This is a genomic window from Mesorhizobium sp. M0276, assembly GCF_040321755.1.
In the GTDB taxonomy this organism is placed as follows: domain Bacteria; phylum Pseudomonadota; class Alphaproteobacteria; order Rhizobiales; family Rhizobiaceae; genus Mesorhizobium.
This window is the reverse complement of record NZ_JAMYSC010000002.1, coordinates 115,344-172,559: the sequence shown is the minus strand read 5'-3', so window position 1 is coordinate 172,559 and position 57,216 is coordinate 115,344. Positions and strand designations below refer to the sequence as shown.

The 57,216-nt window shown below is 60.2% G+C and carries 50 protein-coding genes and 2 pseudogenes (2 of these 52 running past the window's edge); 6 read left to right on the top strand and 46 right to left on the bottom strand.

From position 1 onward, the window contains the following. The 4 genes from NKJ01_RS02485 to NKJ01_RS02470 all read right to left on the bottom strand — a co-directional run. A protein-coding gene (locus NKJ01_RS02485; protein ID WP_352725754.1) for an SDR family NAD(P)-dependent oxidoreductase crosses the window boundary here: on the bottom strand, positions 1 to 811 show its start. 4,529 nt of this gene lie to the left of the window's left edge; the window shows 811 of its 5,340 coding nt (coding positions 1-811); its start codon is at positions 809 to 811; its stop codon lies off the left edge, out of view. Between the two features lie 90 nt (positions 812 to 901). Then, positions 902 to 2,839, bottom strand: coding sequence for an amino acid adenylation domain-containing protein (locus NKJ01_RS02480; RefSeq protein ID WP_352725752.1), 1,938 nt, complete (start codon positions 2,837 to 2,839; stop codon positions 902 to 904). A 670-nt stretch (positions 2,840 to 3,509) separates the two neighbouring features. Beyond that, the gene (locus tag NKJ01_RS02475; RefSeq protein ID WP_352725750.1) at positions 3,510 to 4,235 is read right to left on the bottom strand and encodes a GntR family transcriptional regulator; all 726 of its coding nucleotides are present in this window, start codon (positions 4,233 to 4,235) and stop codon (positions 3,510 to 3,512) included. 481 nt (positions 4,236 to 4,716) lie between these two features. After that, complete coding sequence (locus NKJ01_RS02470) at positions 4,717 to 5,472, bottom strand: 4'-phosphopantetheinyl transferase family protein (protein WP_352725748.1); 756 nt, start codon at positions 5,470 to 5,472, stop codon at positions 4,717 to 4,719. Between the two features lie 189 nt (positions 5,473 to 5,661). On the opposite strand from NKJ01_RS02470, the pseudogene NKJ01_RS02465 reads away from it, so the two are divergent. Together NKJ01_RS02465 and NKJ01_RS02460 are read left to right on the top strand one after the other, a co-directional pair. Further along, positions 5,662 to 6,006, top strand: a pseudogene (locus NKJ01_RS02465) (transposase); the annotation flags it as partial. 143 nt (positions 6,007 to 6,149) lie between these two features. Next, a pseudogene (locus NKJ01_RS02460) lies at positions 6,150 to 7,055 on the top strand (IS110 family RNA-guided transposase). A gap of 684 nt (positions 7,056 to 7,739) precedes the next feature. Here the strand turns inward: NKJ01_RS02460 and NKJ01_RS02450 are convergent. The 14 genes from NKJ01_RS02450 to NKJ01_RS02385 form a co-directional block, all read right to left on the bottom strand. Continuing rightward, positions 7,740 to 8,525 carry an ABC transporter permease gene (locus NKJ01_RS02450; protein ID WP_352725746.1) on the bottom strand — a complete coding sequence of 262 codons (786 nt, stop codon included), beginning with the start codon at positions 8,523 to 8,525 and terminating at the stop codon, positions 7,740 to 7,742. Then, positions 8,522 to 9,352 carry an ABC transporter permease gene (locus tag NKJ01_RS02445; protein ID WP_352725744.1) on the bottom strand — a complete coding sequence of 277 codons (831 nt, stop codon included), beginning with the start codon at positions 9,350 to 9,352 and terminating at the stop codon, positions 8,522 to 8,524. The genes NKJ01_RS02450 and NKJ01_RS02445 overlap by 4 nt, the downstream gene beginning before the upstream one ends. Before the next feature lie 13 nt (positions 9,353 to 9,365). After that, on the bottom strand, positions 9,366 to 10,478 hold the full coding sequence (locus NKJ01_RS02440; protein ID WP_352725742.1) for an ABC transporter ATP-binding protein: 1,113 nt from the start codon (positions 10,476 to 10,478) through the stop codon (positions 9,366 to 9,368). Further along, a complete protein-coding gene (locus tag NKJ01_RS02435) occupies positions 10,475 to 11,590 on the bottom strand; it encodes an ABC transporter substrate-binding protein (protein WP_352725740.1) in 1,116 nt (371 codons plus the stop codon). Before NKJ01_RS02435 ends, NKJ01_RS02440 begins: the two co-directional genes overlap by 4 nt. 498 nt (positions 11,591 to 12,088) lie before the next feature. Beyond that, entirely contained in the window at positions 12,089 to 14,041 is a 1,953-nt protein-coding gene (locus NKJ01_RS02430; RefSeq protein WP_352725738.1) for an acetoacetate--CoA ligase, read from the bottom strand. 176 nt (positions 14,042 to 14,217) lie between these two features. After that, positions 14,218 to 14,922 carry an ABC transporter ATP-binding protein gene (locus NKJ01_RS02425; protein WP_352725736.1) on the bottom strand — a complete coding sequence of 235 codons (705 nt, stop codon included), beginning with the start codon at positions 14,920 to 14,922 and terminating at the stop codon, positions 14,218 to 14,220. Further along, positions 14,915 to 15,673: an ABC transporter ATP-binding protein gene (locus NKJ01_RS02420; RefSeq protein WP_352725734.1), complete on the bottom strand. Its 759-nt coding sequence runs from the start codon at positions 15,671 to 15,673 to the stop codon at positions 14,915 to 14,917. The genes NKJ01_RS02425 and NKJ01_RS02420 overlap by 8 nt, the downstream gene beginning before the upstream one ends. Next, positions 15,666 to 16,598, bottom strand: coding sequence for a branched-chain amino acid ABC transporter permease (locus NKJ01_RS02415; RefSeq protein ID WP_352725732.1), 933 nt, complete (start codon positions 16,596 to 16,598; stop codon positions 15,666 to 15,668). The genes NKJ01_RS02420 and NKJ01_RS02415 overlap by 8 nt, the downstream gene beginning before the upstream one ends. After that, positions 16,598 to 17,461, bottom strand: coding sequence for a branched-chain amino acid ABC transporter permease (locus NKJ01_RS02410; RefSeq protein WP_352725730.1), 864 nt, complete (start codon positions 17,459 to 17,461; stop codon positions 16,598 to 16,600). The genes NKJ01_RS02415 and NKJ01_RS02410 overlap by 1 nt, the downstream gene beginning before the upstream one ends. 67 nt (positions 17,462 to 17,528) lie before the next feature. Continuing rightward, positions 17,529 to 18,788 (bottom strand): ABC transporter substrate-binding protein, encoded by a 1,260-nt coding sequence (locus NKJ01_RS02405; protein ID WP_352725728.1) that lies wholly within the window; start codon positions 18,786 to 18,788, stop codon positions 17,529 to 17,531. 36 nt (positions 18,789 to 18,824) lie between these two features. Then, positions 18,825 to 19,601 (bottom strand): SDR family oxidoreductase, encoded by a 777-nt coding sequence (locus NKJ01_RS02400; RefSeq protein WP_352725726.1) that lies wholly within the window; start codon positions 19,599 to 19,601, stop codon positions 18,825 to 18,827. Beyond that, complete coding sequence (locus NKJ01_RS02395; RefSeq protein WP_352725725.1) at positions 19,598 to 20,488, bottom strand: beta-keto acid cleavage family enzyme; 891 nt, start codon at positions 20,486 to 20,488, stop codon at positions 19,598 to 19,600. The genes NKJ01_RS02400 and NKJ01_RS02395 overlap by 4 nt, the downstream gene beginning before the upstream one ends. Continuing rightward, entirely contained in the window at positions 20,485 to 22,239 is a 1,755-nt protein-coding gene (locus NKJ01_RS02390) for a hydantoinase B/oxoprolinase family protein (protein ID WP_352725723.1), read from the bottom strand. The genes NKJ01_RS02395 and NKJ01_RS02390 overlap by 4 nt, the downstream gene beginning before the upstream one ends. Further along, complete coding sequence (locus NKJ01_RS02385) at positions 22,239 to 24,248, bottom strand: hydantoinase/oxoprolinase family protein (protein ID WP_352725721.1); 2,010 nt, start codon at positions 24,246 to 24,248, stop codon at positions 22,239 to 22,241. Before NKJ01_RS02385 ends, NKJ01_RS02390 begins: the two co-directional genes overlap by 1 nt. A gap of 174 nt (positions 24,249 to 24,422) precedes the next feature. On the opposite strand from NKJ01_RS02385, the gene NKJ01_RS02380 reads away from it, so the two are divergent. After that, positions 24,423 to 25,139, top strand: a complete 717-nt coding sequence (locus NKJ01_RS02380) for a GntR family transcriptional regulator (RefSeq protein ID WP_352725719.1) — start codon at positions 24,423 to 24,425, stop codon at positions 25,137 to 25,139. A gap of 425 nt (positions 25,140 to 25,564) precedes the next feature. Next, the gene (locus tag NKJ01_RS02375) at positions 25,565 to 25,975 is read left to right on the top strand and encodes an acyl-CoA thioesterase (RefSeq protein WP_352725717.1); all 411 of its coding nucleotides are present in this window, start codon (positions 25,565 to 25,567) and stop codon (positions 25,973 to 25,975) included. A gap of 196 nt (positions 25,976 to 26,171) precedes the next feature. Here NKJ01_RS02375 and NKJ01_RS02370 read toward each other — a convergent pair whose 3' ends face one another. The 9 genes from NKJ01_RS02370 to NKJ01_RS36370 all read right to left on the bottom strand — a co-directional run bounded on the left by NKJ01_RS02370 (position 26,172) and on the right by NKJ01_RS36370 (position 35,768). Beyond that, positions 26,172 to 26,426 carry a hypothetical protein gene (locus NKJ01_RS02370; protein ID WP_352725715.1) on the bottom strand — a complete coding sequence of 85 codons (255 nt, stop codon included), beginning with the start codon at positions 26,424 to 26,426 and terminating at the stop codon, positions 26,172 to 26,174. A 270-nt stretch (positions 26,427 to 26,696) separates the two neighbouring features. Then, complete coding sequence (locus NKJ01_RS02365; protein ID WP_352725713.1) at positions 26,697 to 27,779, bottom strand: amino acid ABC transporter permease; 1,083 nt, start codon at positions 27,777 to 27,779, stop codon at positions 26,697 to 26,699. Next, positions 27,776 to 28,969: an amino acid ABC transporter permease gene (locus NKJ01_RS02360; RefSeq protein ID WP_502905839.1), complete on the bottom strand. Its 1,194-nt coding sequence runs from the start codon at positions 28,967 to 28,969 to the stop codon at positions 27,776 to 27,778. Before NKJ01_RS02360 ends, NKJ01_RS02365 begins: the two co-directional genes overlap by 4 nt. A gap of 13 nt (positions 28,970 to 28,982) precedes the next feature. Further along, positions 28,983 to 30,005 carry an amino acid ABC transporter substrate-binding protein gene (locus tag NKJ01_RS02355; RefSeq protein WP_352726029.1) on the bottom strand — a complete coding sequence of 341 codons (1,023 nt, stop codon included), beginning with the start codon at positions 30,003 to 30,005 and terminating at the stop codon, positions 28,983 to 28,985. Positions 30,006 to 30,456: 451 nt separating this feature from the next. After that, positions 30,457 to 31,476 (bottom strand): isopenicillin N synthase family dioxygenase, encoded by a 1,020-nt coding sequence (locus NKJ01_RS02350; RefSeq protein WP_352725709.1) that lies wholly within the window; start codon positions 31,474 to 31,476, stop codon positions 30,457 to 30,459. A gap of 16 nt (positions 31,477 to 31,492) precedes the next feature. Beyond that, a complete protein-coding gene (locus NKJ01_RS02345) occupies positions 31,493 to 32,818 on the bottom strand; it encodes an O-acetylhomoserine aminocarboxypropyltransferase/cysteine synthase family protein (RefSeq protein WP_352725707.1) in 1,326 nt (441 codons plus the stop codon). Positions 32,819 to 32,847: 29 nt separating this feature from the next. Continuing rightward, complete coding sequence (locus tag NKJ01_RS02340; RefSeq protein ID WP_352725705.1) at positions 32,848 to 33,900, bottom strand: isopenicillin N synthase family dioxygenase; 1,053 nt, start codon at positions 33,898 to 33,900, stop codon at positions 32,848 to 32,850. A 222-nt stretch (positions 33,901 to 34,122) separates the two neighbouring features. Further along, positions 34,123 to 35,064 (bottom strand): ATP-binding cassette domain-containing protein, encoded by a 942-nt coding sequence (locus tag NKJ01_RS02335; protein ID WP_352725703.1) that lies wholly within the window; start codon positions 35,062 to 35,064, stop codon positions 34,123 to 34,125. 59 nt (positions 35,065 to 35,123) lie between these two features. After that, positions 35,124 to 35,768, bottom strand: coding sequence for an ATP-binding cassette domain-containing protein (locus NKJ01_RS36370; protein WP_502905838.1), 645 nt, complete (start codon positions 35,766 to 35,768; stop codon positions 35,124 to 35,126). Between NKJ01_RS36370 and NKJ01_RS02325 the strand changes: the two genes are divergently transcribed. Further along, positions 35,661 to 35,918, top strand: coding sequence for a hydroxyethylthiazole kinase (locus NKJ01_RS02325; protein ID WP_352725699.1), 258 nt, complete (start codon positions 35,661 to 35,663; stop codon positions 35,916 to 35,918). The genes NKJ01_RS36370 and NKJ01_RS02325 overlap by 108 nt on opposite strands. Before the next feature lie 72 nt (positions 35,919 to 35,990). Here the strand turns inward: NKJ01_RS02325 and NKJ01_RS02320 are convergent, their stop codons facing one another. The 16 genes from NKJ01_RS02320 to NKJ01_RS02245 all read right to left on the bottom strand — a co-directional run bounded on the left by NKJ01_RS02320 (position 35,991) and on the right by NKJ01_RS02245 (position 53,574). Beyond that, on the bottom strand, positions 35,991 to 36,284 hold the full coding sequence (locus tag NKJ01_RS02320; protein WP_352725697.1) for a hypothetical protein: 294 nt from the start codon (positions 36,282 to 36,284) through the stop codon (positions 35,991 to 35,993). After that, complete coding sequence (locus tag NKJ01_RS02315) at positions 36,277 to 37,068, bottom strand: ABC transporter ATP-binding protein (protein WP_352725695.1); 792 nt, start codon at positions 37,066 to 37,068, stop codon at positions 36,277 to 36,279. The genes NKJ01_RS02320 and NKJ01_RS02315 overlap by 8 nt, the downstream gene beginning before the upstream one ends. Next, entirely contained in the window at positions 37,068 to 38,066 is a 999-nt protein-coding gene (locus NKJ01_RS02310) for an ABC transporter permease (RefSeq protein ID WP_352725693.1), read from the bottom strand. Before NKJ01_RS02310 ends, NKJ01_RS02315 begins: the two co-directional genes overlap by 1 nt. A gap of 9 nt (positions 38,067 to 38,075) precedes the next feature. Beyond that, positions 38,076 to 39,122, bottom strand: a complete 1,047-nt coding sequence (locus NKJ01_RS02305; RefSeq protein WP_352725691.1) for an ABC transporter substrate-binding protein — start codon at positions 39,120 to 39,122, stop codon at positions 38,076 to 38,078. 202 nt (positions 39,123 to 39,324) lie between these two features. After that, positions 39,325 to 40,587, bottom strand: coding sequence for an SfnB family sulfur acquisition oxidoreductase (locus NKJ01_RS02300; RefSeq protein ID WP_352725689.1), 1,263 nt, complete (start codon positions 40,585 to 40,587; stop codon positions 39,325 to 39,327). Positions 40,588 to 40,604: 17 nt separating this feature from the next. Continuing rightward, complete coding sequence (locus tag NKJ01_RS02295; protein WP_352725687.1) at positions 40,605 to 41,870, bottom strand: SfnB family sulfur acquisition oxidoreductase; 1,266 nt, start codon at positions 41,868 to 41,870, stop codon at positions 40,605 to 40,607. 103 nt (positions 41,871 to 41,973) lie between these two features. Then, entirely contained in the window at positions 41,974 to 43,386 is a 1,413-nt protein-coding gene (locus tag NKJ01_RS02290; RefSeq protein WP_352725685.1) for an LLM class flavin-dependent oxidoreductase, read from the bottom strand. A gap of 989 nt (positions 43,387 to 44,375) precedes the next feature. After that, the gene (locus tag NKJ01_RS02285) at positions 44,376 to 45,605 is read right to left on the bottom strand and encodes an acyl-CoA dehydrogenase family protein (protein WP_352725683.1); all 1,230 of its coding nucleotides are present in this window, start codon (positions 45,603 to 45,605) and stop codon (positions 44,376 to 44,378) included. Between the two features lie 45 nt (positions 45,606 to 45,650). Beyond that, entirely contained in the window at positions 45,651 to 46,421 is a 771-nt protein-coding gene (locus NKJ01_RS02280) for an ABC transporter ATP-binding protein (protein ID WP_352725681.1), read from the bottom strand. 28 nt (positions 46,422 to 46,449) lie between these two features. Then, positions 46,450 to 47,790 (bottom strand): ABC transporter substrate-binding protein, encoded by a 1,341-nt coding sequence (locus NKJ01_RS02275; RefSeq protein ID WP_352725679.1) that lies wholly within the window; start codon positions 47,788 to 47,790, stop codon positions 46,450 to 46,452. A 96-nt stretch (positions 47,791 to 47,886) separates the two neighbouring features. Next, positions 47,887 to 48,936, bottom strand: coding sequence for a branched-chain amino acid ABC transporter permease (locus NKJ01_RS02270; RefSeq protein WP_502905848.1), 1,050 nt, complete (start codon positions 48,934 to 48,936; stop codon positions 47,887 to 47,889). 11 nt (positions 48,937 to 48,947) lie between these two features. Next, the gene (locus NKJ01_RS02265) at positions 48,948 to 49,829 is read right to left on the bottom strand and encodes a branched-chain amino acid ABC transporter permease (RefSeq protein ID WP_352725675.1); all 882 of its coding nucleotides are present in this window, start codon (positions 49,827 to 49,829) and stop codon (positions 48,948 to 48,950) included. 7 nt (positions 49,830 to 49,836) lie between these two features. Then, positions 49,837 to 50,604 (bottom strand): ABC transporter ATP-binding protein, encoded by a 768-nt coding sequence (locus NKJ01_RS02260; RefSeq protein WP_352725674.1) that lies wholly within the window; start codon positions 50,602 to 50,604, stop codon positions 49,837 to 49,839. Then, positions 50,604 to 52,022: an LLM class flavin-dependent oxidoreductase gene (locus NKJ01_RS02255; RefSeq protein ID WP_352725672.1), complete on the bottom strand. Its 1,419-nt coding sequence runs from the start codon at positions 52,020 to 52,022 to the stop codon at positions 50,604 to 50,606. The genes NKJ01_RS02260 and NKJ01_RS02255 overlap by 1 nt, the downstream gene beginning before the upstream one ends. A gap of 359 nt (positions 52,023 to 52,381) precedes the next feature. Further along, positions 52,382 to 52,825, bottom strand: coding sequence for a RidA family protein (locus tag NKJ01_RS02250; RefSeq protein WP_352725670.1), 444 nt, complete (start codon positions 52,823 to 52,825; stop codon positions 52,382 to 52,384). A 323-nt stretch (positions 52,826 to 53,148) separates the two neighbouring features. Beyond that, positions 53,149 to 53,574, bottom strand: a complete 426-nt coding sequence (locus NKJ01_RS02245) for a DOPA 4,5-dioxygenase family protein (protein ID WP_352725669.1) — start codon at positions 53,572 to 53,574, stop codon at positions 53,149 to 53,151. Between the two features lie 171 nt (positions 53,575 to 53,745). Here NKJ01_RS02245 and NKJ01_RS02240 point away from each other — a divergent pair, with 171 nt between their 5' ends. Further along, positions 53,746 to 54,294, top strand: coding sequence for a glutathione peroxidase (locus NKJ01_RS02240; RefSeq protein ID WP_352725667.1), 549 nt, complete (start codon positions 53,746 to 53,748; stop codon positions 54,292 to 54,294). Between the two features lie 429 nt (positions 54,295 to 54,723). Here the strand turns inward: NKJ01_RS02240 and NKJ01_RS02235 are convergent, their stop codons facing one another. From NKJ01_RS02235 to NKJ01_RS02225, 3 genes are all read right to left on the bottom strand, one after another. After that, a complete protein-coding gene (locus NKJ01_RS02235; RefSeq protein WP_352508265.1) occupies positions 54,724 to 54,915 on the bottom strand; it encodes a hypothetical protein in 192 nt (63 codons plus the stop codon). 960 nt (positions 54,916 to 55,875) lie between these two features. Continuing rightward, a complete protein-coding gene (locus NKJ01_RS02230; protein WP_352725665.1) occupies positions 55,876 to 56,706 on the bottom strand; it encodes an ABC transporter ATP-binding protein in 831 nt (276 codons plus the stop codon). After that, positions 56,703 to 57,216, bottom strand: the 3' portion of a protein-coding gene (locus NKJ01_RS02225) for an ABC transporter permease (protein WP_352725663.1). It continues 269 nt past the right edge of the window; only the last 514 of its 783 coding nucleotides appear in the window; its start codon lies off the right edge, out of view; its stop codon occupies positions 56,703 to 56,705. Before NKJ01_RS02225 ends, NKJ01_RS02230 begins: the two co-directional genes overlap by 4 nt.

The following is a 57,216-nucleotide window of genomic DNA, read 5'->3' as shown; positions in this document are numbered from 1 at the left end:
TGGTGTCACCATCGGCAAGCGCGTCATCGAGACGTCGAAGCGCAAGCACGCCGACGCCACTCGAAAACACCGTGCCGCTGGCCTCGGCATCGAACGGACGGCAGTGCCCGTCGCGGGACAAGATCATGCCCTCTTGATAGCGATAGCCCGCACCCTCGGGAATGATTGCCGTGACACCGCCCGCCAGCGCCAGGTCGCATTCGCCGTTCTGCAGACCGCTGCAGGCCAGATGGAGACTTACGAGTGAGGTTGAACAAGCTGTTTGGACGTTGATGGCGGGACCGATGAGGTTGAGGCGATGGGCCGCCCGAGTCGCCAGGTAATCCTTGTCGTTTCCCAGCATGGCCTGGAAGCCGGACATGGTGTCGAGCATGCCTTCCTTGCTGAAATCGTGCGAGCCGACTACGCTTCTGGCGAAATAGCTGTTCGGGCCGGAGCCGGCATAGATGCCCGTTGTCATCTCGGTCGAACGGACGGCGTAGCCAGCATCTTCGATGGCGTGCCAAATGTTTTCCAGGAATAGTCGGTGCTGCGGATCGAGGAGAGCCGCCTCACGAGGCGTGATGCTGAAGAAGTCAGCGTCGAAGTAGCCGAGGCCCGTAAGTGGGGCGCCGCGGCGGATATAATCGACCGCTTCCCACTCCTCGGGCTCGACGCCCGCGCCGGCGAGTTCAACATCCGACAACTGACGAACGCTCTCGCGTCCGGCAATAATGTTTTCCCAGAACGCCTTGGGCGTATCAGCATCGGGGAACCGGCAGGCCATGCCAATAATCGCGATGGGGGTAGCTCTGTGAATGGGGCCGTTCATTTTCACCTCGTCGCTGCTCCGGCTTATCTGCTCTTTGGCTTCCGGAGCGCGTTAATCTGGTCTGCTGGAGCGGGTCATCGGTGCGCAGGATCAGCGCGGAGAAGCGCGTCTTTTGGTCGACACACGCCGGTTTGCGAGACCAGCCAACGTCGTGTTCAATGCATCGCCCTTCGCCGATCTTCGCGATAAAAAGTCGGCAAGCCCCCTCGGCGAAGGATGCCGGAAGACCAAGATCGCGGACATGTTAATCCCGAATTGGCGGCGAAGGCGGCGCTGAAGCTCCGGGATCATGATCGAACGCGCGCCAAAATCGAACACGTTATCCGAATCCGCGAGCGAGGGATGGTCCAGGAGCTCCCGCCAGTGAGAGGTGATCGCGCCGCACAGATCGCCGTCCTTCGCCGATCCGCTCGTAGTGGCACTGGCAGGCTTCTCGACAGGCGGTGCCGAGGTCTTGACCTTTTCGGCACACAGCTTTTCGGCGATTGATTTGCGATCGACCTTGCCACTCGCCGTTTTAGGCATCGCGCCGATGATCTGGACACGGTCCGGCGCCATGTAGCCAGGAAGCATCTCACGGACATGGGCGCGAACTACTGTCTCGAGACAGTCGGTTGACGCCCCATCTTTGCTCGTTAGGCAGGCGATCAGTCGTCCCGTTCCATTTGCATCGCGCTCGAAAACCACGGCGACTTCGGCTACGTCCGGGTGATCCGCTATAACGCTCTCAATTTCTCCAAGTTCAACCCTATAGCCGTCGATCTTGACTTGGTGGTCACGGCGACCACAGAAGAAAAAACAACCACTTTCATCTGACGTCGCAAAGTCGCCGGTCCGATACAATCTCGTTGGCGTGCCGTTAATATCGATAGTCACGAAGCGTTCCTCTGTTCGCTCCTTATCCTGGAAATAAGCCTGCGCGAGGCAAACGCCACCAACATAGAGCTCTCCCACCTCTCGTGACCTCACCGGTCGGGCATCTTCACCTAAAATAATGAGTTCGACATTCGGCAGAGCCCGACCGATAGGCGGTAACCTAGGCCATTCGGCTGGATTGCTATCAAGCTCGTGACAGGTGACGACGTGTGTCTCGGAGGGACCGTACTGATTGAAGAGCCGACACTCGGGGAGCTTGCTGAAGAACTCGCGCAAAGCGGAAGAGACCACGAGTTGCTCGCCGGCGGTGTGGATCTCCCGCAGACTGTCGGGAAAAAGATTGCGCTCCACACAATTCGACGCCAATTGTTGGAGAGCGATAAATGGCAGGAACAATCGTTCCACCCGGGCACGCTGTATCTCGTCCGAAAGCAAATCGGGGTCGATCCGCTGTTCATTCGTTAGGATGACGATACGGCCACCAGAACAGAGCGTGGAGAAGATCTCCTGAAACGATACGTCAAACGAAATTGGGGCGAACTGAGCCGTTGCCGCATTGTCCGACAGGGTCGAAAGCTCGATCTGCCAGTCCACGAGGTTTTGAAGTGCTGCCCCTCCCATGTCGACTGCCTTCGGCTTGCCAGTCGATCCCGAGGTAAAGATAACGTAGCCACCGGACTTCGGCGGCAGCGCCAAATCTCGGTTCAACGATTCATCATCGGCTGCGCCCACTCCAACGTCCTCGACCATCACCGCCGAGCATGACGAAACATCCTCGATGATCGCCGAATAGACCGCCGATGAACTGAGGAGCACGCTCGGATCCGCTTGCGCAAGCATCGCGCGAATGCGACGCTCTGGAAGATTTGGTTCCACGGGAACGTAGGAAACACCCAGGATTTGACAACCGAGGATCGCCGCGATCCGGTCAATGCCGATGGGAAAATGAAGGGCGACGCGGTCCAAACCCGCTTCACGTCCAGTTTTTAGGGCGCGAGCTATCTCACAGGCTCGCTGCCACAAATCCATGTAGTTGATCGCTTCTGTTCCGAAAATAACAGCAGGACGACGAGGAAATTCGGATGCATACCAAAGCACTGACGCTGCAATGGTCCGATCTGAAGGGCCTGCGGCCTTTTTTAAACTCTGCATGTTTTCCCTCAGAATGCGAGGACATTGCTAAATAGCTTCGCTTTGATGTATGCGCGGCAAGTTACACGGTCAATCCATTCACCAAAACTTCACATTTTCTTAATATTTCGGCCGAGGTCTGCGGGTGTCGCCGCATTCAGTTGTCCATCCTCCGGGTAGCTCGCTGCCGGTTTCGAACCCATAAGGAAGACGCATTCGTATTTGTGGCCGCGCCACAACTACTCGGTGACGACGTTGTTCATCCGGTGCCGCGCCCGTCCATGGGTATGCGGATGCCGGCGTCCTTCAGCGTGGCCGTGGAGGCGAAGCTCGGGAAGTTGCTCCCCTGTTAGTCAGTTTTGAAGATGTCGGGCCTGTCGTGGCGAGCAACGTACGTGCACCTTTCAGCGCACACGGCTCTTTAGTCAATCTTGGCCCATGGCCATAGCGGTTCACGATAGGTTGCGGGTGACGATGCTGCGGGTTCCGCTCCGGTAGAAATAAGGGTTGCCCCCAGGGTTCCGCAACTCTAAGCAATCCGACAGGATCACAATAACTGAATCACTCACCCCTTTCTACAACGGACCCTTACATTTAAGCGCAGTGCGAAAGCGCAGCCTCGCTTGCCATGATCTCACGGGGGGCCTTCGCCAGAGGCGTACGAAAGGAGCGGCCGTTCGATTCCGCGTTCCTAGGCCGGGACCCGATTTCCCGTACGATCCTTCAGGTCGGACTGGTCAAGAATCGCAAAAATCTGCTCATGCGATTCCATGATGTTGCGCTCGAGGGCGTCGGCGGCAGCCAAGCCGTTGCCCTTCTCCAGCTGGTCGATGATTTCGCGATGATTGTGGTGGCCCGGAACAAATTTGGGTTCCTTTCGCCTGAGGCTGAGGACCGGGCCCGCCTGAAGCCAATGCGCCTCGATCGTGTTCATCAAGACCCGGTTTTGAGAGAGATTGTAAACGGTAAAATGAAACAGTTGATTCAGCTTTATATACGTTTTCACGTCAGCGTTCTTCTCCAGATTGAGCAGATACATCTTGTCGTTGATTTCTCTGATATAGTTCAAGCTCTTCCCAGCAGATTTCTTCGCGCCCCAGACTATGGCCTGCCTTTCATTCAGAAGGCGCACTGCCAGAAGATCGCGTAGGCCTTCAGCAGTGATCATTGGAACGCGCGCGGACTGACGCGGCGCCCGTTCGAGTATGTCGATGCCGCTGAGCCGGTTGAGCGACTCGCGGATCGGCATGTGGCTGGTGCCGAATGCGACAGCCAGTTCCTTGAGACGCATCGGCTGCCCGGGCGAAAATTCCCCGGCCATCAAAGCGTTCTTCAGTTCGGCATAGACATGCTCAATCGTCGAACTCGGGGAAGCCTTCAATGGTGGTATTTCGTATTTCGAGCTTTTTGTCGCCATTTGGCATGATCTCCAAAACCAGGAATGGGTGCTTCGAAGGCCCTGTGAACACGTTTCACGCGCTGCATGAAAACGGCGGGGCACCAGCCCACCCAAGCGCTGATCCGCTGGTCCATGCACGAAGTGCGCCGCATCGCAAACCGCTTGGCACAGCAACGCATCGAACCGGCTCATACGATCGCGTGATCCTGCTGGAGACGCGCTCACCAAGCCCCTTCCCAGAAGGGCACATATCAAACGAAATTTGCGGCTGTAATGCTTGAGTGGCCTTGGGGAAGGCTAAGGTTGCTCCTGGCTCGCGATCCAGTATCTTTTTTCATGACTTTGAATACGCTTGGGACCGTCATCATCGCACTTTTCCATCCTGATCGATGGGCACCTGCCGCCGAGATTTCCGGCAGCGGCGGCCGACGGCAGCCGCCATCTCCAGCGCTCTGGTTCCCAAGCTTCGGCAGCCTTAACAATGTACCAGGCGGAGCCGCTACATTGATATATGCTGGTTTGTTACTGCCAACCAGGTCAACACATGGCCAGCCGCGATGCTAAAGCGAATGTCATAGTGCTGGCCCTCGAGCAATTCGGGACAGATAGTTTGTGTTAGATGCAGTCGTATTTGCCCCTTCCTAGGCGTCGTTCGTAACTCTGCACAGTCGAATCCGAAAAGGCGCCTTGCCACAGGATAGAGCGCTTTGAAAAGTGTTTCTTTAGCCGAAAAAACCAAGCTCGCCAGCCGTTCTGGAGATAGGACGACTTGTCGAGCGATCAAGGCGCGCTCATCCTCATTGATGGTCATGTTTAGGATCGCATCCAGGGCATGACCGCTGGCCAGCGCCTCAACGTCGACACCTGCCCGCCAGTTTCCATTGGCGATGGCGAAACAAGCGCAATGCCCGCGGGCATGCGTTATCGACCCAGCGGAAGAGGAAGGCCAGAGTGGAGCCCCGCCCAGGCCGATTGGAATCTCAGCAGCGGCTTGACCCAGCGCCCGCAATGCGGCCTGTGCCATCGCTCGCCCGGCTAAAAACTCAGCACGGCGTATGGTCACCGCTGCGGACAGACTGGCAGGGCAGTGTAACGCCAGCAGGTTAAACAGGTCGTCCGTATAGCTTTTGAGATCAAACCTGCCGCGCACCAAGATCGCATTGGCGAGCCCGGAATCATGTAACTCAACATCGGTAAAAAATCCACGTGAACGAGCAGATAGAGCGTCAAATTCGAGATCGGCAAAACCGGTCATACCCTGTCGCCTCTGCCCTTAACCCATGTCGCATTTTTATCATGATATTTTCAGGGACCGAGATTAAGTTCTGTTAATTTATATTACGTATTTATTAAGATGGGAGCTGCTCGACATCATACGTTCAGAGACCGTTTGGAAAATCGGTGTGGGGTTTTGCGGTGAAGTGATTTATGATTCAAACTCTGGATGTTGACCGAGCAGAGCCGCGGGCGAATGGCCAAGATCGCCAAGAAAACCAAGCGCCACCGCCCGATGTGATGGACGAGGAATGGGAGCTGATCGCGCCGCTAATGCTCAGGCCCGGGCGTCGCGGCCGTCCGCCGGAAGGTGATCAACGCCGTGCGCTACTTGGTCCGTTCCGGTTGCGGTTGGCGGATGCTGCCGATCCATTTCGGGCCGTGGCAGACGGTCTACGGTTGGTTCCGCGAGTTGGCGCGGCGCTTTCTGTTCCAAACCATCCATGACCTGGCGCTGATGCTGGATCGCGAGCGGGCTGGGTGCGAGGCCAGTCCTACTGCTGGTGTGATCGACAGATCGGTATTCGGCTTGAGCCTCATCGTTTGGCGGTGATGCCATCAAGGTGCTGCGCTTGGAGCTGATGATAAAAGGTGGTCGGTTGCAAACAGCCACAAGCCATCAGGAAGGAGAAGCGTAGCGTCAAACATTGTGCAGGATTGGATTTTTCGGTGAAAGAGACCGCTAGCTCAAGGATCCCGCCTGGCGGTTGGAACGCGTCGGGTTTGAAGCCGGGCTTTGTCGCAATGGCTGTTCGAGGGGCTTGCCAAAGCCGGCTTGCCAGTGGTTTGCATTGCGACGCCCACGTCAACGCCTTCCTGAAGGCGCAGCCGAACAAGACCGACCGCAATGAGGCGCGCGGCATCGCGCAGATGATGCGGGTCAATCTGTTCGCCCGGTGCATGTCAAGACCCTGACGACTGACGAGCCAGAAAGCGTCGGACGCTGCTGACGGCGCGCAAGTGTTGCGCAATTTTGGGCTCAAGGTCGGCATGGTCGGTTCGGTCAAGTTCGAGGAGCGGATCCGCGAGCTCACCGAAGGCATGCCCGATCTGGTCGAGATCGTCGAGCCGCTGCTCGACGCGCGCCGCAAGCTGCCCCAGAATTATGCCGCCCTGCATAGCAAGCTTCTGGCGATCGTCCGGGATGATGAGGTTTGCCGCCGGCTGAGTCGATCCCCCGGTGCCGCCCCGTCGTGTCGCTGGCCTACACCGCGACGATCGATATCCCGACCGCTTCCGCAACTCCAAGGCGGTCGGTCCGATTTTGGGCCCGACGCCGGCGCTCCATGAATCGGGCGAAAGCCGCCGGGTGGGCGGGATCTCGTTATGCGGCGACGGCATGATGCGAACGTTGCTCTACGAGGCCGCGCAGACGCTGCTGACGCGGGTGACGAAATGGTCCTGGCTGAGAAGGCCTGGGCGATGGACATCGCCAAGCGGCGCGGCCAGCAGAAAGCCATCGTTGCGCTCGCCCGCCGGCTGGCGGTGATCATGCATCGCATCTGGAGCGACGGCACACAGTTCCGCTGGACCAGGACGGAAATCAAGCCGGTCGCCGGCTGAACAATTGATAAACATCGCCCCCGATAGACGGTGGAAAGCTGTCCTTCGCGGACGAGGATGAGGTGAGTTCGTCGACTGGCTTGGCTCGATTGCCCATCATCGGCAATCAAGCCGCTCGACAGATTGTTCCACCCATTCTTCTGAATCCCCATAGAGGGCAGGGCCAGAGCGCCGATCCCGGAGAAAAGCAAGGCCCCGCGAAAGACGTCCAATGCCGACGAAGCGACAAGAACTAGGAGGCGCTTGACTTCAAATCGCCGAATAGAGAAGCCAGTCGGTCAAGGCTCAGCAAGCTTAAACACGGGGGTTATTAAGAAGAAGATTGTCGGGCGCAAGCGCCACATTGCCGTCGAGACGGATGGGCGGCACTTGATGGTCAGCCTCAGAGGTGGCTCGGTTTGCCTGAACAGTTCCAGGGCTCTCGCTAACCTTTGCCACCTCTCCAAGGCCAACAACTGCCACCCGGACAGGGTGCCCTCGCGGGTGTCGTTGAGCTATCATTCGGCTTGCGCAGTCCCCCTGCTTAGCTTGCTCGATCGTCTCACTACGAAAATGTCTGGAAATCTTCTCGCTTTGGAAATGTCAGTTGAAACGGACAGTATCCGTTCGTCGCACAAAGCGACTGCCAGCAGTCGACGGCCCGAAAAGCGACTTTTCGGGCCGCCCTGGGAGGCGACATCCGCTTCACTGGAAGCGGATGTCGGAGAGTCGGTGCACGACGTAGATCAGCAGTATGGTCGCGAGCACCATTATCGCCGAAATCGCGTTCACCGTCGGGCTGACGCCGGCACGCATCTGACCCCAAATCACGATCGGAAGTGTATTGTCGGATCCGATCGTGAAGAACGACACGCTGAACTCGTCGAGCGACCACGCAACAACGAGAAGCGCCGCACCTACCATGGCACTCCGTATCAGAGGCAACGTGACCCGGTAGAATGCCTGAGCGGGGTTCGCTCCCAGTGTTGCCGCTGCTTCGGGGATCTGCGGGTCAAGGCTCGCAATTCGGCTGGTGAGTGTGAACACCATGAATGGCAGAGTTATCAGTACGTGGCCGATGATAGCGGTCCATACCGAAAGACCGATGCCAAGGCTCGTGAAGAATGATAGCAAAGAGATCCCGAGCAGAAGGTGCGGCAAGAGCAATGGCAGCGCCATCAAACCAGCGAACAGCGATGCGCGACGGAATCTGAATCTGGCGATGGCGAAGGCTGCCGAAGTGCCGATCAGTATGCAGCAGATCGTGGTGCCGAGCGCGACGAACACACTGTTGATCGCAGCCTTACGCATGATCGGGTCGCGCGCGACAGACATATACCATTCCGTCGTCGGGCCCTCGAAAGGGAAAGCCGCAAGTCCTTTCGCATCGAAGGAAAAAAGGACCACGATGGCGATAGGAGCGAAGAGAAATACCAGCAGGATTGCCGTGTATAAACTAAACGCAAAAGTCGAGAGACGTCCCTGGTTCATGGTCGATCCTTGATTCCAATACGCCTCAGCAAAGCGGTGACCGCCCATAGGAATATCCCCATGGAAATTACCAAGCTGAACGCAATTGCGGACCCGAGCGGCCAGTCAAATGAAAGACCAAATCGACCGACCACTGCGTTCCCGGCAAGCTGCGCCTTGGGTCCGCCAAGAAGTTGAGGGGTGACGAAATCGCCAGCTGCGATGACGAACGTCAGCGCAAACGCGGACACGATACCGCGGCTGGCCATTGGCACGGTGACCCGGAAAAAGGCACCGAGCGAAGTGGCGCCGAGGCTCTTCGCTGCCTCGATACATTGCGCCGACACCCCGGAAAGGGCCGAAGCGAGCGGAACTATCGCGATCGGTACGAGGATGCTTGTCAAAGTCACGATCACGGCAGCCTTGCTATACGCGAAGGTTTCCAATGGCGCGTCGGTGACACCCGTCCAGCTCAGCAACTGGCTGATCGCACCATTGCGGCCGAGGAGTGACCGCCATGCGTAAATCCGCACGATGTAGGCTGTGAACAGGGAGACCATCACCAGGAGCAGAATAACGGTCCCTGCCCGCCGAAGCGGGCCTAGCGTGATCGCATATGCCAACGGAAACGCAAGCACGACTGACGCCAGCCCGATCGTCGATCCCATCCAAAGAGATCGCAGCAGAATTTCACGGAACATTGGGTCCGTGAAGATCTTGATGTAATTCTCTGGCGAGGTACCGAACGAAATATCGGCGTAGCTTGTGCTACCGAAAGAATACGCGAATAACACGCCGCATGGGATAATGAAGAAGACGGCCATGAAGAGGCTGGCCGGCGCAGCCATGAGGTAAAACTGCCTAACCATTGGTGTCGTCTTCGATTTGCGCGACCGAGTTGTCCGGCCAGCTGAGAAGAACGCGGTCGCCTTGCGAGAATGCGCCGCCTCCGCCGGGGAGAACCGGTTGCTGGACCATAATGCTTTGCTCGCCGACCTGGACCAGATAGCGCCTGAATGCGCCTTGAAAGATTGCCTCTCTAACCTGTCCGGTTAGCGAATTTGGCTCGGACGCGACAGACGAGACGTTCGGTGCCACCTCAATCTTTATGGACTCGGGTCGGACGCAGACGAGGCCCGCTCCCGTGTCTCGATCATCGTGAGCATCGAAGCGGATGTTCACATCAGCCGATTGAAGCAAGGACTTATTTCCCTCACGGCGGAGCGACCCGGTGAAGATGTTCGCTTCCCCCAAAAACTTTGCGCTGAACAAAGTTTTCGGTCGGCTATAAACCTCCTCAGGTGAGCCACGTTGAACGATGGTTCCGCTGTTCATAAGGACGATCTCGTCGCTCATGACCATCGCCTCGTCCTGATCGTGTGTGACGAACAGGAAGGTCGCGCCGATGCTACGCTGCAGCTGCCGAAGTTCGAGCTGCATCGCTTGGCGAAGCTTGAGGTCCAGTGCTGACATCGGCTCATCGAGCAGCAAAACCGGTGGTCCGGCAGCAAGAGCGCGCGCGAGCGCCACTCGCTGAGCCTGGCCGCCGGAAAGCTGATCGATCGGGCGATCTGCAAAGGCGCTCAGCCTGACGATCTCGAGAAGCTCGCCAATGCGATTGGCAGCCTTGTTGTTCTCCACCCGTTGCAGCGATAGCGCAAACCCGACATTCTGGCTTACCGTCATGTGGGGAAACAGCGCGTAGCGCTGGAAAACGAGACCAACAGGGCGGCGATGCGGCGGCGTCAGCGACAGATCTTTCCCCGCTATCACAACGCGCCCTGTTGATTGACGATCCAGCCCGGCGATGATGCGCATCAACGTCGTCTTGCCGCAGCCTGACGGACCAAGCAAAGAGACAAAGCGGCCAGGCGCCACATCGAGCGAAATTCTCGACAGGGCGGTGAATGTGCCAAACAACTTCGTGACCCCTTGGACCGAGACTGCGGAATTTCCAACTTCCTGCGAGATCATGACAGCTTGATTCGTTCCCAAGCCTCGGTCCAATCGCGCATGGTTGCGATTCCACCCTCGGCCTCAAGGGCCGGCGGAATATAGAACGTGTTCTTTTCCAGGAAGGCCGGAAGATCTTCGTAAGGATAAAGCTTTCGCTGATCCTCAGGCAGAAGCGCAACCGCCTCGGCGTTCACAACGCCACAGCCGATTGCAGCGCCGATGATGGCGTTGCCCTCTGCGGAAAGCATCTGATTGAGGAACGCGTAAGTCTGCTCCAGATGCGGCGCCTTTGCGGCGATGCAGTATGAGTCACACCAGAGGAATGTGCCGTCTTCCGGTGGAACATAGGACACTCCATCGATGCCCTTCGCCTTCAGCTTGGTGTCGATAAACCGCCATCCGAGTACACTTGCTTGTGCATCCCCGCGAGCCAGAACGTCAGCAATATCACCAAAGCTTGGCGCAATCGTAGTCAGGTTGGCCTTGACCGGCATGAAAGCTTCGGCAGCCTGACTGACCTGATCCTTGGTCATGTTGGAGAAATCAGAGGATTTGAATAGTGCCCGTGCGAAGATCCAGAGGTTTGCCGGATCATCCAGCGTGATGAGCTTTCCGCGGTACTTCTCATCGCCGAGATCGGCCCATTTCTCAGGAAGATCCTTGAAAAGGTCTGCGCGGTAGCTCATCGGATAGTCGCTCCAGCTCACCGGGACGGCATAGTTCCTGCCTTCCGACTGCTGCCACGCCATGTTACGGAACTGGCTGAAGAAGCGCTCGCTGCTTGGCAGTTTCGTCGCGTCAATCGGCTCGACCAGCTTTGTCCTGATCAGGGGCTCGACGGCACTGATGCCGGGCGTGACAACGTCAATCGACCCCACTCCGCCGCTACGGAGTTTCGTTACAATCTCAGCATTGCCGGTGATGTATTGGGCATCCAGGGTGAGACCCTGCGTAGCAAGCGTTCCCATTGCCTTGGGGTCGTCGTAACCCTGCCAACCGAGGAACTTGAGCGTGACGTTGAGCGCTCCGGCACTTGCTGCCGCTCGCGCGCCCATTGAAGGATATACTGCAGCCATGCCGACGGCGCCAAGAAGCGCTCCTTGGCGAGCAAGGAATTCACGACGATTCATCTTTAGTCTCCCGGTTTTGGCCGCCAGCTTTCCCGTGCTGATCGGCAACATGATCCTTGATCAAAGATCAACGCGAGTCAATAGCGTTTTCAGGCGATTCTTCAGGCTTTTGAGCGAAAAAACCAAGTCGATCATGCGGTGCACATCGACGCCAAAACTGAAAGCGCCGCCGGCTGGCTCGGAGGCGCTGTTTCGGCCAACCGAGCGGCAAGCAATTGGGGCATCTCAGGCAAGGCGCCCTTGTTCTCACACTTCGGGTCGCCCTCACTGGCCGACCCGAGCGAGCACCGGGTCAGTCAGTCGTCATCAAGCCTCCACTAGCTGCAGCGGTGTTGATCGAGCTACGAAGACGGCCACCGAAGCGAACCGTGTAGGTGGAGTTGCATGCGCGTATCCGTCCGCCAGCCCCTCCGGCAGATCGAGGTGGCCAAAAGCTCGATCGATATAACTTTCGACACTTTCAAGGAAAGACACTTCGCCCAACGCGGCCATAATTATCTACTTGGCGAGAAGTGCTTTGGCGGCCGCAAAGAGCTCCAGCGCTTCCGGATTGGCGAGCGCTTCCTTGTTCTTCACCGGTCTGCCATGCACGACGTCGCGGACGGCGAGTTCGACGATCTTGCCGGACCTGGTGCGCGGGATGTCGGCGACCTCGATGATCTTGGCCGGCACATGCCGGGGCGAGGCGCCGGTGCGGATCTTTGTCTTGATCTTCTTTTCGAGATTGGCGTCCAACTCTAGCCCGGGTGCGAGGCGGACGAAGAGGATCACGCGGACATCGTCGTCCCAGTCCTGGCCGATGCAGATGGCTTCCGCGACTTCATCGAGCTGTTCGACCTGGTTGTAGATCTCGGCGGTGCCGATACGGACGCCTCCGGGATTGAGTGTGGCGTCCGAGCGGCCGTGGATGATCAGGCCGTCATGGTCGGTCCATTCGGCGAAATCGCCGTGGCACCAGACATTGTCGAAACGCTCGAAATACGCCGCGCGGTATTTCGCGCCGTCCTTGTCGTTCCAGAAGCCCACCGGCATCGATGGGAAGGCGCGGGTGCAGACCAGCTCGCCCTTCTCCCGACGCACCGGCTTGCCTTCGTCGTCCCAGACATCGACCGCCAGGCCGAGTCCTGGGCCCTGAATCTCGCCGCGCCATACCGGCTTGACCGGATTGCCGAGCACGAAGCAGGAGACGATGTCGGTGCCACCGGAAATCGAGGCGAACTGGACGTCCGGCTTGATGCTGTCATAGACGAAAGAGAAGCCCTTCGGAGATAGTGGCGAACCGGTCGAGGTAATGAGTCGCAGCTCGGAGAGATCATGTGTCTTCAAGGGTTCGATGCCGCTTTTGCGGATGGCGTCGATGTATTTGGCGGAGGTGCCGAAGACGGCGAATTTCTCTTCCGCTGCATAGTCCCACAGCAGGTTGCCCGTGGGCGCGAACGGCGAGCCGTCAAACAGGCAGAGTGTTGCGCCGCTCGCTAGCCCCGAGGCCAGCCAGTTCCACATCATCCAGCCGCAGGTGGTGAAGTAGAACATCTTGTCGCCATCGCCGACACCGGAATGGAAACGGTGCTCCTTCAGATGCTGCAACAGCGTGCCGCCGGCTGAATGGACGATGCATTTCGGAACACCGGTCGTGCCGGAGGAGAAGAGGATATAGAGTGGGTGGCCGAACGGCAGTTTCTCGTATTCAACCCGCTTGGCGGTGTAAGGAATCGTCGCGGCGTCAAAGGTCCGCGCATTGGCGAGCGATGTGGCCAGCGCCTCGGCATCGCCGGCATATTTGACCACCATGACCGGGCAGCCGAGCATCGGCGCCATGGCGCGGACCTTGTCGCCGACATCCTGCAGCTTGCCACTGTACCAATAAGCGTCGCAGGTGATGAAAAGCTTGGGCTCGATCTGGCCGAAGCGGTCCAGCACGCCCTGTTCGCCGAAATCAGGCGAGCAGGACGACCAGATGGCGCCGATCGATGCGGCGGCCAGCATGCAGGCAATGGTCTCCGGCATGTTCGGCATCATCGCCGATATGCGGTCGCCCCTGCCCAGCCCCATCGCGCGGAATGCCTGCTGCAGCTTGGAGACGGAGGAGTGGAGCTGATCCCAACTCCAGCGGTAACTGACCTTGTCCTCGCCGCGGAAGATCAGCGCATCCTCGGGACCATGCTTGATTAGGAGGTTTTCGGCGAAGTTTAGGCTGGCGTCAGGAAAGAAGCGAGCGTCGAGCATGACGTCGCCGTTGATGAGATCGCGCGGCCCGGGCTGTCCAATCACGCCGCAATAATCCCAGACGGCAGACCAGAAAGTCCCGCGTTCATCGATTGACCATTGTTGAAAGGCATCATGGTCGGGTAGATCAGCCTTGTAGGTCCACGCGCAGAATTTGCGAAATGTCGTGATTGCGCTCGTGTGAATTTGGTCTGCGCTGGGCTGAAATAAGGGTGAGTCGATCATCGACGAGTTCCTTTAAATCAAACATTTTGGCGGCCGCGGGACAGATGCCAGACCGATGCGATGGAGGCGCCGGGCACAACCAGATTTGTCGCCAACCCGCTAGGAGGGAGAGAGGTTAGTTGCGCCGCGATGAGTGCGCATGGCGGCATCGACACAAGTCCTGCATCTCGGGATAGCTAGCCTAGGTAGGATGCTATGACTGCAGGATCGTCCCTTATCTCTGCTGCTGACCCGGACAATGCAACGCGCCCCTGCTCAACGACATAAGCATGTTGTGCATACTCAAGCGCAAGCATGGCGTTCTGTTCGACGATCAACACACCGATCCCGTTTTCGCGCGAATAGTCGCTGATGGCCGAGATGAGCTGCTCTTCGACCATAGGGGCGAGTCCAATGGACGGCTCATCAAGCAGAAGCATTTTCGGCTGCGCCATCAGCGCGCGGCCGAAAGCCAGCATCTGCTGTTCACCGCCGCTCATTCTACCGGCTTGTTGTTTTTGACGGTTGGCGAGCACAGGAAAGAGTTCAAAAATCCGCTCCAGCGTCTTGCGCCGCACTGCGGGGTCAGGCCGAACGGTCGCGCCAAGCAACAGGTTCTCCAGGACTGACAGTTTCGGAAAAAGCTCGCGTCCCTCGGGCACAAGCGAGATGCCTTTTCGCACGATCTCATCCGGAGCGAGCCCATTGAGCCTTGCACCGTCCAACCGGATCTCGCCGGAAGCGAGTTTGACGAGACCACAGATAGCATTCATCAGGGTCGTCTTTCCCGCGCCGTTGCTGCCGACAACTGCAGTCACTTCCCCAGTGCTGGCCGTAAAGCTCATCCCATTGAGCGCGCGGACGCCACCATATTCGAGTACGAGATCTTTGGCCTCAAGCATCACTATTCCTCTTCTGACCAAGATACGCCTTGATCACTTCAGGATGACGTCCGATTTCGTCAGGCGTTCCTTCAGCAATGACGCGGCCAAAATTCAAAACGGTGATCCTGTCACAGAGACGCATCACCGATTTCATGTCGTGCTCGACGAGCAAAATCGAGATTCCATCTGCCCGCAGCTGTTCCACCAGTGTCGAGACCTCGGCCTTTTCGGTTGCATGCAGCCCTGCCAACGGTTCGTCCAGGAGCAGTATTCGAGGGCGGGTCGCCAGCGCGGTTGCGATGCTTAGGACGCGCCTCAGGCCACCTGGAAGGTTACCGGCAGGTTCATTGGCGCGTGATGCAAGGCCCATCCGCTCAAGTGCCTCGAACGCAGCAATATTGATCTTCGCGGTCTCTCCGGTCGGTATCCATCTCTTGGGGTTCCACGCCGATCCATGTGCAGCTCGGACGCCGAGCGCCACGGCTTCCAGCAGGGTCCCCGAAGTGTAGACCCTCGTAAGCTGAAATGTTCGAACCAGGCCCAGTCTGGCAACACGATGCGAGGCGAATCCTTCGACGCGGACACCATCCAGGCTGACGTCACCAGCAGAAGGTTTCAGGCTTCCGCTTATCAAGTTCATCGTCGTCGATTTGCCCGAACCATTCGGCCCGATAAGGCCGCGGATCTCGCCCCGTCCGACCTTGAGCGACACTCCATCTACCGCTTTCAAACTGCCGAAGATCTTGCTTATATTGTTGACCTCAAGCATTCTTAGTCCTCCAGGCCATGAGGCGGCCACGCGCCCATTGTCCGAAGAGTATCGCGATGATGACAAGCACCCCCCAGATCATCGGAACGAACTCAGGGACAAATCTGAAAGTTTCTTCGATCAGCGTAAGAAACAACAGTCCGAGAATTGGACCGGAAAAACGGGTCGTGCCTCCGATCACGCAGGCCGCGACGACCTTGAACATCAGCATGGCATTGATGTCCGACGGCGAGACGATGCCGTTGTACGTGGCGAATAAACCTCCGGCTATTCCGGCGCCGAATGAGCCAAGTATGAACGCCAGGGCGCGCAACGCCCAGGCATCGATCCCGATTGACGACGATAGTGGCTCGTCCTCGCCGACAGCCTTGATCTTCAACCCCGTGTCGGAGGCATCCAGTGACGCGTAGAAGATGCCCAGCAAGACCAGCACAGCGGCCACCAGGCATAGGAACTCCAGCGTCGACGACGGGTTGGGCAGGATTTCGGGTCGCTCTATGAAGGCGATGCCCGATGTGCCGCCAGTGATTTCCCGGAACTGAATGAAGCATTGGCGCAGGGCCTCTCCCGCCGCAAAGGTCGACAGGAAGAAGTAATATTGTCGGGTCCGAAGCACGGGGTAGGACAGTAGCCCCGCAAATAGCGCCGCGAACAAACCCCCTGCGACGATCGCCACGAGCACCGGCAGGTCGAATGGCGGCTTCGTAAGGATTGCGACGGAATAGCCGCCGATCCCCATGATGGCGATATGCGCGAACGACCAACCTCCCATTGTCGTGATGGTGCGATACGACAGCACCAGGATGGACGTCAAGCCGAAGAGCACGAGGACACCAAGCATGTAGTTGCTGCCGAGGAAGCCGCCGACGACAAGCGCGGCGCCCAGTGCGCACACGGTCAGTAAATCGCGTCGGAACGCACTCATTATTCCTTCTCCCCGAACAGGCCCGATGGCTTAACACTCAGGACGAACAGCATGACTGCCGCGCTCGTGAGAGCGAGAAAACGACCGGCACCGAACTGAGACATGAGGGTATCGAGGATACCGAAAATGGCAGCAGCAGCGACCGCACCCCAGATGTTGCCAATACCACCAACGATGATGATGATGAACGCCTTCCATAGCGCACCCGCGCCCATGAAGGGAGAGATCTGGCTGATCGGGCCCATTGCCGCACCGCATATTCCCGCGATCGACGATCCGAGGATGAGCGTAAGTCGGCCCACCTTCTCGGTTCGTATGCCTTGCAAGAGAGCGCCGCGCGGGTTTTGAGCTACCGCGCGAATGCGCCGACCTGCCTCGGACCTCATGAGGAAAACCCACAGACCGGCTGCCAGCGCTGCGGCCGCCCCGATGACGACGAGCCTCGATGCCGGAAGAATGGCGCCGCCGAAGTTCACGACGCCTCGAACGGGCGGGGCGATCGAAAGACCAACGGGCCCAAAGATTTGAACGACAATCGTCTGAATTACATACGACAACGCAAGCGTCGATATGAAAATCGCCAAAGGCTTGTCGCCGAGTGGCACGACCATTGTTCTGTGTAGCACCAGGCCGAGGAGCCCGGTCACCGCCGCCGCAACGATTGCACCGATGGCCCATGCGACAGGACCACCCACCTGGGGTGAGAGAGTCGAAATACAGAGATATGTTGCGTACGCGCCGATCATGAAGAATTCGCCATGGGCGAAATTGATGATCCGCATCACTCCGAAAACCAATGCCAGACCGAGGGCGAAGCAAAGGTAAAAGGACGTGAGCGATAGGCAATTCAAAAAGATTTGCATCGGGTCTGTCACCTGAGAGAGGTCGGAGTGGCCGCGGCAAGTCCGCGGCCAGCTATGCCCATAAGCCTCACTTTGCCGAAACTTGGCCGCCTTCAGACAGTGCCGGCAGCGCTGCGTCTTTGTGAGCATTCCACCAGGCAGCCACATCAACGACGGCGTCAACCTTCACACCGCCCTTGTCGTCCGTCACGTAGACCGGAAGAGGGGTCATCAGCCAGTTGTTGGCACCGAAGAGTTCCGATCCACCCCAGCGCGAGGGTCCGAAAAGAGGCTGGTTCACAGTGTCGCTTGCGAAAAGCGCGTCCCGCACACCTGCACCGGTGGGATCGGAGGACTTCTGAATCCCCGCCTCGATGGTTGTCATCGCTGCGTAGGCGACCGACGCGAGTGCCGACCATTCCTTCTCGCCGAACTTCTCGACGTAAGTCTTGTAGAATGCCGACACGCGCGGGCTGAAGTTCGGCTCCGAAGCATCGACGACATAAGCGCTGAAGATACGGCCAGCGACTTCTGAAGCCGGAACACGTTCCGTTACCAGGCCCATGGTCCAGCCTTCGCTGCCGTAGAGCCCCTTGTAGCCCAACTGCTCCATCGACTCGATGAACAGGGCCTGCTGTCCAGGTGTGAAGCCCAGCTCGACGACAAGGTCGGGATTGGATGCCATCACCGGTGTGGCCAGACCGAGCATGTCCGACGTCGATGCCGGATCATAGGGTTGCGAGTAAACGATCTCGACGCGATCCAGGTAGGGAGCGAGGCCTGCCTTGTAATAGGCGAGCGCCGCCTGGCCGAAGGAGTGGTCGGCCGTCACGATTGCGACACGCTTGATCTCTGGCCGGGTCTCCAGAAGATGGCTGACAAGAAACATGTACGACGCCGGCGAGCCGGTGACCGAACCGATGAGGAACGGATACTTGGCGCTGAGATAGCCAGCACCATAGCTTGTTGTTAGGACCTTGTTTTGTGTGGTGATCTCGGCGACGGCCTGGCGTGAAGCAGGGGTGAAAGTCTGGAGAATGAAGCTCACCTTGTCATCGAGAATCGCACGGCGGAAAGCGTTCAGCTCATCACCGGCGGTATAGCAATTGTTGTCGTAGCCGGTTACCTCGATCTTATGCTTTTTCCCCGTTGCGTCAGCGATACCGCCGTTCGCGTTGAATTCTTCGGCCCAGATCTGGACACCGCGAGTGATCGGAACGCCCCATTGAGCGCACTCGCCTGCCTGTGGCTGGACCACTCCCACTTTGATCGTATCTTCGGCGGCCGCCGACGTTCCTAGAGCACCGGCAAATGCGCCGGCGATCAGCAGTCTAGTAAGCACGTTCATGTCACTTCTCCCTTTGTTGAAGTTCCCCGATTTTTTCTATCTGAGTATCTCCGTGTTCCCGCAGACACCCAGTGACTGCCCCGAGATTGATCTGCCCGCGTCGGACGCGACGAAAACCGCCAGATCCGCAATTTCCTCAGGTTCGATCATTCGACCCAGTGATATCGTCGCCACTTCCTCGGCCTCGATTTCGGCGAGCGGGCGTCCGGTAAGTTCTGCCCGGGCGGACATCACTCGCTCCATGCGCGGCCCATGGACTGAGCCGGGAAGGATTGCGTTCACGCGGATGCCGAACTGGCCGACCTCCATCGCGAGCGATTGGGTAAGGCCGATCACGGCCCACTTGGCTGCCGCGTAAGGCGTCCGCATCGGCATGCCCAGTCGTCCTGCCGCCGAGGACATGTTGAGGATCACCCCCGACCGCTGTGTCTTCATCCCGGCCATCACACCGCGAATGAACAAGAACTGGGCGGTGAGATTGACATCGACCGTTCGCGCCCAGTCCTCGGGCGAGACGTCCTCGATCGCAGCCGTCGGACCGGCGATGCCGGCATTGTTGAAGAGGATGTCCACTGCGCCACCCAATCCCGCGAGCATCGACTGGAGAGCGGCCGGAACGCTGGCGGGGTCAGCCACATCGCAGACGACCGCAGTGGCTTCGGGATATTCCGAGGAGAACGAGCTAACCGAAGCGGGATCAATGTCACAGACTGCGACCCGCGCACCGGCTTCTATCATTTTCTTGGCGACGACCCTGCCAATCCCGCTGGCGCCGGCAGTGATGATCGCGCGCTTGCCGGACAGAGGGCTCATGCTGCTGCTCCCAATCCCAGGCGATCGCGGGTCGCGGCGGACGACATAATCCGCACACCCATGCGTTCGACGATTTCGCGCGCACGCTGCACAAGCGCGACATTCGTCGCCGGAACACCCCGGTCGAGCCAGATATTGTCTTCGAGACCGACACGCACGTTCCCACCAAGCAGAACGGCCTGGGCGACCATCGGCATCTGCATGCGGCCAACGCCGAAGGCGGACCAGACAACGTCGGCGCCGCGGGCTGCATCCGCCATGGCCTTCATTGCCGTCGTGGTGGCCGGAGCGCCCCAATTCACGCCGAGGCAAAATTGGATCATCGCAGGCCCGGCGAACGCGCCTTCGCCGATGAGCTTCATGACGAAGTCAAGATGGCCGGTGTCGAATACCTCGAGCTCCGGTTTTACACCGTAACCCCGGATCAAAGCCGCCCCTTCGCGAATTTGCTCGGGCGTGGAAATGTAGACCAGATTGCCTTCACCGACGTTGTATGAGCCGCAGTCGAGCGTGCAGATGTCGGGCCGCAGCGCCTCGACGTGGAGGAGCCGGGTTTTCTGGTTGACGAGATCTGTGCCAGCGACGGCCTTGGTCGGATCTTCGGCGTCGAGAACGAGATCGCCGCCCATGCCCGCCGTCATGTTGACGATGATGTCCCTGTTGTGGTCACGAACGCGCTCAAGCACTTCTGCATAGAGTTTGACATCGCGACTTCCGTCCGTCGTCTCCGGATCGCGAACATGGACATGCGCGATCGCGGCACCGGCTTCGGCGACGGCCAGGACGTCGGCCGCGATCTGCTCTGGAGTCACGGGGACATGCGGGTTCTTCTTGGGGGCCGCACCGGCGCCGGTAATGGCACAGGTGATAAAGATTTCGTTGTTCATGCCTGTTGTCTCAGCTTGGAGGTTTCGTCTGAAAGAATTTCAAGAGTTTTGGGGTCGATCGCCACGCCGTAGTCCCGGCGTGCGGCTTCCGCCGAAATGTAGCCGTCGATCACGTCTTCGCGCACACGCTGGGGATCACGGGAGCGCGCAACACCCCAGCCGCCGCCACCCGTGGACAAGAACTCGAATGCCTCGTTCGGCCCAAACTTGTGGGATGACAGAAGCGGAGAGCGCCAGGTGCCATCGGGCCTTGGACCACCAATTATCTCGCGGCGCCCATCGCCATATTCCTGCAGCAGCATCTGTACGGGGCTCCTGCTGCCGCCGTTTACGCCTGGGCTTCCCTCGATTGTTCTGGATGTCTCGATCGAAAGCTCGCCGCCATTGAGAAAGCGGAACTTGAACCGCGCGCCCAGACCGCCCCGGTTCTCGCCCGGGCCGCCGGAATCCTGGCGAAGGTCGAAGGCTTCGACGACGACTGGGTAAAGCAACTCGGCCGCTTCCGCTGGCATGTTGGTGCAGTTGCCCAACGGATCCAGAGTCACATTCAGCCCGTCATTGTACGGCGTTCCGCCCCAGCCGCCCGCCGGGATGTCCGAGAAGACATCGATGCGCCCACCGGGACCGCGAACCGCGGCAACGAACCAGTTTGCATCAGCGCATGTAGGAGCGATCGCAAGATCGGGAATGGCCTTTGCCACCGCCTGCCAGATCGCGCTCTGCACTTTGCCGGAGGTTACCGTGGTGCAGCCGACGACGGGAGCGGGCCAGCGCGCATTCAGCCAGCAGTCATCCGGAAGGCTCAATGTGATTGGCGCAAACATGCCGGCATTCGGCGGAGCGTCAGGCGCCAGGAAGAACTGCAAAGCAGTGTACACGGCGGCGGTTGTGTTCGCGAACGGCGAATTGATCGCACCTGCAACCTGGGGATCGCTGCCCGCGAAATCCACGTGCAGGTTTGAGCCCGATACGGTCAGCTTGACGCGCACCCAGACCTTGGCATCGGTGATGCCATCGGAGTCCGCGTAGTCAGCGCCTTCGTAGACCCCATCCGGTATCTTTTCGATTTCCGCACGAACGATGCGTTCGGTGTAGCGGATCATGTCGTCCATTCCCTGGAGCAGGGTCGCACGGCCGTATTTGCGCGCAGTAGCCTGGAGTTCATCCTCAGCAGCCAACAGGGCGCCCATATGGGCTTGCAGGTCGCCCCGGATGTAATGCGGCGTGCGCGTGTTTCGCAGCAGGATTTCGAGAAGGTCCGGATCGACCTCATAGTTGCGATAGAGCTTCAGTGGGGGAAGGCGAAGCCCTTCACCGGCGACGTGCGTTCCGAAGCCCTGACCACCGGGGCCGCCACCACCAAGATCCATCCAGTGACCCCGGCTTACCGCGAAGCCGATCAGCACGTCTTCATGGAAGACAGGCATGGTCAGCGTCACATCATTGATGTGGGTGCCGCCGTCATAGGGGTCATTCAGCACCACGACATCACCCGGCCGGAGCGTCTCGATGCCGAACTTCCGCGCCACTGCCTGGACACTGAAATGCATCGCCGCCAGATGAACGGGACAGTTCGCGGTCTGACCGACCAGACGCAGCGTGGGATCATAGATCGCGTTCGAAAAGTCGAGATTTTCCGAAAGGATCGGCGAGAAGGATGACTTCTGCAGAATCACCGTCATGCGGCGGCAGACATGTTCGAACGTGTTGCGAAGGACTTCGAACGTGATTGGGTCGATTGAGGTAACCATTATGACCTCTCCAAGATGCAATTGCGGGCGGGGTCAAAGCGTGCCACCCAACCCGGTGGAATGACGATGCTGGTGTGCGGATCTTCAATGAGAGCAGGGCCGCTGACATCGACCGCGCCGGCGGCGTCGTGAACCAGGCTGTCGGTCCAGCCGCCAAACCAGACCTTGCGTTCGGCTTGACGTGGCGAGCCGATAGCGGAACTCGTGCTGGATTGCAGAACGCCAGCGGGTGATGGCGCTTCCGCCGTCACTGCCAGTGCGACAATCTCCACGGGGAAATCGTCCGAACGGACACCGAACTCTCTCTTGTGCGCGCTGTGGAAAGCCTCAGCCAGTCTATCGAGGTCGCGTCGCTCGATAGCATCCCGGTCCTGCACGACGTCCACTTCGAAAGTCTGGCCCGCATACCGCATGCGCATCACGAAGCTTACCTGCACGCCCTCTGCGCTGGCGCCCTGCCCAAGAAGGGCTTCGACGGCTGCGTCACCGAGGTTCTCCAAACGAAGGCCGATTTCATCGAGCTCCTTGGCGGCCAGCGGAGCGTAGTAGAAAACTTCTTCGTCGTGCTTGATTGCCAGCCGCAGCGCTCCATAAGCAGAGGCAACACCGGAATATCTCGGGACGATGACCGTCGGCGTGCCGAGTGCCTCGGCGACTGCGCAGGCGTGCAGCGGTCCTGCTCCGCCGAAACTCGCAAGCGCGAAATCGCGAGGATCTCGGCCGCGAGAAGCAAGAACAAGCTTGACGGCTTGTGCCATAGCCTCAGTCGCGATCCGAAGCATGCCTTCGGCACATTCCTCGATGCTGAGATTCAACTGAGACGAAAGGGTCTCTACGGCCGCGCGAGCCGCTGCGACGTCCAGTTTGAATTTACCCGAAAGGTCCGGGCTAATCCTGCCGAGCACCAGATTTGCATCCGTAATCGTCGGCCGCGTTCCACCTCGCCCATAGCAGGCAGGCCCGGGAACCGAACTTGCCGACATGGGGCCGACGCGGAGTGAGCCACCGCTGTCGATCCAGCCGATCGACCCCCCGCCGGCGCCGATTGAGCGGATGTCAAGCATCGGCACTGCGACCGGAATGTCGAACTCTATTTCATATTCGCGGGTGATGAGGCCCTGGCCGTCCTCGACGATGGACGCATCGAAGCTCGTTCCGCCCATGTCGGTATGAATGATGTTCACAAAGCTCGCAGTGCGCGCTATCTCGGACGCATATCCGACGCCGCCCGCAGGCCCCGACTCCACCAGTTCCTCGACACGCAGACGAGCCTGGTTGACGGACATCATCCCGCCATTGCTCTTCAGGATCATGAGATTGCCGGTAAATTCCGCTTCACGGAGCCGGGCCTCAAGACGCTCGAAATAGTCGGCCATCACCGGTAGGATCGTGGCTCTAACCGAAGCCAGCGTGAAGCGTGTGTGCTCTCGGAACACCGGCTTGACATCCGCCGAGGGAACTGCCCGCACGCCGGGCAACGCCGCCGTGATGATTTCGGCGACCTTACGCTCGTTTGCCGGGTTCGCGTAGGAGTTGATCAAGCAGATTGCCACGGACTTGATGCCAGCCGCTGCGATGGCCTCGATAATGGGCTGAAGCTCTGCAGCATCAATTTCCTTCTCAACCTTCCCGGACGCATTGGTTCTTTCGTTGATCGTGTGGCGATGCCGACGACGGATCAGAGGCTCAGGCTTGGTTTGATAGGGCCGATAAAGATGTTCGCGGTGCATTCGGCCGATTTCGAGCACGTCGCGAAAGCCCTCCGTGGTGATCATCGCAGCATCCGGGAAGGTTCGCTCGATCAGGGCGTTGGTCGCGGTCGTAGTGCCATGGACAAGCAGCTCAATCTCGTTCGGCGCGATGCCGGCATTTGCGATGGCGTTCAAGACACCGCGCGACCTTTCCTCAGGGGTCGTCAGAACTTTACCGGTTCGCTCTTCGCCGGTCGCACTGTTGACCGCGAAGAGGTCCGTGAAAGTCCCTCCCACATCAATACCAACTTTCCACATTTCAGCTTCCCCATTTTTTGATCGTTGATCAAAGAATTGACCATAAAATAATTTGTGTCAAGACCCCGATTTGCATGAGATATCTAAAATGCCGTACCTAGGCTTTTTTGATCGTTGATCAAGGGAATTATTGTCGCTATGCTCACGTGCGTCTCATGCAGATCAGGAGTGAAAATGCCAGCGACCAAGTTTCCCGTGCTTCGGCCGCGCCCAAGAAACTCAGATTTGGAACATGTTTATGCAGAGCTAACTCGGTCAATCATGATGGCCGAGTTTGCACCTGGTCAGAAGCTGAAGCTCGATGACCTGGCCACCGCATTCGGCACAAGCCACATGCCGGTTCGAGAGGCCCTCAATAGACTTGTCATGGCTCGCGCGCTGCAGGCCGAGACGAGGCGAACTCCCTTCATTCCCGAAGCGAGCGTTGAGCGTCTCCGCAATCTGCTTACCCTTCGAACAGATCTTGAAGGCAAAGCGGTGGCGATGACGATCGAGCGCGGCGAGAACGGACTTGCCGATCAGCTGGCACAGATAAATGCCCGGATGGACACTGAAGCGGAGCGTGGCGCGTTAGGGACGCGAGCGTATTTGCAACTAAATCACAAGTTTCATTTTTCGCTGTATGAACGATGCGGAAATCCTGAACTTGTGAACCTGATTGAATTGCTTTGGATGCGTTACGGACCGTTGTTGAGCCTGTTGAAGGCGACTCCAATGTCGTTCTCAGGGCATCGGCATCACGCAGAAATAATTGCCGCCGTGAGATCGGGCGACAGCGCCAAAGCTGTTCAGAACCTGGTCGCCGACCTGCAGGAAGCTGGAGACGCTATCGCGACAGCCTTGTCCACAAAAATGCAAAAAGCGCACGGCTCTAGATCGAGCGCACCGTAACACTTTGACCGCAATTCCTGGGTTGCGCGTTGATCTCCAGAAGGACGAACGAAAATGGCAGAATTGGAAAACGACCCACGCGTTGCGAGGGCGGTGCTTGGCGGTGGGATGATATGGATCGACACTGGTAGCGAGCGACCCGCGGCCTCGGCCTCGGGCGAGTCTAAGTTGGGGCTCAGGCATTCCGATGCCCGTCGTCGCTCATTTGGACTCGCGAGCCTCCTTTCACGACGCCTGCCGCTGTTTCGGTTGGGCATTGCTTCTCGGGTAACTCGGAGCGGGTAGTCCGAAAAGGGTGAGTGGGCGCGAAAGCGAAGCTAGCGTCTGCGCTGCCCATGACTAATTCAGCGGTGTCGGAGTGAATGGCCAAGCATGGGTTATCCTGACGATACGACAATTTCCGCCAACTCGTAGGGAGTAATATTTTGATTGACGAGATCGATAGTTTTATGGGCGTCGCGCAGCCGTGGATGTGCGACGAGTTTGGTCATATGAACCGCCGATTTTACGCGGCCATGTTCGACGACGCTACATTGGTCGTCTTGCGGTTCTTGGATGTTGATGACCGCCAAGACTCCCTTGGATGGGCAGACGTCAGGACCGAGACCGATTTTCGCACGGAGGTGAGCGCAGGAACCATTCTCAAAATCCGGTCCTCGGTCGCAAAGATTGGGAGAAGTTCGGTCACCATTCGGCACGTCATGACGAATTCGTCCAATGGTGAGACTGCTGCTGTGGAGAGCTGCGTATCGGTTAGGTTTAATCTCCAGCGACGTGAATCGAGCGAACTAGGTGCAGCCGTCATCACTCGCGCGGAGCTATTGTTTGCCGCGTAGCAGAGCAAGCACCTCTTATGTCGTCATACTGGAACAGCCGCTGGAGCTGCTGGAGCCATTTCTGCGATATAAGGACTGGCTTGCAAAAGGGCGGTTCCGTAGCTCACATAGGCCGGATTTTATCCCGGCACGCATGGCGTCGGCCAGGGCATCTGCTGAAATACGTGAGAACGAGTGTTCCCGCTTGCCATAAAGGTCATGGCCGCGCCCGATGATGTCGCCATTCTTCACGGCTGCTGGGTATGAAAACACTGAGGTCGGAAAAGGATTTCACGCCGCATGGATGGCCATGAAACCCGATGAACGGGCGGCGGTTGAAAGACTGCGGCGAGGACCGTGCGTTCAGCGGGTCGATGCGCGCCGACAGGGTAATCGATGACGAGGTCCGCTCGATCCCGTCAATGGCGCCGCGGAGATTCCCGATCGCCGACGCGTCGACAATGACGATCATGTCGAAATTGCCGCTGACGAGCGCAGTGTCCTGACCAGCGCAGCACCTACAGAGTCCGTTCTTGTCGGCGAGCTTCGTCGTTGATGGCAGCACATGCGCCTTAAGCAACCCTTGCCAACAGGGTGCACGAAAGTGCCGAGCCGTGGTTCCATCGCAGCGCGGCGAAGGTATTCTGTTCTTCTGCTGTGGGCTTCCGAAGCATTTCACTGCCGCGTCGACTCACCATGGCACAGTGTTGCGCCGGCAGGCCGCCTGTCAAACCTTTGCGGCTCAGTGGTGTTGCGACCGGCGCAGATATGTCTCCAGCCAGAGGCTGTAGCGCGAGCCGCCGAAGCACAGCACGAAATAGATCAGCGCAGCGAACAGATAGGCCTCGTCGTAGTAGCCGAGCCACTGCGGATCGGTCGCCGAGGATCGGGCCGCATTGAGCAGGTCGAAAATGCCGATGACGGCAAGCAGCGATGTCGCCAGCAGGAAGCCGATCGCCAGATTGACCATGCCGGGAATGACAAGGCGCAGCGCCTGTGGCAGCACGACAAGCTGCATTGTGCGCCAGTAGCCGAGGCCAAGCGCGGTCGCTGCTTCGTATTGGCCGGATGAGATGGCCTGGAGCCCGGCACGAACGACTTCGGCGACATAGGCCGACCAGAACAGCGTGATCATGATCATCGCCCGGACATTCTTGTCGATCAATTGGCCATTGGGGACAGCCATTGGCAGGATGAGCATCGCCACATAGAGGATGGCGACCATCGGTGTGCCACGCATCAGTTCGATGAACGCAATCGCAAGCGTGCGTAGCCCGCCCATTCTGGAGCGCCGCGCCAGGGCCAGCAGGATCGCCAGCGGCGTCGCCAGGCCGAAGCAGACCGACCACACGAACAGCGTCACTGCCAGTCCGCCCCACTGGTTCGATGGGACGGCCGGAGGCGTCAGCGTGCCGGACATCAGGATCCAGCTGGAGGCGATCACGACAGGCCAGGCGACAAGCAATCCCTTGCGCCAAAATCGCGGCTGCGCGGTGATGATGAGGAGCCCCAGCAGCAGCACCATGACGACCAGCGGTCGCCATTGCAGCGCCGGCGGGTAGAAGGCGAACAGGATGAAGCGGAATTTTGCCCCCACGAACGCCCAGCATGCACCAGTGGCGAGCGCGCAGTCGGCCGACGTTCCCGTCCATGTCGCGTCCAGGATGGCCCAGCGCAGCAGCGGCGGAACGATCCAGCCTAGCAACGCCACAGTGACGACGGTGATGGTCGAATTGAGCGGCGTGCCGAAAAGCCCGGTCTTCAACGTCTGCAGCGTTGCCGACGATCGCCATGTCCGTGCGTCAAGAGTATCGGAGATGCTCATGTCCGGGCAGTTCCCCTGAGAGCGACGCGCCTGTTGTAAAGGTTCATGGCCGCCGAGACCGACAGGTTGATCGCCAGATAGACGGCTATCAGCAGCGTCAGCGCTTCCAGCGACTGTCCAGTCGTGTTGGCCGTGGTGTTGATGATGCTGACAAGGTCGGGGTAGCCGATGGCGACGGCAAGGCTGGAGTCCTTGGTCAGGTCCAGATAGCTGGACGTCGTCAGCGGCGTGATGACGCGCAATGCCTGCGGCAGCACGACCAGGCGCATGATCTGTCCGCTATGCAGGCCGAGCGCCCTCGATGCCTCCCATTGGCCGCGGTCCACCGATTGGATGCCGGCCCGCACGATCTCCGCAATGGCCGCCGAGAATTTCACCACCAGGCCGGTCAGCAGTGCCGCGAATTCCGGTGTCAGATTGTAGCCGCCGCGAATGTTGAAACCGGCAAGCGCCGGTATCTCCCAGCTCGCGCCGGCGCCGGTCAGCGGAAAGGCCAGGACTACGCCACCCACAAGTATCGCGGTTGCCAGGCCCACACGCCTGCCAGGCACGCTACCCTTTCGTCGTGCCCATGTAAGGAAAGCCAGATAGACTACTACGAAGCCGCCAAGCAGCCAAAGCGTCGGTGCCGACACATTGTGAAAGCTGAGTCCCGGGACGAACACACCCCGGTTGGTGAGGAAGAAGGTGCCAAAGGCCGAGAGCGCCTGCCGTGGCGACGGAAACGATTTTGCCAGCGACATCCAGAAGAACAGCTGCAGCAGAAGCGGCGTGTTGCGAACGATCTCGACATACCAGCGCACCAGCCCTGCCAGCAGCAGATTGCCGGAGAGGCCGGCAACGCCGAGAACGACGCCGAGGATGGTCGCCAGCACACACCCAAGCGCTGCCGCTTTCACCGTGTTCAGCAGTCCAGCGAGGATGGCGCGTATGTAGGGATCGCCCGCTTTGAAGGCGATCGGCGCCTCGCCGATCTCGAAATTCGCCGGCCGGCCGAGGAAATCGAAGCCCGGCGTGATGCCGATACGAGCCATGGTCTCGGCCGTGTTGTGACCGAGCAGCCAGAACAGGGCGATGATCACCGCGATCACGGCAACCTGCGTCAGCGGCCAGGTACCCAACCACAGGGATATTCTGCGCCAAATGCCGGGTCCTTTTGGACCCGGCACGGTTTCGACGGTCGATGACATTGGTCGAAAGGTCTTAGCGGAACGGCGGCGAATACAAGAGACCACCATTGGTCCACAGGCTGTTGTAGCCGCGCTCCCAGCCGAGGGGCTTCAGATTGCGGTCGTAGATTTCGCCGTAATTGCCGACGGTCTTGATGATGTTGTAGGCCCATTTCGGATCGAGGCCGATCGCCTGTGCGAGCGACGGATCGACGCCGAGGAAACGCTGGATCGCTGGGTCCGGCGACTTAAGGAACTCGTCAACGTTCTTGCTGGTGATGCCCCATTCCTCGGCCTGGATGGTCGCATTGACCGTCCAGTTGACGATCTCGAGCCAGCGGTCGTCGCCGCCAGCGATCGCTGGTGCGAGCGGTTCCTTCGACAGTCGCTCGGGCAGGATGATGTAGTCGTCGGGCTTCTTCAGCTGCGTGCGCTTGCCGACGAGATCGGATGAGTCCTGCGTGATGGCATCGACGCGACCGGTCTCCAGTGCGTTGATGAACTCGCCGGTGTCCTCGATCGTCACCGGCGTGAACTTCTTGCCGGTCTTGCGGAAGAAGTCGGCGATGTTCAATTCACCGGTCGTGCCGCTCTGGACGCCGATCGTGGCGCCGTCGAGGTCCGCCGCCTTTGTCACACCGAGATCCTTGCGGACAAGAATGCCCTGCCCGTCATAGAAAACCGTCGGGCCGAAATGGAAGCCGAGCTGGAAGGCACGCGTGATCGTCACCGTCACGCCCGACAGCAGCACGTCGAACTCGCCGGACTGAAGCGCCGGTAGACGCTGCTGCGGCGAGGAGTTGGTGAACTCCACCTTGTCCGGATCGCCGAACACGGTGATCGCCAGGGCGCGACCGTAGTCGACGAAGAAACCCTGCCAGCGGCCGTTGCCGTCCGGTGAGAAGAAGCCGGGTGTCGTGCCGACGCCAGCCTTGATCGAGCCGCGTTCCTTGATCTTGTCGAGCGTCGGGCCAGCATAGGTCGCGGTCGAAAACAATCCTGCCGCCACCACCAGCGTCGTCGCCAGTGCCGTCCTCCAACCGGCGCCAGGCCGCATTGCAATCGTCATGTCAGTCAACTCCTGAGGTTCATCATTGTCAGCCGATGGCGGAACGTCCCCCGCCCTGTTCGACTGCCTCGAAGTTAACTCTATAATTTTTGTAGACTAAGGAACGACAATCCAATTTTCCGCCGGCACGGAAAGCAGATTGCTGCGAAAGTGCACATCGGCGGCGAATGCGAACCGTCTTGTTTCCGAATGATTGACCCTAGGGAAAACGCGTTCCAGACAGCGCTGAACAAGGAGCCCCCGAACAAAAAAGGCCGGGCTCGAATGTGGCCCGGCCAAAAGAAGGGTCAAAACCTTCAGAGGGGAACACCGTCCGGCGGAATGGGAGGAAACCACCGAACGATTTTACCTGTTTGAGCTTATTTCAAAGCCTTGGCGACGAATAACATTCCAAAAAACATACAAAGCGGCAAAAATTCGTGCGCCGTACTGTAAACCCTCACGAGCCCGCGGTTCCGGTCTCGAGAAGATCGGCATAGTGGCGGCGTGCCACGTCGGGATGTGAACGCAGTCGGCTTTTGAGCACATTGGTCCCGACATCGCGGAACAATGGGTTGTCGGGATCGCTTGCCGGTCCGCGCGCCTGTGCCGCCAGTTCTTCGGAAAGGCTGAGAAGCGGTATGGTCGCATCGAGCCGCGCGCTGAAAAAGAAGGGAACGGAAATCCGCTCGACGCCGGCAGGCGGCGTCACGACGCGGTGCACGGTGGCGCGCAGGTAGCCATTCGATGCCAGTTCGAGCAGTTCGCCGATGTTGACGACCAGCGTTCCGGGGATCGGGTCGACATTCACCCAGCTTCCATCATACTCGACCTGCAGCCCCTTGTTGTCGTCCTGCAGCAGCAGGGTCAGGAAGCCGCCATCCTTGTGCGCGCCGACGCCCTGGTCGGTGCCGGTCGCCATCCGGCCGGGATAGCGCACGATCTTCATGCGATGGTTGGGCGAGTCCCGGTAGATCGCGTCGAAAGCATCCTCGGGCTGATCGAGCGACAGCGCGAACGCGTTCAGCAAACGGATCGCCACCGAGGTCGCCTTGGTCTGCCATGCCAGCAGCGCCGGCTTGAGCTCTGGCAACGCCTGGGGCCACTGGTTCGGCCCTTGCAGCCGTGTCCAGGGCGCGACTCCCGGCCCTTGCGCTATGGGCTGGCGCTCGACGCCGATATCGAGTTGCTCGCGCCAGTCGGCCGCACCCTGGGTCAGTTCGCCGCCGGCGCGTGTGTAGCCGCGAAACTGCGAGGACTTGACCATTTCGATGGCCAGCTTGTCGGCCTCCGGCAAGGCAAAGAAGCGTCGCGACGCGGTGAGCATCTCGCTGATATCCGCCCAGGAGATGCCGTGCCCGGCCAGATAGAAAAAGCCGATGTCGCGCGAGGCGGAGCGCAAGTCCGCCAAAAACGTCCGGCGCTCCGATGCACCTTGTTCAAGTCGGCTCAGATCGAGCACAGGCACTATTCTGGGCATGGTCAGATCCCCTCGCCTAGGCGGCTTTCAATTCTTTTTCGCTCGTCACCTGATCGAGCGCCTGTTCGAGATCGCGGATGATGTCGTCCGGATGCTCGATGCCGATCGACAGCCTGACATAACCGGGCGTGACGCCGGTCGCGAGTTGTTCTTCCGGCGAAAGCTGCGAATGGGTCGTGGTTGACGGATGGATGGCCAGCGAGCGCGCGTCGCCGATGTTGGCGACGTGGTAGAGCAGCTTCAGTCCGTTGATGAAGGAACGTCCCGCCTCGCGGCCATCCTTCAGTTCGAACCCGACAAGCGCGCCGTAGCTGCCTTGCCGGAAATAGGCATCGGCCCGGCGCTTGCTCTCGCCGCCCTGGTAGCGCGGGAAGATGACGTTGCCGACCTTCGGATGTCCGCGCAGATACTCCGCCACCTTGATGGCATTCTCATTGTGCTGGCGGATGCGCAGCGGCAGCGTTTCCAGGCCCTGCAGCAGCTGAAAGGCGTTGAATGGGCTGATCGCGGCGCCGACGTCGCGCAGAAGCACGGTTCGGATGCGCAGCACATAGGCCACCGGTCCCAACGGCTTGGCCGCCTCGACCCAGACCTTGCCGTGATAGCTTGGATCGGGCTGGTTCAGCGTCGGGAAGCGTTCGGCATGGTCTTCCCACGGGAAATTGCCGCCATCGATGACGATGCCACCAATCGACGTGCCGTGGCCGCCAATGTATTTCGTCGCCGAATAGACCACGACTGCCGCGCCATGGTCGAACGGCCTGATGATCAGCGGTGCGGCGGTGTTGTCGATGATCAACGGCACGCCGAGCGACCGGCCGATGTCGGCGACTTCCTTGATCGGGAAGACATGCAGTTTCGGATTGGGCAACGATTCCGCGTAATAGGCGCGCGTGCGCGCGTCGGTGGCACGGCGGAAATTCTCCGGGTCTGACGGATCGACGAACCGCACTTCCACGCCCAGATGCTTCAGCGTAGCAGCAAACAACGCCCAGGTGCCGCCATAGAGATCCGTGGCGGAGACGATGTTGTCGCCCGCGCCGGCAAGGTTCAGCACCGAATAGGCAGAGGCTGCTTGGCCAGAGGACAGAAGAAGGGCAGCCGCGCCCCCTTCCAGTTCCGCGATGCGGGTTTCCAGCGCATCCTGTGTCGGGTTCGAGACACGCGTGTAGATGTGACCGATCTCATCGAGCGCAAACAGGCGGTCCGCGTGAACGGTGTCCTGGAACTGATAGGACGTGGTCTGGTAGATGGGCACGGCAACGGCGCCGCTGGTGGGATCGGCGCGCCAGGAGCCGCCGTGAAGGGCGAGGGTCTCGGGAGAAAGATTTTCCAGGGTCACGTGTCGTTCCTTCCTGATGGTTGCGGCGGTCAAGCGACGGGTTCGGCTTCGGCGCGGACCTGGGCGGCCAGCAGATCGGCGTGATGGCGCCGCGCGACGTCGGGATGCGAGCGCAGCCGGCTCTTCAGCGCGTTCTGCCCGGAATTGCGGTAGAGCGGATTCGTAGGATCGCGGGTGACTCCATTCGCCTGCGCCTTCAGCTGCGGCGCCAGATCCAGCAGCGGTATCTCGGCATCGAACGGAGCGCCGAGGAAGAAGGCCACCGACAGCCGGTCGGTGCCGGCCGGCGGCGTCACGACCCGGTGCACGGTGGCCTTCAGATAGCCGTCGGTCGCCATTTCCAGGAGTTCGCCGATGTTGACGACAAAGGTGCCGGCGCGCGGCGCGGCGTCGATCCAGCCGCCGTCGGCGGCTTCGACCTGCAACCCCTTCTGCTTTTCCTGCAGCAGAAGCGTCAGGAAGCCGCTGTCCTTGTGGGCGCCGACGCCCTGCTCGCTTTCGGTCGAGTCACGGCCGGGATAGCGAATGATCTTGATGAGATGGTTTGGCGTGCCGGCATAGATGTTTTCGAAAGCGTTCTCGTCCTGCTCCAGGACAATGGCGAACGCCTTCAGCAGGCGCGTCGAAAGATCGGTCAGGCGATCCTGCCACTCCAGTAGAAGCGGCCTCAGTTCCGGCAAGGCGCTTGGCCACTGGTTCGGCCCCTGCAAGCGCGTCCACGCCGGCAGGTTCGCATTGCGCGGCAGCGCCGGCGCCTCCGAGCCGATGTCGACCTGCTCGCGCCAGTCCCTCTGAGCTTTCGTCAGTTCCTGGCCAACCCGGTTGTAGCCGCGGAAATGCGGCGAGTTGACCATCTCGATCTGGAGCTTGTCCTTGTCCGGCAAGGCAAAGAAACGTCGTGACGCGCCAAGCACATCGTCGATCAGCGACTGCGCGATGCCGTGTCCCGTCAGGTAAAAGAAGCCGATATCGCGTGCAGCCCGCCGCAATCCCTCGATGAATTCTTTGCGAGAATCCGGATCGGCTTCGTAGCGAGAAAAATCCAGTACCGGAATCGTTCTCTTGTCGGCAGGACTGCTCATTTTGATCCTCATGTTTGGTGATCGAAGCGTCGCACCGCAGGCGCTGGAAACAAAGAAAACGTCATCCCTTTCGGAGGCAGGTGAGGAAATTCCAGTATCGCGCGTGTAGCGCGGGCAGCGCGTTTTTGTTAATTCTATAAATTAGTAGATTTTGATTTGTGACTGGTATCACGCGGATTTCTGTTCCGCGGCCGCCCGGTTGATCTGCTCGCGGCTGCGCTCCTAGGACAGGCCTGGGACCGCCGTCAGCAGTGCCCGCGCATAGCCGGATCCGGGGCGCGTCAAAACCTGCTCAGCGGGTCCGTCCTCGACGATCTTGCCGCTCTGCATGACGACGATGCGGTTGGCGATCGCCGAGGCGACACGCAGGTCATGGGTGATGAACAGCATGGACAGGCCGAAGTCGCGTTTGATTTCGGCCAGAAGGTCGAGAATTTGCGCCTGGATGGAGACGTCCAGAGCCGAGACCGGTTCGTCGGCGACGAGCAGGTCGGGCTCGAGCATGAGCGCGCGCGCCAAGCCGATGCGCTGCCTTTGGCCGCCTGAAAAAGCATGCGGAAATCGATCGGCGGCGCCGGGGTCAACCCCGATGCGGGCATGAAGTCGGGACATGCGCTCCTCGGCCCTCTCATGCGAAAGGCCGTTGACTATGGCGGCTTCGGTAAGGATGCGGCGGACGCGATGGCGAGGATTGAGGGGGGCGAAGGGATCCTGAAACACCATCTGGATACGCGGGCGCAAACCGCGTTCGCGTGTCGTGCCGGCGAGATCGCGGCCGTCGAAGCTCAGGCTGCCTTCGTCCCAGTCGGCCAGCCCGACGACGCATTGGCCCAGCGTCGTCTTGCCCGAACCGGATTCAACGACCATGACGACCGTCTCGCCTCGCCCGATCGTCAGATCGACGCCATCGAGCGCCCTGGCGGCGGATGCCTGCCGCCATGGCGCGCGGCGATCGCGATAGGTCTTGGTCAGCCCGCGGACCACAAGAAACGGCTCCCCTGCGTCCTGTCTGTCCGTTGCACTGGCATGCAGAACCGGGACGGCTTCGATCAGGCGGCGTGTGTAGGGCTGCGACGGCGCTTCGAGGACATCATGTGCTCTGCCGCTCTCAACCACCCGGCCCTCCTTCATCACCACGACACGGTCGGCAATGTCGGCGACCACGCCGAAATCATGGGTGATGAACAGGACGGCGAGGCCGAGCCTTTCGCGGATTTCAAGGATCAGCGCAGGATTTCCGCCTGGGTGGTGACGTCGAGCGCGGTGGTCGGCTCATCGGCGATCAGCAGATCCGGATCGTTGGCGATCGCCATCGCGATCATCACCCGCTGCCGCTGTCCACCCGAGAGCTGGTGCGGGTAGCGGTGGATGATCGTCTCGGGGTCCGGAAGCCTGGTTGCCCGCGCGAGCTCCAGCACGCGCGCGGCGCGTGCCTTGCGGTCGCCACCGTCATGCGCGCCGAGCGCCTCCTCAATCTGGCGGCCGATGGTCAGCACCGGATTGAGCGCGCTCATCGGCTCCTGGAAGATGAAGCCTATGCGCTTGCCGCGTAGTAGGCGGAACGAAGCCTCGCTGATCCCGGCAATGTCGCGACCGTTGAGATCATGGCGCTCGCGGCGTGGACAGTTCCGCCGATCCGGCCGATGCGGTGCCGGCGGCCATCGATCTTCTGGAGCATGCCACTGCCGTCTCGGCCTCGGGTCCGGTCGATCATGTCGTGGGACGCGTCGACGGCCAGGTCGTGCTGGTGAAGATCGGCGGTGGCAGCGCCCTCCTGTGTCGCGGCGACCGGCTGCTCTCTCGGCGCGCTGGCGGCCGCTTATGCTGGTATAGCTCCCGATCCGCTGACAGGTCTGGTGGCGGCTCATACACATTTCGCGGTGGCGGCGGAGCTCGCCGAGGCGATCGCCTCGCGGCCGGGAAGTTTCGCCGCGGCTTTCATCGATGCGCTCGATGCGGTGAACGAGGCATCGATCCGCGGACGGGGAAAGATCGAGTCGGCCATCAAGCTCAGTTAAGCCTAGTCATGGAATCAAGGATTTCTTCCGTATAGCCTTGACGGAGACTCTCGATCATTACGGCTGTCTTGCTCAGGCCCTCGACCGGCTGTCAGCGACAAACAAGCCGACGCATGTCAGACACAAGCCGGCCCAGACGAGCTCAACGGAATAACCCTTGATGCCGAGGAAGTGGTTACCTCTGCAGAGGACCTGCGCCAGCGAGCAGCGATCGGACGAAGCGAAGAGGCACGGCATCGCCTGGGGATAGCTCATATAGTCGTTAGAGATGACCTGGCTGTAGACCACCCACCACCAGCCAACCGCGAGCAGGAGAACCAGGACGCCTAGCGCGGAGACAGCTATCCCGACATGGGTCCTAGACATCCTGGGATATCCCGAGCGTGGCCAGCACGGAGCGGCGAAGTTCGACCAGGTCGGGATCATCGCGCCGCCGCGGATGCGGCTTGTCGACGGCGACTTCCGCGATGATCCGCGCCGGGCGATCCGAGAGCACAATGACGCGGTTGGCCAGCAGGATCGCCTCCTCGACATCGTGCGTCACCAGGAGCGCGGTGAAGCCGACTTTCCGCCAGAGCGCCAGGAGTTCATTCTGCATCGAGAGCCGCGTCAGCGAATCGAGCTTGCCGAAGGGCTCGTCGAGCAGCAGGAGTTGAGGATCGTTGACGAGCGCGCGGGCGATCGCGACGCGCTGCGCCATGCCGCCGGAGAGCTGATGCGGATAGGCGTTGGCGAACTTCTCGAGCTTCACCAGCGCGAGGGCTTCGTCGACACGATGGCGATGCTGTGCAAGCAGGCCGCGCGCCTCGAGTCCGGTCGCGACATTTCGCCAGACCGTCCGCCACGGAAAGAGCGTCGGATCCTGAAAAACGAGAATGTGCGAAGGATCCGGCTTGCCGATCTGGGCGCCGTCCTCAAGCAGCTTGCCGGCGCTGGGATGCTCCAGCCCGGCGGCAAGACGCAGCAAGGTCGATTTACCCGAGCCGGACGGTCCGAGCAGCGCCACGAATTCTCCGGGTTTCACCGAAAGCTCGATGCCGTCGAGCACGTCAAGCTTTTGGCCGTCGAGATCGTAATGATGCGAGACGGCGCGAATATCGAGCGCGACATTGCGGATCTGCGCCGCCGCTGCACCGGAAGCGAACGCCATCAGATGATCCCCTTCTGCCAGCCGAGCAGACGATCGCGGATGACAAACAGGAGCTTGACGATGCCGGCGCAGAGCAGCGCCATGATCACCAGCGTCGCATAGACATTGGCGTAGCCTGAATAGGCCTGCTGAAACTGGATGTACCAGCCGAGGCCATATCTGGCGCCGAGCATCTCGGCGACGACCAACACGGCGAAGGAATAGTAGAGACCCATGAACATGCCGACGAAGACGTGCGGCAGCGATGCTGGAATGGCGATCTTGAGGACAAGGAAACGATCATCGGCTCCAAGTGTGCGCGCCACGTCGTAATACGCCCTGTTGACCGAAGCGACGCCGGACGCCGTCAGGATCGCCACCGGAATGCCGGCCGAGAGCGCAACGATGAAGATCGAGGCGTCGAAGGTCGTCGGGAAGAAATAGAAGGCGGCGGGAATCCAGGCCGTCGCAGGCACCGGGCCGATCAGTTTCAGGATCGGCATGCCCCAATAGTTGAAACGCGCCGACCAGCCTAGAGCGACGCCCAGTGCGAAGCCGGCAGCGATGCCCGAGAAGAAACCGAGCGACCAGAGGCGCAAAGTGTAGAGGATGCAAATGAGCAGCCTCGGTCCGTCGACGACATAGACATTCAGAAGGCCGTGCGGCGGTGAGAAGAAGGGCTTCGGCAGCCAGCCGAGTTTCGCGGTCGTGAATTCCCAGATCAGGAACCAGAGGCCGAGCGCCAGGAACCATGGTCCGTAATAGACGAGCGTGCGGCCGACCCGCCCGAGCAGGCCGACCGAGACGGCAAGCACGGCAAAGATCGCCGCGCCAATGCCGGTCAGGATGGCGAAAAGATCAGCGCTGCCCCATGGCACCACATCGGGCAGCGCGACGGTGACGACGGCGGTTGCCGCCCACGCGGCGGCCGCGTACAGGCCGAACTTCCAAACCCCGCCGAAGGTCGCCGACCGAGCTTCCACCCCGCCGGAATCGAGGGCCTGTATCGCGTCGCTCATGAAAAGGCCTCAGGCGAGCAGGTTGACCGTGATCCGCTCGGCGAAGGCCTTCGGATCGGTGGTCGCATCAAGCACCTTGACGAGCCTCAGATCCTCCGAGGCCCGCTGGATCTGGGCGACCAGTTCCGGCCCGATCGGATGGTTGTGGGTGACCAGTCCGCCGATGATCGCCTCGAGGTCTTCCAGGCTCAAGCCCGCCGGGTTCAGCGCTTCCAAATACCATTTCGCCACTTCGCCGGGATGGCTTGCGACATATTCGTGGATCTCGATATTCGCCTCGGCGAGACGGCGGAGCGCGTCGCGGTTGGCCTCCAGGAACGGGCCATTGGCGCCCAGCACGCAGCACGTCGCTCCCTCATAGATGCCAGTCTGGGTGTCGGCGATCTTGGTGAAGTTGAACTTCTTCTCGATCGAATAGGCCCAGGGATCGAGATGCGCCGCCAGATCGGCCTCGCCACGATCGACCGTATCGCCGACGAGATCGAACGGCACCGGGTTCCACGTCACATCGGTCTCGGGATCGATCCCGTTCTTGGCAAGCGTCACCTGGAAGGCGACCTGCGGCGGCGCGCCGATGCCGTAGGTGGCAATCGTCTTGCCCTTGACGCCGGCGATATCCTTGATGCCGGAAGCGCTCGAAGCCAGCAGGCGCTGGCAACCGCCATGCGACCCGACGAAGAGCTTCACGTCGAAGCCCTGCTCCAGCGGCTTCAGCCAGTCGCCGATCAGTCCGGCGCCGGCATCGGCCTTGCCGGTGGCGAGCGCCTGGATCAACGTCTGTCCGCTGGCACCCTGATAGAACAGTTCGACGTCGAGATTGTGCCTTGCATAAAAACCCTTGGCGACGCCGAAGCCAAGCGGCGAATGGCAGGCCGCGACTTCAGTCCAGGCGAGCCGGACCTTGGGCGCATTGCCGGCGATCGCATAACCGACCGTGCGGCTGCCAATGATACCAACTGCCGCGGCGGTCGCGCCGGCGATGCCGACCGATTTCAAGACCGTGCGTCGCGAGACGCCCTTGCCACCAACTTTTGAATTCGTCTTGTCCGTGCTCATGATTGAACCCCTGTCCAGCGCCTGCTTGCGATCACCCGCTGCTCGGCATTCTATAATCTCTATAAAATCTATCAATTATGTAGAGAGGAACGTTTTGCCATTTGAAGGCGGCCCGCTCGAAAGAACGGTCCGTTTTTTGGTTTGCCGCGCAATTTCGCTTGAAACGCGCGGCGGCGGGCGCAAGCCCAGTCCCGTGGACTCGTTAGAGGGCTCCGTGTCTCGGCGGCCGAACACCGTTCAGGAAATAGTTGCCGACGTTCACGTATTTGTACCGGACCGGGTCGTGCAGCGTGTGGGTCCGGGCGTTGCGCCAATGGCGATCGAAGCCGAACTGTTCGAGCGTGGAGCGTGCGCCCGTCAGTTCGAACAGCTTGCTCGCGACATAGAGCGACGCCTCGGTGGTGACCGCCTTGGCCTCGGCGACGGCGATCGAGGCTTCCGCCACCGTGTCTTCGGTCGGATCGGCCGCGGCGATATCGACGAAGCGTCCCGCCCGCTCGGTCAGCGCGCTGGCCGCATTGACCCGGACCGCGAGATCACCGATCGCCGCGATCACATGCGGATCTTCCCAGCCATGCTGGTAGTTGGTCTCGAAGAACGGCCGGGCATGCGCCTTGGTGAAGGCGATCGCATCGGCAAGTGCAGCCCTTGCGATACCAAGGTCGACCGCGGCGTGGATGATCTGCGCCACGGGGCCCATGGGCGTCGGACGATCGAAGACGATCTGATGCGGCACGACCTGGAACTCGGTCACCGGAATATCATCGAAGGTCGACGAGCCGCTGCCGGTCGTACGCTGGCCGAAGCCCGACCAATCGTCGATCAGATTGACGCCGGCGGTGGCACGCTCAAGGAAGACGAAATTCGTCCGCTTGTCGGCATCGTTCGCGATCACCACGATCACGTGGGCAAAGAGCGAGCCTGTCGAATAGAACTTCTGCCCGTTCAGGACATAGCCGTCGCCGTTCCGTTCGATGCGCGTGGTGAAATCTATATTGGTGCGCGTGCCAATTTCCGTAAAGGCATTGCCGAACCGGTCGCCGTCGAGCACGCGCTCGAAGAGCGCCTTCTTCTGTGCCTCGCTGGCGCCAAGGCGGATGCCCTCGACGATGTAGAGATGGTTCTGCGGGATCTGCCCGATACTGGCGTCGGCGGCCGCGATGATGGCGATCACCTCGGCGAGGGTGACGTTCGATACCCCAGCCCCGCCATGGTCCCTGGGGACGGTGATCCCCCAGAGACCGCTCTGCGAGAATCGCTCGATCTCGGCGAGCGGCAGACGCCTGGTCCGGTCGCGCTCGACGGCCCCCGCCGCGAATTCAGTGGCAAGCTCATGCGCTATCTTGATCGCCTCCGCGTCGCTGGCGATGCGATGTGCCTTGTGCCGGCGCGGGGCAATGAAGGGTGCCGGCCGCGACAAGGCTGGCGCGGCCGCGAAATGTTGCGAACGCTCGATTTGCGTCATGCTCAGATCTTCCGACGTCAAAGCCAAGGATGGCGCGCAGGCTGGACGCCGTTCAGGTAGTAATTGCCGATGTGGAAAAACTTCCAGCGCACCGGGTCGTGCAGCGTGTGGGTGCGGGCGTTGCGCCAATGACGATCGAGGCCGTGCTCGGCCAGTGTCGAGCGGGTACCGCCAAGCTCGAACAGCTTGTTGGCGGCGAGGATAGCGATCTCGGTGCTCAGCACCTTGGATTCGGCGGTCGCGACGGCCGCCTCCGCGACCGTATCGAGATTGGGCGTCACCAGCGCGGCGTCGATCAGCCGCGCGGCCCGTTCCAGGATCGCTTCGGCGGCGTGCAGCTTGATCTCGAGATCACCAATCGCGGCGATGGTGAAAGGATCCTCCGACGCATTTTCCTTGCCACTGTCGAGCCATACCCGCGCCTTGGTGCGGATGAAGGCGATGGTGTCGGCGATCGTGCCCTTGGCAATGCCGGTATCGACGGCGGCCTGGATGATCTGCGAGATCGGCCCGGCGGCGGTCGGCCGTTCGAACGCCTTGTAGGCCGCGACGACCCGCGACAGCGGCACGCGCACATTCTCGACGACCACCGTGCCCGACGCCGTGGTGCGCTGACCGAAGCTCGACCAGTCATTGATGACGGTGAGACCCGGAGCATCCCGGTCGGCGAAAGCGAGATGCGGGTTCCCCGCTTCATCGACGGCGACGATCGGCACGATATGAGCGAGCAATGCGCCCGTGGAATAGAATTTGCGGCCGTTGACAAGGACATGATCGTCGCCATCCGGCGTGATCTTCGTCTCGAAAGCGCCGACGGTGCTGGAATTCTTCTCGGAGAAGGCGTTGCCGAAGCGCAGCCCCTTCAGCACCTCGCCGAGCAAGAAGCGTTTCTGCTCCTCCGTGCCGTCGGACACGATATGTTCGACCACCGCGAGATGGTTCTGCGGGATCTGACCGAGCGAGGGATCGGCGGCCGAGATGATCTTGATGACCTCGGTCAGCGTCACATAGGAAACGCCGGCGCCGCCATAGGCCTTGGGGATGTTGATGCCCCACAGGCCGCTCTGCGAAAAGGCGTCGAGCTCATCGAGCGGCAGCAGCCCCTCGCGATCGCGCAGCGCGGCGTCCTTGGCGAAGTCCGCCGCAAGGCGATGGGCGATCTCGATCGCCTCGGCATCGGAGGTGATCACATGCGCGGGCTGGCGCGGCCTTGGCCGGGGCGGAAAGCCTTCGTCTGGCGTGTTGACCCGGTGAGCAGAGCGGATATCGATGACTGCAGACATGGCGTATGGTCCCCGTTTTGCGCCGGCCTCGCGACCGGCATGAAGTCCTGACTTGTTTCTATGCATGTCCCCAAGACCGCAGAGCACTTTTGGGCGACATGCATCAGGCGGCTGTGCCCTGACGCGCTGCCGTTTCGGCGCGCTTCACGGCTTCGATGTCACGGTAGCGCGCGGCCGGATGGGGCGCGGCGAGACGCGGCCCGCCGCCGAACAGTTTCTCGCGCAGCGTTCCGGGCTGATAGGCGGTCGGATAGGCGCCGCGCTTCTGCAGCTCCGGCACGAGCAGGTCGACGACATCCTCGAAACTCTCGGGCGTCACGGCATAGGCCAGGTTGAAGCCGTCGACGTCGGTCTCCTCGACCCATTCCTGGAGAATATCGGCAACGGTCGTCGGCGAACCGACGATGACCGGCCCAAGCCCGCCAATACCGCGCCAGCGTGCGATCTCGTCGACCGTCCAGCGCTTCTCCGGGTCACCATCCGTGATCGCGTCGATGGCGGCGCGACCGGCATTGGTCTGAACTTTTTGGACGAGATCGGTCGGCAGATACTGGCCGAAGTCGATACCGGTCCAGCCGGACATGAAGACGAGCGCCCCGTCATAGCTGACATAGCGCTGATATTCCTCGAATTTGGCCTGCGCTTCCGCGTCGGTCTCGCCGACGATGACGGTCTGGAGGTTGTAGAAAAAGATCTTGCGCGGATCACGGCCGAAGGCTGCGGCACGCTCGCGGATGTCGCGGACATGGTTCTTCAATATGGTCTTGGTGGGTGCCGCGATGAAGACGCATTCGGCGTTCTGCGCCGCGAAGCGGCGGCCCGGGCCCGACGTGCCGGCCTGATAGAGCAAAGGCGTCCGCTGCGGCGACGGCTCGCTGAGATGGTAGCCAGGAACCTCGAAATATTTGCCCTTGTGGCCAATCTCATGAACTTTCTCGGGATGCGTGAAGATGCGCCTCTCGCGGTCGCGCACCACGGCGCCATCCTCCCAGCTTCCCTCGAACAGCTTGTAGAGCACCTCGACATATTCGTTGGCGATGTCATAGCGGTCGTCGTGCTGCTTCAGGCCGCCCTGGCCGATATTCTTCGCGCCGCTCTCCAGATAGGAGGTGACGATGTTCCAGCCGACCCGGCCCTTCGAGTGATGATCGGCGGTCGAGAGCCGACGTGCAAAGGTGTAGGGGTGCTCGAAGGAGGTCGACACCGTAATGCCGATGCCGAGATGCTCGGTTGCGAGCGCGATCGGCGCGACGAGCTGCAGCGGGTCGTTGACCGGGATCTGCGCTGCCTGCTCGATCGCATGCTGGAGGTTGCCCTTGTACACATCATAATAGCCGATCACGTCGGCGATGAAGATGCCGTCAAAGATGCCCCGCTCCAGCGTCCGGCCGAGATGCTGCCAATAGTCGAGATCTTTGTACTGCCAGGAACGGTCGCGCGGATGCGCCCAAAGCCCAGGCGACTGATGGCCGACGCAATTCATGTCGAAGGCATTGAAGCGAATCTGGCGGGTCATGGGCGGCCTCGGCATCTGGCATTGTCGGAGGCGGGCTTAATCCGTCCGGCCTGGAGCGATTATGACGATCGGACCGCGAAGATGGAGGTCATCTATTTTGTTTATCGATTTGATCGAGAAAACTTGTTCTCCGATTGCAGCCCGGCGGAGCGAACGCAACAGGGCTAGGCGCGGACTGCGGCAAGCGCACGAGCCGATCGCTCACACAATGGGCCTTCCTGTTGGAGGCTGAGGTCACCCATTAGACGGAGCCTACCCATCCCGATGGCCGCGGATCGTCAATCTCCGCACTCAACGCGATCCTGAAGGGAGCAATTCCGCTCTGGCCAAATGCCGCAACCTCTTCCGCAAAATGCGATAGGCCTACTACGCTCGCGAGTGCGGCATTATCAGAGACGAAGCTCTCAGGATCATCCGAGAGGCCAACGCGCCAAATCTCGATGCTAAGCGCAGGATCGGGCGCGGGCAGATAGCTCTTAAGTGGCTTCTTTTGTAGACCCGCGCACAGTCGGCTTTTCGGCTTCCTTCGCCTCAATAAGCGCAACAATGTCGGCGATCTCAAGCTTGCAGGTGACGCCACGCGCTTGCGCCAGAGCAACGGCCGATCCCGAAGCGCATCCCGCTCGAGAACCTACGACCATTGTGGATCACGATCGGTCACGCTCGATCCAATTTCCATCTGAAATCATGAATTTGCGAGTTTCACTTTAGCTGCCCAACCGTCGTGCGACGAGTGATAGAAAGCAAATGTGGCCAGTGTCCTGAGGGTGCCCCTGTCGGGCAAGTCATGCACCCTTCCCTGCCCCATAAGTGCTGCGCCGATTTCGCCTCTGCACCTTTGACGAACCTGCTGGACGTCGGAGACATCAGCAATCGCCGCTATTCTAGATCAAATGATATATTGCGCAGGGACGGCCCGGGAGCGCGTAAGAGGCCGTGTCGACACCCTGGCTTTGCCAGCGCATCGCGCTGAAGGTCGTGTGCATGGCTTACAACGGGCTGCGCCCGATCCGCCACTGATATGGTGGTGGCGTGCCGTTGACCGCGTAGTCGCCAACGATGCGATCCTTATAGATGCGTGGGTTGTGTGAAGACAGGGTACGAGCATTGCGCCAATGGCGATCGAGGCCGATCGGCTTCCTGGTCGAGGACGCGCCAAGTGCATCGAAGATAATCGTCGACGCTTCAAGAACAAGATTCGTGACGACCGTCACCGCCTGAGATGTCTCGAGTTCGGCGATGGCGTTGCCCTTTTCCTCGGCATCGGGATCGCCGGCAAAGTGTGCCTGATAGGCGCGTTCGATCGCTTGTGCGACCTGCAAAACGATGGCTCCGGCCGCATAGGCGTTGCTGCGAATACGGCCGACGACCTGGAGCACCTGCGGATCCTGGCTTGAGCGCGGGCCGGCGCCATTGGAGTAGGAACGCTTGCGAGCGCCAACGGCGGCGGCGGTCTCGTTGGCCATCGCCCGGCCGATACCGGCGAGCGTGGCAAGATGCACCAGTTGGTAGAAGGCAGCGCCATAGCGGAACTTGTCGTCATCGACGACGACGTCCTCCGGATCGACAGTGGCATCGGTAAAGATCGTGGTGCCGCTGGCCGTGAGCGTCTGGCCAAAACCGTCCCAGTCGTCGATGACATCGACGCCCGGATCGTCGCGGCGCACCTGCAAGACGATGCCTTCGCCGTCGAGACCCGTCGCGCCGACATCGATCCAGTCGGCGAACAACGAGCCGGTGGTGTAGTATTTGGTGCCGTTGAGGACCAGCCTGTCACCCTTGTTCGAGATGCGGGTCGAGAAAACGTCCTGCTTGGCATCGCCGATCTCGGTCCAGGCGTTGCCGGCGATCTCGCCGCGGGCAATGCGCTGCGTCCAGCGCTTGCGGCTCTCGCCGGCCGTCTTGTTGACGACATCTTCGACAAATCCAAAATGACCGCGCAATGCCTGGGTGATGTTGGAATCCGCCTCCGACAGCTCGATCAGGATATTGGCGAGTTCGGGCAGGGTCGCGCCAAGGCCACCTTCGGCTTCGGGTATACGCAGCGCGCCCAGGCCCGCCTGTTTCAACTGCGCAATCTCCGACACCGGCAGTTCGCGGTTAAGCTCCCGCTCGACCGCACCGGCAGCGATCTGCGCAAATATCGGCCGGAATCGTTCGGCCAGTTTCTCATAGCGAGCGCCGGGGCCTGCACCCCAGGCCGCATCTATCTGTGTCATTTGCAATTTCCCGGAGTTGGCCCCCACCCGGTGCGGGCGAGGCGGTCAGTGTGGTTTGGCGGCATTGGCACCGCCCAGATAAAAGTCCTGGACATCCTCACGGGCTCGCAGTTCCTCTGCCGTTCCCGACAGAACAACGCGGCCGTTTTCGAGGATGTAGCCGTAGTCGGCATAGCGAAGCGCGAGATTGGCGTTCTGTTCGGCAAGCAGGAAGCTGACGCCCTGCTCGCTGTTCAGGATGCGGATGATCTCGAAGATTTCCTGCACGATGATCGGCGCGAGCCCCATTGACGGCTCGTCCAGCAGCACAAGGCTCGGCTTGGTCATCAACGCGCGGCCGATGGCCAACATCTGCTGTTCGCCACCGGAGGTCAGGCCGGCCTTGACCTTGCGCTTATCCTTGAGGCGCGGAAACCATGTGTAGATCCGTTCGACGTCGCGCCGCAGGTCTGCCCTGCTTGGCTTGCGGACGAAGCCGCCCGAGAGGATATTTTCTTCGACCGTCAGTTGTGCAAAGCAATGGCGGCCTTCCAGCACCTGCACCACGCCTTTGGCGACGAGCCGAGAAGCCGAGAGGCCGCTGACCGGCTCGCCCTGCCAGACGATGCTGCCGCGGCTGACTTTGCCGCGCTCAGGTCCGAGCAGATTGGAAACCGCCTTCAGCGTCGTTGTCTTGCCCGCGCCGTTGGCGCCGAGCAGGGCAACGATCTTGCCCTGCTCGACCTTGAGCGAAACGTCGCGCACAGCAAGGACCGCCTGACCATAGAGCGCTTCCATATTCTGGATCTCGAGGAAGCTTTTTGCTGCAATGGTCATGGATCGATCCTGTCAGTGCGGGTTGGTGTCAGTTCGTCGCAACGCGGGGCTGGATGCCCTTTTCCTTGGCGTAGGCGGCAGCCTTTGCCTTGATGACGTCGGCAAACAGCGAAGCATCGGCTTTGATCCAGTCGGTCCTGGTGTCCCAGGACTGACCGTTCCATTGGATGATCTTGGCGGCGATGGTTTCGCCCTTGTGGTTGTCGATGGAGGTTTTCAGCGGGCTGATGAGGCCTTCCGCGCCAAGCTCGGCGATCCGCTTCTGATCGATGTCGAGGTTTTCGAGCGCCCACTGGCCTTCGGCGGCGGTCAATGGCCTGTTGCCGAATTTCTTATGGCCGGTGCGCAGCGCCTCGACGAAGGTGATGGCTTCGATCACGCCGTAATTGTAGTAGACCGTGCCGAACTTCGAATTGTCCTTCAGGTCGGACTTGCCCTTGTCGAGGATATTGGCCTTGAGCGTCTTCAGGATGCCGTAGTTGGTGCCGGGCGGGAAGACGGAGACGGCGAGATAGCCCTTGGCGGCGGCGCCCGCCGGGCGGGCGTCGTCTTCCGAGCCGCTCCAGATATCGCCGATGATCCGATCGGCGGGGAAGCCGACACGGGCCGCTGTCCTGATCGCCACCGGCGTCATCACGCCCCAGCCGCGCAGAAAGACCCAGTCGGCGTTTGCACGGCGGATCTGTTGCCACTGCGTCTGCTGCTGTTCGCCGGGATGCGGGACCGGGATCTGGATATCTTCGAAGCCATATTTCTTGGCGAGGATGCCGAGCGGCTCGATCGTATCGCGGCCATAGCCGCTATCGTGATAGAGCGTCGCGATCTTCAGCCCCTTGAGCTTGTCATAGCCGCCGGCCTGCTGGGCGATGTAATCGACGATGATCTGGGCTTCGCTCCAATAGTCGAACACCAGCGGATACTGGTAGGGAAAGACGCGACCGTCGGTGGCGATGTTCTGGCCACCGCCAGGGCTGACGATCGGGATCTTGTCGATGCGAGCCTTGTCTGTGAGGGCCACATCGAGGCCGCTCGAATGCGGATAGATTGCCGCCGTCAGCGCGCCGTTATAGCCGTTCTTGTAGCGCTCGTAGCATTCGATGCCGCGCTCGATCGTGTAGGCCGTCTCGCATTCCTGGACCAGGATCTTGACGCCATCGACGCCGCCTTCGACCTCATTGATGTAGCGGAGATAATCGATGTTGCCGGCACCGAAAGGAATGAACGATGGGGCATAGGGGCCGGTGCGATAGGTAAACAGCGGATAGAGCTGTTGGCCGGTGCCGTCTTCGGCGAAGGACGCGCTGCTCATCAGCGTTACAGCCATCGCGGCAGCGGCCGCCAGCGACATGGTCTTGGTTAGCAATGACATGGTGCAACCTTTGGTTTGAGTGGTTTGGAGAAAGTGACGACCGATGCTTGGGAGGAGGCGAAAGACCCGGCGCCGAGGTGTTTCGTCTGTCTGAGTTCAGTTGGATGATCGTGCTCGCGAGCGAAGGGCTTCCACGCCGCGCCTTCCCAGGCTCGACAATCCATCCGGTTCCTTGACCAGCAGCACGATGATGATCGTGCCGAAGATGATGTGCTGCAGGTTTGCCAGCGCGCCCTGATCGCCGAGGAATGACAAATCGATAATCAGCGACAGCCGATCGAGCAGGATCGGCGTCAGCACGATGAAGGCGGCGCCGAGAAAGTTGCCGAAGATGGTTGCCACACCGCCGATGATGACGATGAACAGGATCTGGAACGATTTATCGAGATTGAACGCATGCGCGTCCGAGGTGCCGAGATATCCGAAGGCCCAGAGCGCGCCGGCGATGCCAAGGAAAAACGAGCTTATGCCGAAGGACAGCAGTTTGCGGCGCGCGACGCGAATGCCGATGACCGAGGCAGCGACATCCATGTCGCGGATCGCCATCCATTCGCGGCCGACCCGGCTTTTGACGATGGCGAATGCCAACGCGATGAGCAGCGCCGTGGTTGCAATCACCAGATAGTAGCGGCCGGTGGCCGACTGGAGATCGTAGTCAAGGATCTGCAGTCGAGGCGCCGAGATGGTCAGCGACTGGCTGTCATTCGAAAACCAGCTGAAATTGGTGAACAGCCATTCGAACAGAAACTGGGCGCCCAGCGTCGAAGCGCCGAGATAGAAGCCCTTGATGCGCAGCGACGGCAGCCCGAAGATGACACCGGCAGCAGCCGCGATCAGGCCGGCAAGGATCAGGACGACCGGCAACGGCAAGAACGGTGCGCGCAGCAGCAGATTGTAGGTCGAGAAGGCGCCGATTGACATGAAGGCAGCCGAACCAATCGACACAAGCCCCGTATAACCCATCAGCAGGTTCAGGCCGATCCCGGCAAGCCCCATGATCACCGTCGGGATGATGATCGAGCTCAGCCAGTAATCGTCGGCAAGGGCCGGCACGGCGAAGGCGGCGATCAGGCCAGCGACGATGGCGATGGTGCCGACGCCAAAGGCGGGCCGGCGGAGCGGCTCGGACGGAGCGGATTCCTGCAGCGTGGTCACGATCAGACCCTTTCGATTTCGCGATCGCCGAACAGGCCGGCCGGACGCACTAGCAGGAAGCCGATCGCGAGGATGTAGGCAAACCAGGTGGAGACGCTGCCATTGACCAGCGGGCCGATATAGATGTCGGCCAACGCCTCGGTGGCGCCGACAAGCAGGCCGCCGGCGATCGCACCCGGGATGGAGGAGAAGCCGCCGATGATCAGCACCGGCAGCGCCTTGAGCGTGACCAGCGACAGCGAATATTGCACGCCCTGGCGCGATCCCCAGACAAGGCCGGCAACCAGCGCCACGATGCCTGCGACGCTCCAGACGATGCGCCAGATGACGGGCAGGCGGATGCCGATCGACTGTGCCGCAAGCGTGTCGGAAGCCACCGCCCGAAGCGAGATGCCCATGCGCGTCTTGTTGAAGGCGATAGCCAGCGTGGCGACCAGCGTCACCGCGATCAGCGAGGCGATGATGTCGAACTGGCTGACATAGATGCCGCCGACCTGTACGGCGACGTCGGGGATGCCGAGGTCGAGCATGTGAACGTCCATGCCCATCAACAGTTGGGCAAAGCCCTCGATGACATAGCTCAATCCCAGAGTGGCCATGAACAAGGTCAACGGATCGCGATTTCGCAACGGTCGCAGCACCAGCCACTCGATCAGTATCGCCATCGCCACCATGACAAGCGATGTGACGATGAAGGCCATGGCGAATGGCACGCCTTTCTCGGTCAGGGTGACAAAGGTCAGCGCCGAAAACAGCAGCATCGAGCCTTGCGCGAAATTGAAGACTCCGGATGCCTTGTAGATGAGCACAAAGCCGATCGCGACGAGTGAGTACATCACTCCGGCAAACAGGCCGCTGACCAATGTTTCAAAGAAATAGGACATGAGTTCCTCAGTGAACCGTGCCGAGATAGGCGGCTATCACGTCGGGATTCTTGCGTACCTCGTCGGGTGCCCCGTCCGCGAGCTTGCGGCCGTAGTCGAGCACCACCACGTGGCTGGCGAGGTTGAGCACAATGCCGACATCGTGCTCGATCAGCACCACGGTCGAGCCGAAGACGCGATTGACCTCGCGGATCACCCTGCTCATCTCCTGCTTCTCTTCCTGATTCATGCCGGCCATTGGTTCGTCGAGCAGCAGCAGCTTGGGGCCTGAGACCAGTGCGCGGGCGAGATCAACGCGTTTCTGCAGTCCGTAAGGAAGTGTCGAAACTATGCTGTCCGCGTGACGGTCGAGCCCGAGGAAAGCCATGGTGCGCTCGGCACGGGCAAGGAAGCCGCGGCGCTCGGCGCTGTCCCTGCCTAGCCGGAAGATGTTTTCGAAAAAGCTGGCGGTGCCATGACGAGAAAGACCGGCCAGCACGTTTTCGCGCACCGATAGGCGCCGAAACAACGCATTGTGCTGGAAGGTCCGGCCGATGCCGAGATGGGCTGCCTTCTGCGGATGGATCGCCTCGAAGCGCAAACCGTCGAAGACAATGTCGCCGGCGTCGGCGCGATAGACGCCATTGATGACATTGAGAAGCGAGCTCTTGCCGGCGCCATTCGGCCCGATCAAGGCACAGATTTCACCCTTGGCGACGCTGAAGCTCAGTTCATTCAGGGCACGTACGCCCTTGAAGGACAGCGACACGTCGTGGAGTTCCAGCAAGCCTCTCATCACGCATTCACGTATTTCAGGGCCGCCGAAGCACGCTCGACTTCGCGACGCTTGACGGCCTCGATGTCACGGTAGCCGTCGGCGGGATGCGTCGCAGGAAGATAGGGTCCGTCGCCGAACAGCTTCTCACGCAATGTGCCGGGCTTGTAGGCCGTGGGATAGACGCCGCGCTTTTGCAATTCCGGTACGAGCAAGTCGACGGCGGCCTCGAAGCTTTCGGGCGTCACCGCATAAGCAAGGTTGAAGCCGTCGACACCGGTTTCATCGACCCATTCCTGCAGGATGTCGGCGATGGTGCCGGGCGAGCCGACGAAGACCGGCCCGACGCCGCCGATGCCGCCCCATTTCGCCAATTCCTCGACGGTCCAGGCCTTGTCCTTGCCGGCGAAATGCTCGACCATCGAAACGATCGCATTGGTCTCGACCTTCTTGAGCGCGTCGGTCGGCGCATACTGGCCGAAGTCGATGCCGCTCCAGCCGGACATGAACACCAGTGAGCCGTCATACGAAGCATAGCTCTGGTATTCCTCGAAGCGCTTCTTCGCCGTTTCGTCCGTTTCATCGATGATCAGCGTTGTGAGGTTGTAGATCAGAACGTTCTTCGGATCGCGGCCGGCGGCGGCCGCCTTTTGGCGGATTTCGGAAACATAGGCCTTTAGCAGCGATTTGGTCGGCGCGCCGACGAAGACGCACTCGGCATGCGCGGCGGCGAAAGCCTTGCCGGGCCCCGAGGCGCCCGCCTGATAGAGAACCGGGGTGCGCTGCGGCGACGGCTCCGACAGATGATAACCAGGCACCTCGAAGAATTTGCCCTTGTGGCCGATCTCGTGGACCTTGCTGGGGTCGGTGAAGATGCCGCGGACCGGATCGCGCTGCACCGCGCCCTCTTCCCAACTGCCTTCGAACAGCTTGTAGAGCACCTCGACATATTCGGCCGCGACCTCGTAACGGTTGTCATGGCTCTTCAAGCCAGTCTGGCCGACATTCTTGGCGCCACTTTCCAGATATGAAGTGACGATGTTCCAGCCGACCCGACCCTTGGTATGGTGGTCGGCGGTCGAAAGGCGGCGAGCGAATGTGTACGGATGTTCGAACGAGGTCGAGGCGGTAATGCCGATCCCGAGATGTTCGGTTGCAAGCGCGATCGGCGCGGCCAATTGCAAGGGATCATTGACCGGAATCTGCGCCGCTTGCTCGATAGCGTGGTAGTTCGAGCCCTTGTAGACGTCGTAATAGCCGATGACGTCGGCGATGAATATGCCGTCGAAAATACCGCGCTCGAGCGTCCGAGCCAGATCCTGCCAGTAGTCCAGATCCTTGTATTTCCAGGACTTGTCGCGCGGATGCTTCCAGAGGCCAGGGGATTGGTGGCCAACGCAATTCATGTCGAAAGCGTTGAAGCGAATATGCCGACCCATCCGTCACTCCTTTGATAGCCCTGTTGGCGACTGCGGGAGGACACTACCGATAAGGCGAGCGCCGACTAAGATAGAATATATTTTCTATAGATTTTATAGAGAATTATTGTTCTGTCTTTGGGTCGGATCGTGGTATCAATAAGCGCGGTTTCGAAGAGGCGGTATCGCGAACATATCCACGTCGGTCTTCGCGTTCAGAATATGATCGTTCTACGCAGACACGGCCAGGATCGCACTCGAAGGCGAGCGTGACAGTAGCGGTCCGCCAACTGACAGTGCCGGACGGCGCCGCAATCTTGAGGCTTTGCTCAAGACCCCGTTTTGACAGGAAGCGCCCTGCTTTTCGCGCGAATGGCACGTCACGGCCTATGGGCCGCCGACAAGAACGCGCCGCACTTTAGGGCGTGGGTTGCCCCCACAACAAGATCGACTTCGACGAGAGCGTTCCTGCCGAGCATTGAGATGCCGACCGTTGTTCTTGCAGGCAGTCGATCGTCGTCAGGAAAATAGCGATCGTAAACGGTGTTAAAGCCTGCGTAGTCCTGCTCAAAATTCTTGAGATAGATTCTGGCAAACACACAATTCGACAACTTGAACCCAGACTCTTCAGCGATAATCGAAAGGTTGAGGAAGACCAGTTCCGCTTGTTCGCCAATCGTACCGGGAAGCGCGGCGTCCGGCTGAGCCGGGTCGATCGGAAGTTGGCCGGTGATATGAAGCAGACCGTTGAATTCCACGGCGTGAGAGTAGCGTGCCGTTCTCGGGGAAGGTGCTGCGCTCCCGACTTTGATATAACGCGGCATTATAGTTCCTGATCTGTTGTTTCAAGGCTGCGGTGCGAGAAGCTCTTCAGGAAGGCGATGCTGATCAACATGGAGAATCAGATTGAGAATACAATCTCCGTTCCCAATTTGGCGACCGATATCGTTGCAAATGAAGCGCGGTCGCTTTGGGTCAATCATCGCATTCGCACGTCGTTGCCGCCGATCGCCGCACCGATCAACCTTATGATGCCAGAGGTTGCGGACATCCCGGCGATTTCCAGAAGGTGGTCCTGGTCGATGCGAATTGGCCGGAGTGGAATGACGCTTGAAGCTGGCTGCCGCGGATTCGAGGCGGCAATGTACTATGCCAAGATGGTCGGTGTGGTATTCGGGAGCAATGCCTCCTCCGCCTCATGGTCCTCCGGAAGGCTCTCGCCGTGAACGAGCAGCGGCGTGCCTAGCCAAATAGGGTCGATCAGATGGTCTCGTCGCGGGTTTGCGGTGTTCGGATGAACGAGGATGCTGAGGCCGCAATGGTTGAGCATCAGCCACGGCACGAGTGTGGCAAAAGCGTCGTTTGCGAATGAGACCTGAAACATTGGTTGGTCATGCGGCCCGACCTTCTCGTCATGCCAATTGCCAAGCCGAACCAGAAAGCGTTCGCCGATCGCGGCGCGCAGCCACACCGCAACCGCGCGGGTTTTCAGTCGGTCGTAGTAAACATGCGCATGATAGCTGGCGATTTCCGAAAGGAGCCGGGGCTCATTTTTCGCGCCGGAAAGGCCCATTTCATATCTCCCGCACGCGCTCGCTGGCCCGACTTATTCTGGCAGGCAACATGCATAGGGGCCATCTCTCGAGATGCCCAGCAATTTAGTTTCTGGTGAACAGCTTTCCTTGACGGGAACGAGGAAGCCACCAATGTACTGCTGCCATCTTGCCTGCAGAGGAATTTGTTTATGACGGCCTCGATCTACGATATTCCGGTCAGCCGCGCCGACGGCTCGACCACAAGCCTTCGTGAATATGCCGACAAGGTCCTCCTGATCGTCAACGTCGCCTCCAAATGCGGTTACACCAAGCAATATGATGGGCTGGAGGCTGTCTACCGGTCGTATCGCGATCGGGGACTGGTGGTGCTCGGCTTTCCGGCCAATGACTTCGCCGGCCAGGAACCGGGTACAGACGCCGAAATCCAGGAATTCTGTCGGCTGACCTACGGTGTTGAATTTCCGGTGTTCGCCAAGATCACGGTGAAAGGCCCACAGAAGCATCCGCTCTACCAGGCGTTGATCGAGGCGCAGCCGAGGGCAGCCTTCAAACCGGATAGCCCGCTGCTGACCAAGCAGGCCGGGAGAGGTGCCGCGCCCACACCCGGCGAAGTGGGTTGGAATTTCGAGAAGTTTCTGGTCGACCGCAAGGGGATCGTGGTCGCCCGCTACGGCTCCGACACGGAGCCGCAGGACAGGACGATCGTGAGCCCTGTTCGCAAACTTCTGGCGGTCTGACGCAAAAACAGTCTGCTGGTGCTGAACAGAAACATTGAAGGCGGACGCCGATGGCGTCCGTCTTCGGCCATGCCGCGTGCGGACGACGTACCCAGCCAACACTGTAAAAATCGGAAATTCAATGTGCCGCTGAGCAACTCCTCAGGTGGCCCGCATAAGTGGAAGCAGGGCCGCTATTGAAGGAGGCGTGCCCTCTCAGGACGCCCGTATGGCATCGGGTTAGCCGGCTTGCCGAGAAGGATGATGCGGCAGGTGGTTTGGCGGAGCATCGCCCGGCCTGGTCTGCCGTAAGAACTGAGCCGATGCTCATGCGACCCACCCTCAACGGACGCCAACGACATCCGATCTTGGTCCTCTGCGTGAACGAAATCAATTTGATGTTCGAGACCGCGTCGAACTGGCTGAAGGAATGGTTGATGAAATTGCCACTTACGAGAGAGCCTGAATATCGCCCCGCCGTGTCCTGTCGCGGCAGTTGAGAAGGTCGACCAAGTCGTCGGCCTCTTCGATAGGCATGTCGATTAAGGGAACGCCCACCTCGACGACCGGCAGCCCCGTGAAGACGTCGATAATGTCCCACGTGCCTTCGGGCGTCTTCTCTATGTCGTAACGCTGGGCCATTGGGGGTTTGGGCGGGATATCTAGAGGTTACAGGCCATCCTTTGGGCTCCGAGAATGGCCTCCCGATTGGACTGATCTAGCGCCTCAATTTAGCGAAGCGAGCGGACTTGGCAATCCTGGGTCGACCGCCAGATTTCGCATGACGCGTAAGTAACATCGGCTGCGAATGCAAACCGTCTTGTTTCCGAAAGACTGACCCAGCGAAACGCGTTCCAGCAGATCTGAACAAAGCAGCCCGTCGAACAAAAAAGGCCGGGCTCGAATGCGGCCCGGCCGGCTGAAGGTCAAAGCCTTCAGAGGGGAACACCGTTTAGCGGAATGGGAGGAAAACCTCCGAACGATTTTGCCTTTCTGAGCTCATTTCACGGCTTTGGCGACGAATGACATTCCAAAGAAAGCGCGAAACGGGAAAGATTCGTGCTCCGACCGCAAACCTGAACATCGGCACCGGCGTGCCACATCGGCATACGAACGCAGTCGGCTTTTCAGGCGACATGTCGGAACAACAGTGCCCCGACCACCTGCCGGCCCGCGGGCCTCGGCCGCCAATTCTTTCGGCAGGCTCAGAAGCGGCATGGTCGCATTCCCGCCGCGCTTAAGAAAAACGCAACGGAAGCCCCTGGACGCCGGCGGCGGCGTCACGACCCGATGCACGGTCGCGCGCAAAATAGCCATTCGACGCCAGTTCGAGCACTGCGCCGTTATTGACGACCAGCGGTCCGGGAATCGAGTCCACATGCCATCACATCGCATTCTCGGGCGACTTCTTTCTTATGGTCAGGTCGCGCAAGTACGAGCTTCGAAGTTCCTCATCTTGCGACAGGCATTGGGTCATCGGCCCAATCTGTGATGTTGGCCAATTCTAAGGACGAATACGGAGTCTAAAGATTCCAAAGTTCATGAACCCCGTTGTGATCTTCCAGGCCGGACGGCGGCTGTCGAGACTGCCTCGACACTCACTCACAAGCCCAAGGGAGAAAGCCGGGGCAAAGTATCCCCTCGCCTGTCGCTGTGAAGCAGATGCAGGCAATGCTGTTTCAGGCGCATGAACTCGCCCGAGGCGATGATCTCGGTCATGCGCGGCCTCTCGAAAGGCACGGTGATTTCCTCGTGGATCCGGCCGGGCTGGGCCTGCATGACGATGATCCGGTCGGCGAGCAGCAGAGCTTCGTCGATATCATGGGTGACGAATAGGATCGTCTTGCGGAATTGCTCCCAGATATCGAGCAGCAATTCCTGCATTCGAAGCCGTGTCAGGGCATCGAGCGCCCCGAAGGGCTCGTCCATCAGCAGCAGCCGTGGCTGATTGACGAGAACACGCGCGATCTCGACGCGTTGCTGCATGCCGCCGGACAGCTGGCCGGGATAGCGCCCAGCAAAGCCGTTCAGACCGACGAGATCGAGCATTTTCTCCGCCTCGAGACGCCGTTGCCCGCGCTTGACGCCGCGCATCTTGAGGCCGAAAGCGACGTTGTCGCGCGCATTCTTCCACGGAAACAATGTGTGGTGCTGGAAAACGATGCCGCGTTCCGGATGGGGGTCTTTTACAGGCTCTCCGTCGACCGAAAGGACGCCGGCAGCTGGCTTGATGTGTCCCGCCAAGGCGCCGAGCAGGGTCGACTTCCCACAGCCGGATGGCCCCAGAAGACAGACGAATTCGCCGGGAGAGACTTCGAAGCTCGCATCAGTGACGGCTTCGAACGCACTGCTGCCGCGACCGAGCCGGATCGAAACATGATTGGCCTCGATACGGCCGGTTGCCGCGCGAAAGCTGCGCTGATGGGTCGTCATTTGCTGTCCTTCGTGTACCATGGAAGAAGTGCCGCCCCTGCCGCTCGCAAGAGGGCGCTGCTTCCCATGCCGAACAGCCCGATCAGGATCATGCCGACGATGATTTCAGGATAGTTTTGCAGCGTGTAGGATTCCCAGGTGTAGTAACCGATACCGAACTGGCCGGAGATCATCTCGGCGGTGACGAGACAAAACCAGGACGTGCCCATGCCGATGACCAGGCCCGTGACGATGTTCGGCGCCGCGCCTGGAACGATGACTTCCAACAGCATCGCCGTCTGGGTGCTCCCCAAGCTGCGCGCAGAGGCGATCAACCTTGGATCGACGCTTTCCACGCCATGGACGGTGTTGAGCAGGATCGGAAACAATGCGCCCGTGAAGGTGATGAAAATCATCGAGAGTTCCGACGACGGAAACATCAGAACCGCAAGCGGAATCCAGGCAACGGCCGGGATCGGCCGCAGGAACTCGAGCGGGGCTTGCAGGAAATCCCCGAGCCACCGTGAGCGC

What these genes read in the sequence shown, in the direction of transcription:
- NKJ01_RS02480 (WP_352725752.1), bottom strand. Translation starts at nt 2,839, where the DNA reads ATGCAGAGTTTAAAAAAGGCCGCAGGCCCTTCAGATCGGACCATTGCA.
- NKJ01_RS02475 (WP_352725750.1), bottom strand. Translation starts at nt 4,235, where the DNA reads ATGGCGACAAAAAGCTCGAAATACGAAATACCACCATTGAAGGCTTCC.
- NKJ01_RS02470 (WP_352725748.1), bottom strand. Translation starts at nt 5,472, where the DNA reads ATGACCGGTTTTGCCGATCTCGAATTTGACGCTCTATCTGCTCGTTCA.
- NKJ01_RS02450 (WP_352725746.1), bottom strand. Translation starts at nt 8,525, where the DNA reads ATGAACCAGGGACGTCTCTCGACTTTTGCGTTTAGTTTATACACGGCA.
- NKJ01_RS02445 (WP_352725744.1), bottom strand. Translation starts at nt 9,352, where the DNA reads ATGGCTGCGCCGGCCAGCCTCTTCATGGCCGTCTTCTTCATTATCCCA.
- NKJ01_RS02440 (WP_352725742.1), bottom strand. Translation starts at nt 10,478, where the DNA reads ATGATCTCGCAGGAAGTTGGAAATTCCGCAGTCTCGGTCCAAGGGGTC.
- NKJ01_RS02435 (WP_352725740.1), bottom strand. Translation starts at nt 11,590, where the DNA reads ATGAATCGTCGTGAATTCCTTGCTCGCCAAGGAGCGCTTCTTGGCGCC.
- NKJ01_RS02430 (WP_352725738.1), bottom strand. Translation starts at nt 14,041, where the DNA reads ATGATCGACTCACCCTTATTTCAGCCCAGCGCAGACCAAATTCACACG.
- NKJ01_RS02425 (WP_352725736.1), bottom strand. Translation starts at nt 14,922, where the DNA reads ATGCTTGAGGCCAAAGATCTCGTACTCGAATATGGTGGCGTCCGCGCG.
- NKJ01_RS02420 (WP_352725734.1), bottom strand. Translation starts at nt 15,673, where the DNA reads ATGCTTGAGGTCAACAATATAAGCAAGATCTTCGGCAGTTTGAAAGCG.
- NKJ01_RS02415 (WP_352725732.1), bottom strand. Translation starts at nt 16,598, where the DNA reads ATGAGTGCGTTCCGACGCGATTTACTGACCGTGTGCGCACTGGGCGCC.
- NKJ01_RS02410 (WP_352725730.1), bottom strand. Translation starts at nt 17,461, where the DNA reads ATGCAAATCTTTTTGAATTGCCTATCGCTCACGTCCTTTTACCTTTGC.
- NKJ01_RS02405 (WP_352725728.1), bottom strand. Translation starts at nt 18,788, where the DNA reads ATGAACGTGCTTACTAGACTGCTGATCGCCGGCGCATTTGCCGGTGCT.
- NKJ01_RS02400 (WP_352725726.1), bottom strand. Translation starts at nt 19,601, where the DNA reads ATGAGCCCTCTGTCCGGCAAGCGCGCGATCATCACTGCCGGCGCCAGC.
- NKJ01_RS02395 (WP_352725725.1), bottom strand. Translation starts at nt 20,488, where the DNA reads ATGAACAACGAAATCTTTATCACCTGTGCCATTACCGGCGCCGGTGCG.
- NKJ01_RS02390 (WP_352725723.1), bottom strand. Translation starts at nt 22,239, where the DNA reads ATGGTTACCTCAATCGACCCAATCACGTTCGAAGTCCTTCGCAACACG.
- NKJ01_RS02385 (WP_352725721.1), bottom strand. Translation starts at nt 24,248, where the DNA reads ATGTGGAAAGTTGGTATTGATGTGGGAGGGACTTTCACGGACCTCTTC.
- NKJ01_RS02380 (WP_352725719.1), top strand. Translation starts at nt 24,423, where the DNA reads ATGCCAGCGACCAAGTTTCCCGTGCTTCGGCCGCGCCCAAGAAACTCA.
- NKJ01_RS02370 (WP_352725715.1), bottom strand. Translation starts at nt 26,426, where the DNA reads ATGATCGTCATTGTCGACGCGTCGGCGATCGGGAATCTCCGCGGCGCC.
- NKJ01_RS02365 (WP_352725713.1), bottom strand. Translation starts at nt 27,779, where the DNA reads ATGAGCATCTCCGATACTCTTGACGCACGGACATGGCGATCGTCGGCA.
- NKJ01_RS02360 (WP_502905839.1), bottom strand. Translation starts at nt 28,969, where the DNA reads ATGTCATCGACCGTCGAAACCGTGCCGGGTCCAAAAGGACCCGGCATT.
- NKJ01_RS02355 (WP_352726029.1), bottom strand. Translation starts at nt 30,005, where the DNA reads ATGCGGCCTGGCGCCGGTTGGAGGACGGCACTGGCGACGACGCTGGTG.
- NKJ01_RS02350 (WP_352725709.1), bottom strand. Translation starts at nt 31,476, where the DNA reads ATGCCCAGAATAGTGCCTGTGCTCGATCTGAGCCGACTTGAACAAGGT.
- NKJ01_RS02340 (WP_352725705.1), bottom strand. Translation starts at nt 33,900, where the DNA reads ATGAGCAGTCCTGCCGACAAGAGAACGATTCCGGTACTGGATTTTTCT.
- NKJ01_RS36370 (WP_502905838.1), bottom strand. Translation starts at nt 35,768, where the DNA reads ATGAGCCGCCACCAGACCTGTCAGCGGATCGGGAGCTATACCAGCATA.
- NKJ01_RS02320 (WP_352725697.1), bottom strand. Translation starts at nt 36,284, where the DNA reads ATGTCTAGGACCCATGTCGGGATAGCTGTCTCCGCGCTAGGCGTCCTG.
- NKJ01_RS02315 (WP_352725695.1), bottom strand. Translation starts at nt 37,068, where the DNA reads ATGGCGTTCGCTTCCGGTGCAGCGGCGGCGCAGATCCGCAATGTCGCG.
- NKJ01_RS02310 (WP_352725693.1), bottom strand. Translation starts at nt 38,066, where the DNA reads ATGAGCGACGCGATACAGGCCCTCGATTCCGGCGGGGTGGAAGCTCGG.
- NKJ01_RS02305 (WP_352725691.1), bottom strand. Translation starts at nt 39,122, where the DNA reads ATGAGCACGGACAAGACGAATTCAAAAGTTGGTGGCAAGGGCGTCTCG.
- NKJ01_RS02300 (WP_352725689.1), bottom strand. Translation starts at nt 40,587, where the DNA reads ATGACGCAAATCGAGCGTTCGCAACATTTCGCGGCCGCGCCAGCCTTG.
- NKJ01_RS02295 (WP_352725687.1), bottom strand. Translation starts at nt 41,870, where the DNA reads ATGTCTGCAGTCATCGATATCCGCTCTGCTCACCGGGTCAACACGCCA.
- NKJ01_RS02290 (WP_352725685.1), bottom strand. Translation starts at nt 43,386, where the DNA reads ATGACCCGCCAGATTCGCTTCAATGCCTTCGACATGAATTGCGTCGGC.
- NKJ01_RS02285 (WP_352725683.1), bottom strand. Translation starts at nt 45,605, where the DNA reads ATGACACAGATAGATGCGGCCTGGGGTGCAGGCCCCGGCGCTCGCTAT.
- NKJ01_RS02280 (WP_352725681.1), bottom strand. Translation starts at nt 46,421, where the DNA reads ATGACCATTGCAGCAAAAAGCTTCCTCGAGATCCAGAATATGGAAGCG.
- NKJ01_RS02275 (WP_352725679.1), bottom strand. Translation starts at nt 47,790, where the DNA reads ATGTCATTGCTAACCAAGACCATGTCGCTGGCGGCCGCTGCCGCGATG.
- NKJ01_RS02265 (WP_352725675.1), bottom strand. Translation starts at nt 49,829, where the DNA reads ATGTCCTATTTCTTTGAAACATTGGTCAGCGGCCTGTTTGCCGGAGTG.
- NKJ01_RS02260 (WP_352725674.1), bottom strand. Translation starts at nt 50,604, where the DNA reads ATGAGAGGCTTGCTGGAACTCCACGACGTGTCGCTGTCCTTCAAGGGC.
- NKJ01_RS02255 (WP_352725672.1), bottom strand. Translation starts at nt 52,022, where the DNA reads ATGGGTCGGCATATTCGCTTCAACGCTTTCGACATGAATTGCGTTGGC.
- NKJ01_RS02250 (WP_352725670.1), bottom strand. Translation starts at nt 52,825, where the DNA reads ATGCCGCGTTATATCAAAGTCGGGAGCGCAGCACCTTCCCCGAGAACG.
- NKJ01_RS02245 (WP_352725669.1), bottom strand. Translation starts at nt 53,574, where the DNA reads ATGGGCCTTTCCGGCGCGAAAAATGAGCCCCGGCTCCTTTCGGAAATC.
- NKJ01_RS02240 (WP_352725667.1), top strand. Translation starts at nt 53,746, where the DNA reads ATGACGGCCTCGATCTACGATATTCCGGTCAGCCGCGCCGACGGCTCG.
- NKJ01_RS02235 (WP_352508265.1), bottom strand. Translation starts at nt 54,915, where the DNA reads ATGGCCCAGCGTTACGACATAGAGAAGACGCCCGAAGGCACGTGGGAC.
- NKJ01_RS02230 (WP_352725665.1), bottom strand. Translation starts at nt 56,706, where the DNA reads ATGACGACCCATCAGCGCAGCTTTCGCGCGGCAACCGGCCGTATCGAG.